54 protein-coding genes (2 of these 54 cut by a window edge) are annotated in these 56401 nt (G+C 63.8%); 36 read left to right on the top strand and 18 right to left on the bottom strand.

The genetic code is table 11. The features are described 5' to 3' along the window. Nucleotides 1-443, top strand: partial view of an ABC transporter substrate-binding protein gene (locus PQR08_RS17855; RefSeq protein WP_408161978.1) — the 3' portion only. Its footprint begins 1153 nt before the window's first position; 443 of the gene's 1596 nt are visible here — the last part of the coding sequence; its start codon lies off the left edge, out of view; it ends in the stop codon at nucleotides 441-443. 6 nt (nucleotides 444-449) lie between these two features. On the opposite strand, the gene PQR08_RS17850 is transcribed toward PQR08_RS17855, so the two are convergent. Next, nucleotides 450-1523 carry an MBL fold metallo-hydrolase gene (locus PQR08_RS17850; protein WP_408161976.1) on the bottom strand — a complete coding sequence of 358 codons (1074 nt, stop codon included), beginning with the start codon at nucleotides 1521-1523 and terminating at the stop codon, nucleotides 450-452. Nucleotides 1524-1628: 105 nt separating this feature from the next. Between PQR08_RS17850 and PQR08_RS17845 the strand changes: the two genes are divergently transcribed. Genes PQR08_RS17845 through PQR08_RS17830 form a run of 4 tightly spaced genes read left to right on the top strand, consistent with a single transcriptional unit; the run spans nucleotide 1629 to nucleotide 5884 of the window. Next, on the top strand, nucleotides 1629-2051 hold the full coding sequence (locus PQR08_RS17845; protein WP_238209541.1) for a MerR family transcriptional regulator: 423 nt from the start codon (nucleotides 1629-1631) through the stop codon (nucleotides 2049-2051). Nucleotides 2052-2083: 32 nt separating this feature from the next. Then, nucleotides 2084-3886, top strand: a complete 1803-nt coding sequence (aceK, locus tag PQR08_RS17840) for a bifunctional isocitrate dehydrogenase kinase/phosphatase (protein ID WP_408161974.1) — start codon at nucleotides 2084-2086, stop codon at nucleotides 3884-3886. Nucleotides 3887-3915: 29 nt separating this feature from the next. Further along, on the top strand, nucleotides 3916-4698 hold the full coding sequence (gene can / locus PQR08_RS17835) for a carbonate dehydratase (RefSeq protein ID WP_187608740.1): 783 nt from the start codon (nucleotides 3916-3918) through the stop codon (nucleotides 4696-4698). Further along, the gene (locus PQR08_RS17830) at nucleotides 4691-5884 is read left to right on the top strand and encodes an acetyl-CoA C-acetyltransferase (RefSeq protein ID WP_250482922.1); all 1194 of its coding nucleotides are present in this window, start codon (nucleotides 4691-4693) and stop codon (nucleotides 5882-5884) included. Before can ends, PQR08_RS17830 begins: the two co-directional genes overlap by 8 nt. Before the next feature lie 47 nt (nucleotides 5885-5931). Here PQR08_RS17830 and PQR08_RS17825 read toward each other — a convergent pair whose 3' ends face one another. The 3 genes from PQR08_RS17825 to ubiM form a co-directional block, all read right to left on the bottom strand. After that, a complete protein-coding gene (locus tag PQR08_RS17825; RefSeq protein WP_408161971.1) occupies nucleotides 5932-6348 on the bottom strand; it encodes a type II toxin-antitoxin system VapC family toxin in 417 nt (138 codons plus the stop codon). Next, complete coding sequence (locus tag PQR08_RS17820; RefSeq protein ID WP_238209535.1) at nucleotides 6335-6577, bottom strand: hypothetical protein; 243 nt, start codon at nucleotides 6575-6577, stop codon at nucleotides 6335-6337. Before PQR08_RS17820 ends, PQR08_RS17825 begins: the two co-directional genes overlap by 14 nt. Nucleotides 6578-6680: 103 nt before the next feature. After that, complete coding sequence (ubiM, locus tag PQR08_RS17815) at nucleotides 6681-7883, bottom strand: 5-demethoxyubiquinol-8 5-hydroxylase UbiM (RefSeq protein WP_408161969.1); 1203 nt, start codon at nucleotides 7881-7883, stop codon at nucleotides 6681-6683. Between the two features lie 118 nt (nucleotides 7884-8001). On the opposite strand from ubiM, the gene PQR08_RS17810 reads away from it, so the two are divergent. The 13 genes from PQR08_RS17810 (at nucleotide 8002) to PQR08_RS17750 (ending at nucleotide 19743) form a co-directional block, all read left to right on the top strand. Next, nucleotides 8002-8679, top strand: coding sequence for an SDR family oxidoreductase (locus tag PQR08_RS17810; RefSeq protein ID WP_187608745.1), 678 nt, complete (start codon nucleotides 8002-8004; stop codon nucleotides 8677-8679). Between the two features lie 13 nt (nucleotides 8680-8692). Then, nucleotides 8693-9301 (top strand): glutathione S-transferase family protein, encoded by a 609-nt coding sequence (locus tag PQR08_RS17805; protein WP_408161968.1) that lies wholly within the window; start codon nucleotides 8693-8695, stop codon nucleotides 9299-9301. Further along, a complete protein-coding gene (locus PQR08_RS17800; protein WP_408161966.1) occupies nucleotides 9298-9717 on the top strand; it encodes a YchJ family protein in 420 nt (139 codons plus the stop codon). The genes PQR08_RS17805 and PQR08_RS17800 overlap by 4 nt, the downstream gene beginning before the upstream one ends. 325 nt (nucleotides 9718-10042) lie before the next feature. Next, the gene (locus PQR08_RS17795) at nucleotides 10043-11299 is read left to right on the top strand and encodes a dienelactone hydrolase family protein (protein WP_408161964.1); all 1257 of its coding nucleotides are present in this window, start codon (nucleotides 10043-10045) and stop codon (nucleotides 11297-11299) included. Between the two features lie 297 nt (nucleotides 11300-11596). Next, the gene (locus tag PQR08_RS17790; RefSeq protein WP_408161962.1) at nucleotides 11597-12904 is read left to right on the top strand and encodes an adenosylmethionine--8-amino-7-oxononanoate transaminase; all 1308 of its coding nucleotides are present in this window, start codon (nucleotides 11597-11599) and stop codon (nucleotides 12902-12904) included. Next, entirely contained in the window at nucleotides 12901-14091 is a 1191-nt protein-coding gene (gene bioF / locus PQR08_RS17785) for an 8-amino-7-oxononanoate synthase (protein ID WP_408161961.1), read from the top strand. The genes PQR08_RS17790 and bioF overlap by 4 nt, the downstream gene beginning before the upstream one ends. Next, a complete protein-coding gene (gene bioD / locus PQR08_RS17780; protein ID WP_408161959.1) occupies nucleotides 14088-14789 on the top strand; it encodes a dethiobiotin synthase in 702 nt (233 codons plus the stop codon). Before bioF ends, bioD begins: the two co-directional genes overlap by 4 nt. Before the next feature lie 4 nt (nucleotides 14790-14793). After that, nucleotides 14794-15843, top strand: a complete 1050-nt coding sequence (bioB, locus tag PQR08_RS17775; RefSeq protein ID WP_035497419.1) for a biotin synthase BioB — start codon at nucleotides 14794-14796, stop codon at nucleotides 15841-15843. Next, entirely contained in the window at nucleotides 15840-16781 is a 942-nt protein-coding gene (locus PQR08_RS17770) for a 2-hydroxyacid dehydrogenase (RefSeq protein WP_408161957.1), read from the top strand. The genes bioB and PQR08_RS17770 overlap by 4 nt, the downstream gene beginning before the upstream one ends. Before the next feature lie 27 nt (nucleotides 16782-16808). Then, nucleotides 16809-17732 (top strand): hydroxymethylglutaryl-CoA lyase, encoded by a 924-nt coding sequence (locus tag PQR08_RS17765; RefSeq protein WP_408161955.1) that lies wholly within the window; start codon nucleotides 16809-16811, stop codon nucleotides 17730-17732. A 12-nt stretch (nucleotides 17733-17744) separates the two neighbouring features. Continuing rightward, the gene (locus tag PQR08_RS17760) at nucleotides 17745-18242 is read left to right on the top strand and encodes a YbaK/EbsC family protein (RefSeq protein ID WP_238209523.1); all 498 of its coding nucleotides are present in this window, start codon (nucleotides 17745-17747) and stop codon (nucleotides 18240-18242) included. Between the two features lie 35 nt (nucleotides 18243-18277). After that, nucleotides 18278-18835: a DUF1289 domain-containing protein gene (locus tag PQR08_RS17755; protein ID WP_408162057.1), complete on the top strand. Its 558-nt coding sequence runs from the start codon at nucleotides 18278-18280 to the stop codon at nucleotides 18833-18835. Continuing rightward, a complete protein-coding gene (locus tag PQR08_RS17750) occupies nucleotides 18832-19743 on the top strand; it encodes an MBL fold metallo-hydrolase (protein WP_408161953.1) in 912 nt (303 codons plus the stop codon). The genes PQR08_RS17755 and PQR08_RS17750 overlap by 4 nt, the downstream gene beginning before the upstream one ends. 177 nt (nucleotides 19744-19920) lie before the next feature. Here PQR08_RS17750 and PQR08_RS17745 read toward each other — a convergent pair whose 3' ends face one another. After that, on the bottom strand, nucleotides 19921-20811 hold the full coding sequence (locus PQR08_RS17745) for an alpha/beta fold hydrolase (protein ID WP_408161951.1): 891 nt from the start codon (nucleotides 20809-20811) through the stop codon (nucleotides 19921-19923). A gap of 245 nt (nucleotides 20812-21056) precedes the next feature. Between PQR08_RS17745 and PQR08_RS17740 the strand changes: the two genes are divergently transcribed. Continuing rightward, nucleotides 21057-22019 (top strand): NAD(P)H-dependent flavin oxidoreductase, encoded by a 963-nt coding sequence (locus PQR08_RS17740; protein ID WP_187608759.1) that lies wholly within the window; start codon nucleotides 21057-21059, stop codon nucleotides 22017-22019. Nucleotides 22020-22089: 70 nt separating this feature from the next. Here the strand turns inward: PQR08_RS17740 and PQR08_RS17735 are convergent, their stop codons facing one another. Together PQR08_RS17735 and PQR08_RS17730 are read right to left on the bottom strand one after the other, a co-directional pair. Beyond that, entirely contained in the window at nucleotides 22090-23202 is a 1113-nt protein-coding gene (locus tag PQR08_RS17735; RefSeq protein ID WP_187608760.1) for a porin, read from the bottom strand. 496 nt (nucleotides 23203-23698) lie between these two features. Continuing rightward, the gene (locus PQR08_RS17730; protein WP_187608761.1) at nucleotides 23699-24067 is read right to left on the bottom strand and encodes a hypothetical protein; all 369 of its coding nucleotides are present in this window, start codon (nucleotides 24065-24067) and stop codon (nucleotides 23699-23701) included. Nucleotides 24068-24580: 513 nt separating this feature from the next. On the opposite strand from PQR08_RS17730, the gene PQR08_RS17725 reads away from it, so the two are divergent. The 9 genes from PQR08_RS17725 to PQR08_RS17685 all read left to right on the top strand — a co-directional run bounded on the left by PQR08_RS17725 (nucleotide 24581) and on the right by PQR08_RS17685 (nucleotide 32348). After that, on the top strand, nucleotides 24581-25600 hold the full coding sequence (locus tag PQR08_RS17725; protein ID WP_238209514.1) for a bile acid:sodium symporter family protein: 1020 nt from the start codon (nucleotides 24581-24583) through the stop codon (nucleotides 25598-25600). Between the two features lie 321 nt (nucleotides 25601-25921). Then, the gene (locus tag PQR08_RS17720) at nucleotides 25922-26959 is read left to right on the top strand and encodes an acyl-CoA dehydrogenase (protein ID WP_408161949.1); all 1038 of its coding nucleotides are present in this window, start codon (nucleotides 25922-25924) and stop codon (nucleotides 26957-26959) included. Further along, nucleotides 26947-27738 carry a PIG-L deacetylase family protein gene (locus PQR08_RS17715; protein WP_408161947.1) on the top strand — a complete coding sequence of 264 codons (792 nt, stop codon included), beginning with the start codon at nucleotides 26947-26949 and terminating at the stop codon, nucleotides 27736-27738. Before PQR08_RS17720 ends, PQR08_RS17715 begins: the two co-directional genes overlap by 13 nt. Next, entirely contained in the window at nucleotides 27735-28349 is a 615-nt protein-coding gene (locus PQR08_RS17710; protein WP_408161946.1) for a class I SAM-dependent methyltransferase, read from the top strand. The genes PQR08_RS17715 and PQR08_RS17710 overlap by 4 nt, the downstream gene beginning before the upstream one ends. 204 nt (nucleotides 28350-28553) lie before the next feature. Then, the gene (locus PQR08_RS17705) at nucleotides 28554-29573 is read left to right on the top strand and encodes a LacI family DNA-binding transcriptional regulator (protein WP_035497401.1); all 1020 of its coding nucleotides are present in this window, start codon (nucleotides 28554-28556) and stop codon (nucleotides 29571-29573) included. Continuing rightward, nucleotides 29570-30823, top strand: coding sequence for an AGE family epimerase/isomerase (locus tag PQR08_RS17700; protein WP_408161945.1), 1254 nt, complete (start codon nucleotides 29570-29572; stop codon nucleotides 30821-30823). The genes PQR08_RS17705 and PQR08_RS17700 overlap by 4 nt, the downstream gene beginning before the upstream one ends. Before the next feature lie 5 nt (nucleotides 30824-30828). Next, nucleotides 30829-31740, top strand: coding sequence for a carbohydrate kinase family protein (locus PQR08_RS17695; RefSeq protein ID WP_187608767.1), 912 nt, complete (start codon nucleotides 30829-30831; stop codon nucleotides 31738-31740). Nucleotides 31741-31814: 74 nt separating this feature from the next. Continuing rightward, entirely contained in the window at nucleotides 31815-32036 is a 222-nt protein-coding gene (locus tag PQR08_RS17690) for a hypothetical protein (RefSeq protein WP_035497397.1), read from the top strand. A gap of 66 nt (nucleotides 32037-32102) precedes the next feature. Beyond that, on the top strand, nucleotides 32103-32348 hold the full coding sequence (locus PQR08_RS17685; RefSeq protein ID WP_035497396.1) for a hypothetical protein: 246 nt from the start codon (nucleotides 32103-32105) through the stop codon (nucleotides 32346-32348). Here PQR08_RS17685 and PQR08_RS17680 read toward each other — a convergent pair. Continuing rightward, nucleotides 32345-32995 carry a glutathione S-transferase family protein gene (locus tag PQR08_RS17680; protein WP_408161942.1) on the bottom strand — a complete coding sequence of 217 codons (651 nt, stop codon included), beginning with the start codon at nucleotides 32993-32995 and terminating at the stop codon, nucleotides 32345-32347. The genes PQR08_RS17685 and PQR08_RS17680 overlap by 4 nt on opposite strands. Nucleotides 32996-33243: 248 nt before the next feature. Here PQR08_RS17680 and PQR08_RS17675 point away from each other — a divergent pair, with 248 nt between their 5' ends. Then, entirely contained in the window at nucleotides 33244-36810 is a 3567-nt protein-coding gene (locus tag PQR08_RS17675; RefSeq protein ID WP_408161941.1) for an indolepyruvate ferredoxin oxidoreductase family protein, read from the top strand. Here the strand turns inward: PQR08_RS17675 and PQR08_RS17670 are convergent, their stop codons facing one another. Then, nucleotides 36811-38130, bottom strand: coding sequence for an EAL domain-containing protein (locus PQR08_RS17670; protein WP_238209503.1), 1320 nt, complete (start codon nucleotides 38128-38130; stop codon nucleotides 36811-36813). A gap of 384 nt (nucleotides 38131-38514) precedes the next feature. Here PQR08_RS17670 and PQR08_RS17665 point away from each other — a divergent pair, with 384 nt between their 5' ends. Then, entirely contained in the window at nucleotides 38515-40164 is a 1650-nt protein-coding gene (locus PQR08_RS17665; RefSeq protein ID WP_309879398.1) for a Na+/H+ antiporter, read from the top strand. A 63-nt stretch (nucleotides 40165-40227) separates the two neighbouring features. On the opposite strand, the gene PQR08_RS17660 is transcribed toward PQR08_RS17665, so the two are convergent. From PQR08_RS17660 to PQR08_RS17635, 6 genes are all read right to left on the bottom strand, one after another. Continuing rightward, nucleotides 40228-42114 (bottom strand): YadA family autotransporter adhesin, encoded by a 1887-nt coding sequence (locus PQR08_RS17660; protein WP_408161939.1) that lies wholly within the window; start codon nucleotides 42112-42114, stop codon nucleotides 40228-40230. Nucleotides 42115-42553: 439 nt separating this feature from the next. Further along, a complete protein-coding gene (locus PQR08_RS17655) occupies nucleotides 42554-43855 on the bottom strand; it encodes a solute carrier family 23 protein (protein WP_238209499.1) in 1302 nt (433 codons plus the stop codon). A 159-nt stretch (nucleotides 43856-44014) separates the two neighbouring features. Continuing rightward, nucleotides 44015-45574, bottom strand: coding sequence for a methyl-accepting chemotaxis protein (locus tag PQR08_RS17650; RefSeq protein WP_408161937.1), 1560 nt, complete (start codon nucleotides 45572-45574; stop codon nucleotides 44015-44017). A 470-nt stretch (nucleotides 45575-46044) separates the two neighbouring features. Further along, entirely contained in the window at nucleotides 46045-46587 is a 543-nt protein-coding gene (locus PQR08_RS17645) for a response regulator transcription factor (protein WP_408161936.1), read from the bottom strand. Nucleotides 46588-46630: 43 nt separating this feature from the next. Then, nucleotides 46631-47923, bottom strand: a complete 1293-nt coding sequence (locus PQR08_RS17640; RefSeq protein ID WP_408161934.1) for an ATP-binding protein — start codon at nucleotides 47921-47923, stop codon at nucleotides 46631-46633. Nucleotides 47924-48033: 110 nt separating this feature from the next. Beyond that, entirely contained in the window at nucleotides 48034-48255 is a 222-nt protein-coding gene (locus tag PQR08_RS17635; protein WP_408161932.1) for a cysteine-rich CWC family protein, read from the bottom strand. Between the two features lie 144 nt (nucleotides 48256-48399). Between PQR08_RS17635 and argB the strand changes: the two genes are divergently transcribed. Then, entirely contained in the window at nucleotides 48400-49299 is a 900-nt protein-coding gene (gene argB, locus PQR08_RS17630; protein ID WP_035497373.1) for an acetylglutamate kinase, read from the top strand. Nucleotides 49300-49362: 63 nt separating this feature from the next. Next, nucleotides 49363-50115 (top strand): pyrimidine 5'-nucleotidase, encoded by a 753-nt coding sequence (locus tag PQR08_RS17625; protein WP_408161930.1) that lies wholly within the window; start codon nucleotides 49363-49365, stop codon nucleotides 50113-50115. On the opposite strand, the gene PQR08_RS17620 is transcribed toward PQR08_RS17625, so the two are convergent. Then, nucleotides 50101-50421 carry a type II toxin-antitoxin system RelE/ParE family toxin gene (locus tag PQR08_RS17620; protein WP_035497370.1) on the bottom strand — a complete coding sequence of 107 codons (321 nt, stop codon included), beginning with the start codon at nucleotides 50419-50421 and terminating at the stop codon, nucleotides 50101-50103. The genes PQR08_RS17625 and PQR08_RS17620 overlap by 15 nt on opposite strands. Continuing rightward, the gene (locus PQR08_RS17615) at nucleotides 50418-50699 is read right to left on the bottom strand and encodes a type II toxin-antitoxin system Phd/YefM family antitoxin (protein WP_408161928.1); all 282 of its coding nucleotides are present in this window, start codon (nucleotides 50697-50699) and stop codon (nucleotides 50418-50420) included. Before PQR08_RS17615 ends, PQR08_RS17620 begins: the two co-directional genes overlap by 4 nt. A gap of 293 nt (nucleotides 50700-50992) precedes the next feature. Here PQR08_RS17615 and metX point away from each other — a divergent pair, with 293 nt between their 5' ends. Genes metX through PQR08_RS17595 form a run of 4 tightly spaced genes read left to right on the top strand, consistent with a single transcriptional unit; the run spans nucleotide 50993 to nucleotide 54986 of the window. Further along, nucleotides 50993-52138 carry a homoserine O-succinyltransferase MetX gene (metX, locus tag PQR08_RS17610; protein WP_408161926.1) on the top strand — a complete coding sequence of 382 codons (1146 nt, stop codon included), beginning with the start codon at nucleotides 50993-50995 and terminating at the stop codon, nucleotides 52136-52138. Continuing rightward, nucleotides 52135-52743 carry a methionine biosynthesis protein MetW gene (gene metW, locus PQR08_RS17605; RefSeq protein WP_035497363.1) on the top strand — a complete coding sequence of 203 codons (609 nt, stop codon included), beginning with the start codon at nucleotides 52135-52137 and terminating at the stop codon, nucleotides 52741-52743. The genes metX and metW overlap by 4 nt, the downstream gene beginning before the upstream one ends. Before the next feature lie 45 nt (nucleotides 52744-52788). After that, nucleotides 52789-54075 (top strand): AmpG family muropeptide MFS transporter, encoded by a 1287-nt coding sequence (locus PQR08_RS17600; RefSeq protein ID WP_035497361.1) that lies wholly within the window; start codon nucleotides 52789-52791, stop codon nucleotides 54073-54075. Continuing rightward, nucleotides 54072-54986: a M48 family metallopeptidase gene (locus tag PQR08_RS17595; RefSeq protein WP_408161924.1), complete on the top strand. Its 915-nt coding sequence runs from the start codon at nucleotides 54072-54074 to the stop codon at nucleotides 54984-54986. The genes PQR08_RS17600 and PQR08_RS17595 overlap by 4 nt, the downstream gene beginning before the upstream one ends. A gap of 681 nt (nucleotides 54987-55667) precedes the next feature. Here the strand turns inward: PQR08_RS17595 and PQR08_RS17590 are convergent. Next, on the bottom strand, nucleotides 55668-56401 hold the 3' portion of the coding sequence (locus tag PQR08_RS17590; protein WP_408161922.1) for an exodeoxyribonuclease III. 55 nt of this gene lie beyond the right edge of the window; the window shows 734 of its 789 coding nt (coding positions 56-789); its start codon lies off the right edge, out of view; its stop codon occupies nucleotides 55668-55670.

Genomic DNA, 56401 nt, shown 5'->3' with positions numbered 1-56401 from the left:
CGAAAGCCGGCGCCGAACTGCTGCAGGCGGACCTCGTGAAGATCGGCGTGAAGGCGCAGGTGAAAGTGATCGAGTGGGGCGAACTGATCAAGGAAGCGAAACAAGGTCAGCACGACATGCTGTTCATGGGCTGGGCCGGCGATAACGGCGACCCGGACAACTACATGTCACCGCTCTTCAGTTGCAACGCGGTGAAGTCGGGCATCAACTTCGCGCGCTACTGCGACAGCCAGCTCGACAAACTCATCGCCGACGGCAAATCGACAGCCGATGTCGCGCAGCGCACGAAGGCGTATGTCGATGCGCAGAAGATCATCCACGATCAGGCGCTGTGGATTCCGCTCGTCTATCCGACGGCCGCCGCGCTCACGCGTGCGAATGTCAGCGGCTATAACGTGAGTCCGTTCGGGCGCGTGAACTTCGGCGGCGTTTCGGTGCAGTAAATATTGTCAGGCCGGCGTGAAGCGGATCACGCCATCGTCGCCGGTCTGACGCTTCAACGTTCCATCGAGCCAGAGCAGGTTCAGATGCGCGAGCGCTTCGCCGAGCGCGAATGTCATCTGATGAATGTCGAGCTTGCGCCTGAACATGATCGGCACGATATCGGCGGCGCTGCAGGGTTTCGCGGCGCACGCCTCGCGCACTTCCGCCAGCCGCGCGCGATGATGCTCGCGCAATTGCCCGATGCGCGTCTGCACGCCGCGAAACGGCTTGCCGTGCGACGGCAGCGCGAGCGTATCGGCGGGCATCGTTTCATAACGGCCGAGCGATTCCAGATACAGCGCGAGCGGATTGCCTTCCGGCTCGACCGCGAACACGGACACGTTCGTCGAGATGCGCGGCAACACCATGTCGCCGGAAATGAGCAGCTTGTCGGCCGCGCAGAAGAGCGCACTGTGCTCCGGCGAATGGCCGTAGCCCGACACCACTTCCAAGTTGCGCGTGCCGATACGAATGACATCGCCGTTGCGGATGCGCCGGTATTCCGCGGGAATCGACGGCACGAGCGTCGGGTAATAGCTGTCGCGCTTGCGCAAGGCATCGAGCGAGGCTTCGTCGGTCAGACCGTGTGCCGCGAAATGCGCCGCAGCGCGCTCGCCGCCTGCGTTGGAACCGTCGCCCGCGGCCATCACGCGGCCCATCGCGTATTCGCCCAGCGAGATCCACAGGCGCACGTTCCAGCGTTTTTTGTCGCCACCGTTGCAGATCCAGTCGGCGAGGCCCAGATGGTCCGGATGGCAATGCGTGACGATCACGCGCAGCACCGGCAGACCATCCAGCACGGAGTCGAACACGCGCTCCCAGCTGGCGCGGATCGTGTCGCTCGAAATGCCGCAATCGACGACGGTCCAGCCCTTCACGCCGTCGATTTCGTCGCGCAGCAGCCAGAGATTGATGTGATCGAGCGCGAACGGCAACGGCATGCGCAACCAGAACACGCCCGGCGCCACTTCCTTGACGCCGCCCGATTCGGGCAGTGCGTCGGCGAAAACATAATCGAGCTGGTGTTCGAGGGCGTTCATTCGGTCCGTGCCTCCGGGTTTGCGCCGCGTTGCAATTTGGCGAAGTTGACGATAACGTAAACATCCATTCTAACGTTGCGCGCGCATTTGCGCTGCCGGCCCGCGATGACTCAGCCGACGCACTACACCATCACCGAACTGGCGCGTGAATTCGACATCACGCCGCGCGCGATCCGCTTCTACGAGGATCAAGGCCTGCTCGCGCCGAAGCGCGAAGGCTCGAACGGCCTGCGGCGCGTGTATTCGCCGCGCGACCGCACGCGCCTCAAGCTCACGCTGCGCGGCAAGCGGCTCGGCTTCACGCTGTCGGAAATTCGCACGCTGCTCGATCTCTACGACTCGCCCACCGGCTCGACCACGCAACTGCAAGCCTTCGTCGATACGATCGCGGCGCATCGCGAGGTGCTCGAACGTCAGCTCGAAGACCTGAACACGACGCTCACCGAACTCGCCGCATACGAGGAACAAGGCCGCGCGCTGATCGCAGCGGGAACGGAAAAGCGCGCACGCAAGCCCAAAGCGGCATGACGTGACCGCCACACGCGAAGCGAAGGGTCGACATGAATCATTTCCCCAAGCTGCTCTCGTCGCAAATCGGCTTCGATGTCGCGCAGACGATACTCGAAGGGTTCGAGCATCATTACCGCGTATTCCGCGAGGCCGCGATCGACGCGAAGGGTCTCTTCGAGCGCGGCGAATGGCTCGCGTTGCAGCAACTGGCGCGAAACCGCATCGCGTCGTATGACGATCGCGTCGCGGAGTGCGTGACGTCGCTCGAAGACGAATACGACGCCGAGAACATCGACGACGACGTGTGGCAGCAGATCAAGCTGCATTACATCGGCTTGCTGACGACGCACCGGCAGCCCGAATGCGCGGAGACGTTCTTCAATTCGGTTTGCTGCAAGATTCTGCATCGCTCGTACTTCAACAACGATTTCATTTTCGTGCGACCGGCGATCTCGACCGAATATATCGAGAACGACGAACCCGCCGCGAAGCCCACGTATCGCGCGTATTACCCGCAGAAGGACGGCCTCGCCGCGACGCTCGAACGCATCGTCACGAACTTTCAGCTGGAGCCGCCGTTCGAGGACTTGCCGCGCGACGTGCAGTGCGTGATGGACGCGATGCGCGACGCCTTCGGCGATCTCACGCCCGCGCCGAATTTTCAGATTCATGTGCTGTCGTCGCTGTTCTTCCGGAACAAGGCGGCGTATATCGTCGGGCGCGTCATCAACGGCGATGCGCTGCTGCCCTTCGCCATCGCGGTCCGGCACACGTCGCCCGGCCTGCTCGCGCTCGATACCGTGTTGCTCTCGCGCGAGCAGGTGCTCATCATCTTCAGCTTCTCGCACTCGTATTTTCTCGTCGACATGGAGGTGCCGTCGGCGTTCGTGCAGTTCCTGAGCACGATCATGCCGCGCAAACCGAAGGCCGAAATCTATACGTCGGTCGGCTTGCAGAAGCAGGGCAAGAACGATTTCTATCGCGACTTGCTGCATCACCTGTCGCATTCGAGCGATAAGTTCATCGTCGCGCCCGGCATCAAGGGGCTCGTGATGATCGTCTTCACGCTGCCGTCTTTTCCTTACGTGTTCAAGCTCATCAAGGACGCGTTTCCGCCGCCGAAGGAAACCACGCGCCAGAAGATTCAGGACAAGTATCAGCTCGTGAAGCGTCACGATCGCCTGGGCCGCATGGCCGATACGCTCGAATATTCGAGCGTCGCGCTGCCCGTCGCGCGCCTCGACGATGCGCTCATCCGCGAACTGGAGAAAGAAGCGCCGTCGATGATCGAGTACGAAGGCGACAATCTCGTCATCAGACACGTGTATATCGAGCGCCGCATGGTGCCGCTGAATCTCTTCCTGAAAGACGGAAGCGATGACGAAATCGATCACGGCATCAAGGAATACGGCGATGCGATCAAGCAGCTGATCCAGGCCAACATCTTCCCCGGCGATATGCTGTACAAGAATTTCGGCGTGACGCGGCACGGTCGCGTGGTGTTCTACGATTACGATGAAATCGAGTATCTGACCGATTGCAACGTGCGCCGCGTGCCGCCGCCGCGCAACGAGGAAGACGAGTTGTCGGGCGAGCCGTGGTATACCGTCGGGCCGCACGATATCTTTCCCGAAACGTACGGCACATTTCTGCTCGGCGATCCGCGCGTGCGCGAGGCTTTCATGCGCCATCACGCGGATTTTTTCGATCCCGCGCTCTGGCAGCGCTACAAGGAACAACTGCAGCGCGGCGAGCTCGCCGATTTCTTTCCCTATGACCGGGACGTCCGATTCAGCATCCGGTATCCGGAGCGCTTCGAGAAGTCCGGTCGACAGGACGCGCGCGCCGCCTGACGCGCGCCGTCCCGCTTTGACTATCGAATATGAACCACACTCCCGACAACAACGAATCCTCGACTCCGCTGGCCCACCTGTTCGCGAACAATCAGGAATGGGTTCAGCGCAAGCTCGCCGAGGACGCCGATTTCTTCAAGCGTCTCGCGCATCAGCAGACGCCCGAGTATCTGTGGATCGGCTGCGCGGACTCGCGCGTGCCCGCCAACGAAATCATCGGCCTGCCGCCGGGCGAAGTGTTCGTGCACAGAAACATCGCGAACGTGGTCGTGCACTCGGACCTCAACTGTCTGTCGGTCATCCAGTTCGCCGTCGATCTGCTGAAGGTGAAGCACATCATGGTTGTCGGCCATTACGGCTGCTCGGGCGTGGGCGCGGCGCTCGTCGGGCGGCGCGTCGGTCTCGCGGACAACTGGCTGCGCCATGTCGAAGACGTGCGCGAGAAGCACGCCGCGCTGCTCGACGAATGGCCGATGGGCGATGCGCGGCATCGTCGTCTCGTCGAGCTGAACACGATCGAGCAGACCATCAACGTGTGCCGCACGACCGTCGTCAACGATGCATGGGCGCGCGGGCAGGAACTCACCGTGCATGGCTGGACCTACGGCGTGCACGATGGCCGCTTGCGCAACATGGGCATGATGATCAGCGCATCGGACGAAATCGATCCGGTGTATCGCGCCGGCATTGCAGAAATGAGCCGCGGCGGCGCGCATTCCACGGAGAACGATGTACTCGCGTCCGATGCGGCGCGTCTGGGCGATATTCCCGCCGTTATTCAAGGCGTCATCAAGGAGTTGAAACATGAGTGAGACACAAAACGATCCCGTCGTCATCGTCTCGGCGGCGCGCACGCCGATGGCCGCGTTTCAGGGCGACTTCGCTTCGCTGACCGCGCCGCAACTCGGCGCCGCGGCAGTCAGGGCCGCAGTCGAGCGCGCGGGCGTGAAACCCGAGCAGATCGACGAAGCGATCATGGGTTGCGTGCTGCCTGCCGGACAAGGCCAGGCGCCCGCGCGTCAGGCTGCGCTCGGCGGCGGGCTGCCGCTGTCGACCGGCTGCACGACGATCAACAAGATGTGCGGCTCCGGCATGCGCGCCGCGATGTTCGCGCATGACATGCTGCTGGCCGGATCGGTCGACGTGATCGTCGCGGGCGGCATGGAAAGCATGACGAACGCGCCGTATCTCTTGCCGAAGGCGCGCGGCGGCATGCGCATGGGCCACGGTCAGGTGCTGGATCACATGTTCCTCGACGGCCTCGAAGACGCTTACGAAAAGGGCCGCCTGATGGGCACGTTCGCGGAGCAATGCGCATCGTCGTATGCGTTCTCGCGCGAGTCGCAGGATGCGTTCGCGGTCGAATCGCTGCGGCGCGCGAAACGGGCGAACGAAGACGGCTCGTTCAAGTGGGAGATCGCGGCGGTCACCGTGCAGGGCAGGAAGGGCGATACCGTGATCGACCGCGATGAGCAGCCGTTCAAGGCCAACATCGAGAAGATTCCATCGCTCAAGCCCGCGTTCGCCAAGGACGGCACGGTGACGGCCGCCAATTCGTCATCGATTTCGGACGGCGCGGCGGCGCTCGTGATGATGCGCGAGTCGACGGCCAAGCGGCTCGGCGTGAAGCCGATTGCGCGCGTCGTCGGGCACAGCACGTTCGCGCAGGAGCCTGCGTTGTTCACGACTGCGCCCGTCGGTGCGATCAGGAAGCTCTTCGAGAAGAACGGCTGGCGCGCGAGCGATGTCGATCTGTATGAGATCAACGAAGCATTCGCCGTCGTGACGATGGCCGCGATGCGCGAACACGATCTGCCTCACGACAAGGTCAATGTGAATGGCGGCGCATGTGCGCTCGGGCATCCGATCGGCGCTTCGGGTGCGCGCATTCTGGTGACCTTGCTCGGCGCGTTGAAGACGCGCGGTTTGAAGCGCGGCGTCGCGAGTTTGTGTATCGGCGGCGGCGAAGCGACGGCGATGGGGGTGGAACTGGTTTGAGTCGTGCGGGCCGGTCCGGGTGCTACGCGCCGGGGCCGGCGTGATGGCTAGTCGAAGGGATTCAGCATTTTCACTCCGATTGTCTCGAAGTCCCTGACATTGCGCGTGACTACCGTCAAACCGTGAGCCAGGGCCGTTGCTGCAATGAGCCTGTCTACGGCAGGCTCGGGATGCCGAGCGCGGAGACGTCCCCACACCTCCGCGATCGCCCTGTTGACCGGCACGATCTTCTTGTCATATGCGTGAAGAACGCCTTTCAGCCACGCTTCCACATTTTCAGCCTGCCGCATGTCGCCCTTGTAGCGAAGCGAATCGACGCCACGTCGAAGCTCGCCGACGGTGACGACAGAAAGAAGGATTCTCTGATTTCTCCGTTCAGCGCCTTCAAAAAACGCGCGAACACCTTCGTTCGCGCGCTCTTCTCTCCTGGTTTCGCTGATGACGTTGGTATCAGCCAGAAACATCGGAATCTCCGTTGCTGGCGTGACGATCGAAAATGGAGTCGTCGCAGTCGATCTTCGGAAAACTCAGGAGGGCTCTGATGAAGCCTGCGTTATCGTCATCGTCCGGCTCGCCCATCTGCCTTCGCACCTCCGCCTCGATCTTCATGCGTCGGGCGGTATACGCCTGTATCTCCCGAAGCTCTTCCTCGTCGATATTCGACGGTAAAGTTCCCTGAATGATTTTGAACATGGTCTGCTCCTCGTCTGAGCGTTGCGAGTAGCGTGACTCTACTCCGATTTAATAAGCATCCCTAGTCATCCAAACGATATAGGAATTTACTGCAACGACCCCTTCACCGCCCCGCCAACGACATCGCCACTGCGCGCTTGAACGGCGTCAATCTTTCGCCGATGCGCAACATCGCATCACGCGCGATCCGCGCGGGCAACGAGTCGCGCGTATAGACCTCGGTGATCAATCGCGTGATCAGATAAAGCGGCCGCGTGTCCCGCCGATGCTTTTGCTCGTATCGCGCAAGCAGCGCATCGCCGGCGATATCGCGCCCCGCCGCACGCGCATCGCAAATGGCCCGCGAAAACAACTCGATCCCGGCCAGCCCGAAATTGAACCCGTGCGCCGTGACCGGATGCATGCCGACCGCCGCATCGCCGACCGTCACGAAACGCTTCGCCACGAATCGCTTCGGATACACCGACACCAGCGGATAAACATGCCGCGTCGTGCGCAAGGTCATCGACCCGAGCCTGCGCTCGAAGCGACGTTCGATCTCTCGATTGAACGCATCGGTATCCAGCGCGCTCAATCGCCCGGTGTCACGCGCGTCGAGCGTCACCACGACCGACGACCGATGCGCGCTCGTCTGCGGATCGGGATTCATCGGCAGCAGCGCGAGCGTCTGCCGATGACCGAACCATTCCCACGCCGCGTGATCGTGCGGCGCGTCGTGCGTCATGCAGCAGACCAGCATCGACTTGCCGAAGTCGTGCATGTCGGCGGCGATGCCCGCCATGCGCCGCGTGGCCGAGAAGCGGCTGTCCGCCGCGACGACGAGTTGCGCCGCGATCGTCTCGCCGCTTTCGAGCCGCACGCGCGCACCGCAGGCATCGGTATCGATATCGATCACGCGCCCGGACGCGAAGATGCGGATGTCCGCGCCCGACGCCCGGCGATGCTCGAACGCGTCGAACGCCGCGCGCCGGATCAGATGATTCGACACGAGCCAGCCCAACTCGGCATGTCCGGACAGCGCGTGACCGATCTTCATCGAGAACGGCGACGACCCGTTGAAGATGCGCGCATCCGCGAGCTGCGATTTCGCGTGCGCATCGATGCGCTCCCACACGCCGAGCGTCCTCAGAAACGCGACGGACTGCTGCGTCAGCGCGATCTCGCGTCCGTCGAACGCGGGCTCGCGCAGCGCGTCGTGGCTCTGCTGCTCGACGAGCACGATCGACACACCCGCCCCGCTCAACGCATTCGCCAGACACAAACCCGCCGGCCCCGCGCCGACGATCACGATATCGGTATGCACCATCTTTCCGGTCTTACTTTCCTGAAAGCGCACAACGATAGCCGAACGGCTGACGAACGAGCAGCGACAGCGGGTCGCGCGCTATAGTCGCAAGGTCGTCCACACAAGGAACATGTCGGTCATGAAAACGGTATTGATCGTCGGCGCGTCGCGCGGCCTCGGCCACGAATTCGCGCGCGAATATTGTCGCGATGGCTGGCGCGTGCTCGCCACGGCCCGCGACAAATCCTCGCTCTCCGCGCTCGACGCGATGGGCGCGCAAACCTTTCCGCTCGACGTCACGCAACCCGAGCAGATCGCTGCGCTCGAGTGGCAACTGGACGAGGAAAAGCTGGATGTGGCGATCGTCGTGTCGGGCGTGTACGGTCCGCGCACGGAAGGCGTCGAAACCATCGGCGCAGACGATTTCGATCAGGTGATGCACACCAACGTGCGCGGCCCGATGCAACTGATTCCCGTGCTGCTGCCGCTCACCGATGCCGCGAACGGCGTGTTCGCGGTCGTGTCGAGCAAGATGGGCAGCATCGGCGAGACGAGCGGCACGACCGGCTGGCTGTATCGCGCAAGCAAGGCCGCGCTCAATTCCGCGTTGAAGGTGGCGTCGCTGGAATCGCGTCATTCGGCGTGCATCGCGCTGCATCCGGGCTGGGTGCGCACGGAGATGGGCGGACCGTCGGCGGCGATCGACGTCGCGCACAGCGTGTCGGGCATGCGCGCGGTGATCGCCGAAGCGGGCGCGATGCGCGACGCGTTCAACGGAACCTTCGTGCAGTACGACGGCACGAAGCTCGAATGGTGAAACCGGAGGGAATGTGACTTATCAGGTACACGGCGTTTCCGCATCGGGCAACTGCTACAAGGTTCGCCTCGTCCTCGAACAACTCGGCCTGCCTTACGTGTGGCATGAAGTCGACATGATGCATGGCGCGACCCGCACCGACGAGTTCAAGCGGCTCAATCCGAACGGCAAGGTGCCGGTGCTCGTCATCGACGAAAACACCACGCTCTCCGAATCCGGCGCGATCCTCTGCTATCTCGCCGATGGCACGCCGCTGATGCCGACCGATCGCCTCGAACGCGCGCAAGCGCTGCAATGGATGTTCTTCGAGCAGTACAGCCACGAGCCGTTTGTCGCCGTGGCGCGCTTCATCCTGCAGTTTCAGAAGAATCTCGGCGATGCTCGCCTTCCCGAGAAAATCGCCGGTTCCTATCGCGCGCTCGACGTGATGGAGCAGCATCTCGCCACGCGCGCGTATTTCGCTGGCGAGCGCTACAGCGTCGCAGATATCGCGCTTTATGCCTACACGCACGTCGCCGATGAAGCGAACGTGGACCTGTCGCGCTATCCGGCGATCCGCGCGTGGCTCGAACGTGTGCGCAGCCAGCCGCGGCACGTCGAGATGCCGGGCGTCGATCAATGAAGCCGGTGGATTGTCCCTGCGGCGGCGCCGCGCCCGATCAGCGTCCGAATGGACGCGCGCCGCGCTACGAAGCGTGTTGCGGGCGTTTCATCGACAGCGGCGAAAAGCCCGCCAACGCGATGGAACTGATGCGTTCGCGCTACACCGCGTACGTGCTCGGCGACACGGCCTATCTTCGTGCGACATGGGCCGAATTCACCTGCCCGCCCGATCTCGACGCATCCGACAGCGGCACGCGCTGGCTCGGCCTGCAGATCAAACGTCACACGCCGATCGACGCCGATCACGAAGAAGTGGAGTTCGTCGCGCGCTACAAGGTGGACGGGCGCGCGCACCGGCTGCACGAAGCCAGCCGCTTCACGCGCAACAGCGACGGAAACTGGATTTACGTCGATGGTCAGATAAAAGAAAAGTAAATATGTCTTTAAGAAATATGAGGTAACGCACGGTATTAATTTCCTAAGAATTTCCTTTCAGATTAAACAGTTACGGGGTAGCACTTATTGTGCAGTGCAATTTTGAACGGTTAATCTCTGTTCACGTCAGGGCGCAGTCATCTCCGTGCCCGGGCACTCGCAGCGAAGCCTCGTTTTGAAGCCAATTGTCATGCCTGTTCCTGGCATGACTCCCGGAACCCGCAGTCGATACTGCTCATCACGAGCAGCGCGGTAGGTTTGTGACTTCAAAAAGCGTTGGGCACGCCGTATCAACGTTTATCGGAAGCGCAGTCGGAGTTCACGGATGGCGATCAGAACCTGGTTGGTCGGATGCAGCATGGTGTGCGCGCTCGCGACGTCACTCGTCACGTCCGCCGTGCGCGCCGAACCGATCGGCGGCGTCCGTCAATCCGAAGGTCTCCAGGCGCCCGCATTCGGCCAGCCGCTTTCCCGCATTCCCGATTCACTCGACGCCGGACTGCCCGCCGTCTCGAATGGTCTGAACGAAGCCGTCATCGAAATTCCCGAAGCCGACATCGCGCTCGAAACGACCGTGTTCAAGCCGGACGGCGCCGGCCCGTTCCCGATGATCGTCTTCAATCACGGCAAGCTGCCCGGCGATTCGCACGCGCAACCCCGCAATCGTCCGGTCGCGCTCGCGCGTGAATTCGTGCGCCATGGCTATGTCGTCGTCGTGCCGAATCGCCGCGGCTTCGCGGGCTCGGGCGGCGAATACGCCGGCCACGGCTGCGACGTCGAGGCGAACGGCTTCGCACAGGCGCAGGACGTCGCGGCGACCGTCGCGTACATGAGCGAGCAGTCGTATATCGACAAGACGCGTATCGTCGTCGCGGGCACGTCGCATGGCGGCCTGACGACCATCGCCTACGGCGCGCGCGATGCCGTCGCGGCGCCCGGCGTGCGCGGCCTCATCAATTTCTCGGGCGGCCTGCGCCAGGACGAATGCACGGGCTGGCAGAAGAATCTCGTCAGCGCGTTCGGCGAGTACGGCCAGAACGTGCGCCTGCCGTCGCTGTGGCTTTACGGCGACAACGATTCGGTCTGGCAAGGCGACCTTTCCGTGCAGATGTACACCGCCTTCACGTCGCACGGCGCGCGCGCGAACATGGTCGATTTCGGCACCTACAAGAACGACGCGCATCGTCTCGTCGGCGATCGCGACGGCGTGCAGATCTGGTGGCCGCGCGTGAAGGCGTTCCTCGCGCAGATCGGCATGCCCACCGCCGTGCAGTATCAGGTTTCCGAGCCGGACATGCCGAAGGCGACCAACTTCGCGGATCTCGATTCGGTTCAGGCCGTGCCGTACGTCGATGAAACCGGCCGCGCCGGATATCGCAACTTCCTCTCGCAGTATTCGAGCCGCGCGTTCGCCGTGTCGGATTCCGGCGCGTGGTCGTGGGCCGAAGGCGGCGACGATCCGATGGCCGTCGCCATCGCGAGCTGCCAGAAGCAGAGCGCCGATCCGTGCAGACTCTATGCGGTGAACAATCGCGTCGTCTGGAACGATCAGACGGCCGAAACGCAGACTGCATCGCGCTGAACCCGCCCTTCCCGCTTTGTTCGAACGCCGGCCTTCGCGCCGGCGTTCGCTTTTGTCGAACCCGCATCTTCCGCGCCAAAACGTCGACAACGCTTCGAAATGAACGAAGTTGCGCGCGATAGCGCGTTTTCGCATTTCCGTTGGGCGCGCGCGCATGGCCAAAAAACCTTCCGATTACGGAAGGTTGGCTATCTTTTAGCGATAATTGAATCGCGCAGTTTCCCCAGCAACGCAAGCGTCCAGGCGCTTGCCCGACGTATCCGGTCCGCACCGCGCGCGCGGGCCTGGGAGCCGTTTTTGAACACAGAAGCCAATCAGGACTGGGTTGCCCGCTCGCTTTCCGCCGTGTGGCATCCGTGCACCCAGATGAAACATCACGAGCGCGTGCCGCTCGTGCCGATCGCGCGCGGCAAGGGCGCGTGGCTCTACGATCCGCAGGGCAACCGCTATCTCGATGCAATCAGCTCGTGGTGGGTGAATCTCTTCGGTCACGCGAACGACGACATCAACCAGGCGCTGAAGGATCAGCTCGACACGCTCGAACATGCGATGCTCGCGGGCTGCACGCACGCGCCCGCCGTGGAACTGGCCGAGCGTCTTTCCGCGCTCACCGGCCGCACGCTCGGACATGCGTTCTTCGCGTCCGACGGCGCGTCGGCGGTCGAGATCGCGCTGAAGATGAGCTTCCACTACTGGCGCAATCGGGACAAAAGCGAGAAGCGCGAGTTCGCGTGCCTCGCGAACAGCTATCACGGCGAAACGATCGGCGCGCTCGGCGTCACCGACGTCGCCATTTTCAAGGACGCATACGATCCGCTGATTCGTCATGCGCATGTGGTCGCGTCGCCGGCGGCGGTCGGCGTCGACGAAGCCATCGCTGCGATGCGCGCGCTTTTCGCGCAACGTGCGTCGACACTCGCGGCGGTCATCGTCGAGCCGCTCGTGCAATGCGCGGCCGGCATGGCGATGTACGACGCGTCGTATCTCGCGCAATTGCGCGCGTTGTGCGACGAATTCGGCGTGCATCTGATCGCCGATGAAATCGCGGTCGGCTGCGGGCGCACCGGCACTTTTTTCGCGTGCGAGCAGGCGGCCATCTGGCCGGATTTCATCTGCCTGTCGAAGGGCATCAGCGGCGGCTACCTGCCGCTTTCGATCGTCCTCACGCGCGACGACATCTACGCCGCCTTCTACGACGACGACATCACCCGCGCCTTTCTGCATTCGCATTCGTACACGGGCAACCCGCTCGCGTGCCGCGCCGCGCTGGCGACGCTCGATCTGTTCGAGCGCGCGAACGTGCTGGCGGAAAACCGGCGCAAGTCCGCGTTGCTGCACGAAGCGTTGCAGCCGCTTCTCGAACATGAGCGCGTGCGCAATCTGCGCCAGCGCGGCACGATCTTCGCGTTCGATGTCGATATCGACGACAAGACGTTCTCGCGCCGCTTCTTCGCCAACGCGTTGAAACGCGAACTGCTGATGCGCCCCATCGGCACGACGGTCTACATGATGCCGCCGTACATCCTCTCCGACGACGAACTCCTGCTCCTCGCGCAACGCACGCGCGACACGCTCGACGCCACGCTTCGCGGAGACGCCGCATGACGAACACATCGCAAGCGCTGTATGAAACGCTGAAGCAAGGTCTCGCCGATATCGACGCGCGCGGCCTGCGACGCCGCCGCAAGACGATCGACAGCGCGTGCTCCGCGCACATGACGGTCGATGGCCGCGAGATCATCGGCTTCGCGAGCAACGATTATCTCGGCCTCGCCGCGCACGAAGCGATCCGCGCGGCGCTCGCGGAAGGCGCGTCGCTGTACGGCGCGGGCAGCGGCGGCTCGCATCTGCTCGGCGGCCATTCGCGCGCGCACGCGCAACTGGAAGACGATCTCGCCGCGTTCTCGGGCGGTTTCGTCGACAACCCGCGCGCGCTCTACTTCAGCACCGGCTACATGGCGAACCTCGCGGTGGTGACCGCGCTGGCCGGGCGCGGCACGATCGTGTTCTCCGACGCGCTGAACCACGCATCGCTGATCGACGGCGTGAGGCTTTCCCGCGCGCAGACGCAGATTTATCCGCACGCCGACATGGAAGCGCTCGACGCGATGCTCGACGCCTCGCGCGACGAAGCGGCGACGAAGCTCATCGTCACCGACACCGTGTTCAGCATGGACGGCGATATCGCGCCGCTCGCGCGTCTCGTCGCGCTCGCGGAAAAGTACGGCGCGTGGCTCGTCGTCGACGATGCGCACGGCTTCGGCGTGCTCGGTCCGCAAGGGCGCGGCGCACTCGCCGCTTACGCGCTGCGCTCGCCGCATCTCGTCTATGTCGGCACGCTCGGCAAGGCGGCGGGCGTCGCGGGCGCGTTCGTCGCGGCGGATGAAACCGTCGTCGAATGGCTCGTGCAGCGCGCGCGTCCGTATATCTTCACGACGGCGTCGCCGCCGGCCGTCGCGCATGCGGTGTCGGCGAGCGTGAAAGTCATCGGCGGCGACGAGGGCGATCAAAGACGCGCGCATCTCGCATCGCTTATCGAGACGACGCGCGCGATGCTCAAACGCACGCGCTGGATGCCCGTCGATTCACACACCGCCGTGCAGCCGCTCGTGATCGGCGGCAACGACGAAACGCTGGACATCGCCGCCGCGCTCGACAAGCACGGCCTCTGGGTGCCCGCGATTCGACCGCCGACCGTTCCGCAAGGCACGTCGCGCCTGCGCATTTCGCTTTCCGCCGCGCACAGCGAAGACGATCTCGCGCGCCTCGATCACGCCTTAAACACGCTATGACTGCTTTATCGTTATTCGTCGCCGGAACCGATACGGAAATCGGCAAAACCTTCGTCTCCGCCGCGCTGCTGCACGGCTTCGCGCGCGCAGGCTGGCGCGCCGCCGCGATGAAACCGATCGCGTCGGGCGCCATCGAGCGCGACGGCGTACTGCACAACGAAGACGCCGACCAGCTCGACGCCGCCGCGAACGTCGCGCTGCCGAACGACATCCGCACGCCGTTCATGATGCGCGAGCCGATCGCGCCGCATATCGCCGCCGCGCGTGAAGGCATCGCGCTGGATATCGGGCGCATCGTCGACGCGCATCGCCATGCGATGACGAAAGCGGATATCGTCGTGGTGGAAGGCGTCGGCGGCTTTCGCGTGCCGCTCGACGACACGCACGACACCGCAGATCTCGCGCTCGCGCTGAATCTGCCGGTGGTGCTCGTCGTCGGCATTCGGCTCGGCTGCATCAGTCACGCGCTTTTGACCGTGGAAGCCATCGCGTCGCGCGGACTGAAGCTCGCGGGCTGGGTCGCGAATCGCGTCGACCCGAACATGCTGTATCCGGACGAAAATATCGCAACGCTCAGGCAACGCATCGACGCGCCGCTCATCGGCGTGATTCCGCATCTCGCGCCGAACGACGCACGGCGCGCCGCCGATTCGCTCGACATCGGCCTTCTGACAGACCAGCTTCATCGAAAGGATTGACCTCATGACACAGCAAACCGCCGCAGAGACCACTTCCACGACCACCACGACCACGCCGCAACCGATGCAGCGCTGGCGCGTCGCCGATGTCGTCGCGCTGTACGACCTGCCGTTCAACGATCTGCTTTATCGCGCGCAGACCGTGCATCGCGAAAATTTCGATCCGAACGCGGTGCAGCTTTCCACGCTGCTCTCGATCAAGACGGGCGGCTGCGAGGAAGACTGCGCGTACTGTCCGCAGTCGGTGCATCACGACACCGGCCTCAAGGCCGAAAAACTGATGGACGTCGACGAAGTCCTGAAGGCCGCCGAAACGGCCAAGTCCAACGGCGCGACGCGCTTCTGCATGGGCGCGGCGTGGCGCAATCCGAAGGATCGTCATCTTGAGCCGATCAAGGACATGATCCGCGGCGTCAAGGCGATGGGCCTCGAAACCTGCGTGACGCTCGGCATGCTGGAGGCGCATCAGGCGCAAGGACTGCGCGACGCCGGTCTCGATTACTACAACCACAATCTCGATACATCGCCCGAGTTCTACGGCCAGATCATCTCGACGCGCACGTATCAGGATCGTCTCGACACGCTCGAACACGTGCGCGATGCGGGCATCAACGTGTGCTGCGGCGGGATCGTCGGCATGGGCGAATCGCGGCGCGAGCGCGCCGGGCTGATCTCGCAGCTCGCGAACATGGAGCCGTATCCGGAATCGGTGCCGATCAACAATCTCGTGCAGGTCGCGGGCACGCCGCTCACCGGCGTCGAGGCGCTCGATCCGTTCGAGTTCGTGCGCACGATCGCGGTCGCGCGCATCACGATGCCGAAAGCGATGGTGCGTCTGTCCGCCGGCCGCGAGCAGATGGACGAAGCGCTGCAGGCGCTGTGCTTCGCCGCTGGCGCGAATTCGATCTTCTACGGCGACCAGCTTCTGACGACGAGCAACCCGCAAGCCGAAGCGGACCGCAAGCTGATCGAGCGTCTCGGGATGCGGGCGGAATCGGCGCAGAACGTCGGCGTCGAGAGCGCGGAGCGCTCGTGCGGACACGGCCACGCATGAAAATCATCTTCTACGAAAAGGGCGCCGATCTCGATGCATGGCTCGGCGGCCTTCGACGCGAGTTGCCCGATGCCGACCTGCGCGTGTGGGAGCCGGGCGACACCGCGCCCGCCGATTACGCGATCGTCTGGCGCGCGCCGCGCGAGCTCTTCGCGAACCGTCCCGACCTGCAGGCCGTGTTCAATCTCGGCGCGGGCGTCGACGCGATTCTCGAAGTAGAACGCAACGAACCCGGCACGCTGCCGCCGAACGCGGAGCTCGTGCGTCTGGAAGATACCGGCATGGCGCAGCAGATGGTCGAGTATGCGACCTACTGCGTGCTGCGCTATCTGCGCCGCTTCGACGAATACGACGCCCTGCAACGCGAAGGCCGCTGGGAAAAGCTGCCGCAACATGCGCGCGAGTCGTTCACGGTCGGCGTGCTCGGGCTCGGCGTGCTGGGCGGCGAAGTCGCGAAGGGACTGCTGAAACTCGGCGTGCCGGTGCGCGGTTACAGCCGGTCGCCGAAGACGATCGAAGGCGTGCAGGTCCATGCGGGTCCGGAACGCTTCGACACTTTCCTCGACGGCGTGAAGGTGCTCATCAACCTGTTGCCGCATACGCCGGACACCGAAGGCATTCTGAACGCGCGCACGTTCGGCAGGCTCGCGCGCGGCGGGTATCTCGTGAACGTCGCGCGTGGGCCGCATCTCGTCGATGCCGATCTGCTCGCCGCGCTCGACAGCGGCCAGATCGCCGCCGCGACGCTCGATGTCTTCCACACGGAACCGCTGCCGCAGGATCATCCGTTCTGGACGCATCCGCGCGTGTCGGTGACGCCGCACATTTCGGCGGAAACGCTGCGCGACGAAAGCATCGTGCAGATCGCCGGCAAGATCAAAGCGCTCGCGCGCGGCGAGCCGATCAGCGGCATCGTCGATTTCAAGCGCGGATACTGAACGCATCGCAAATAAAGGGAGACAGCCATGATTCCGTCCAAAGTGAAAATCGTCGAAGTCGGGCCGCGCGACGGCCTGCAGAACGAGAAGGAGTTCGTGCCGACCGAAACCAAGATCGAACTCGTGAACCGGCTCGCGCGCTCGGGCATCGTGAATGTGGAATCGACGTCGTTCGTGTCGCCCAAATGGGTGCCGCAGATGGCCGACGCCGCCGCCGTGATGGCCGGCATCGAGCGCCGTCCGGGCACGATCTACTCGGTGCTGACGCCGAACATGCGCGGCTTCGAAGGCGCGCTCGAATCGAAGGCTGACGAGATCGTGATCTTCGGCGCGGCGAGCGAGGCGTTCTCGCAGAAGAACATCAACTGCAGCATCGCGGAGAGCATCGCGCGTTTCGAGCCGGTCGCGAAAGCCGCGAAGGACGCGGGCATGCGCCTGCGCGGCAGCATCTCGTGCACGCTCGGCTGCCCGTATCAGGGCGAAGTGAGCATCGAGTCGGTCGTGGATGTCGTCGAGCGCATGAAGGCGCTCGGCTGCGATGAAATCGACATCGCGGATACGATCGGCGTCGGCACGCCCAAACGCACCCGCGAAGTGCTCGCGGCGGCGCAGAAGGTGTTTCCGCGCGAGCGCCTTTCCGGGCACTTTCACGACACGTACGGACAGGCCATCGGCAATATCTATGCGGCGCTGCTCGAAGGCATCGAGATCTTCCACGCATCGGTCGCGGGGCTCGGCGGCTGTCCGTACGCCAAGGGCGCGACGGGCAATGTCGCGACGGAAGACGTCGTCTATCTGATGAACGGGCTCGGTATCGAGACGGGCGTCGATCTCGATCAACTGGTCGATATCGGCGATTTCATTTCGCGCGCGATCGGCAAGCCGAGTTCGTCGCGCGCGGGCAAGGCAATCTTCACGAAGAAACGCGACGGCGCGGCTGCCTGCGTCTGAAAAGGGAACACGATGACCGACCATTTACCCGATTCCGCGCGCCGCGTCGCGCTTTTGCTGAAAGAGCGCGGCCATCCGCACGACGTCGTGATGCTGCCCGAAACCGGAAAGACCTCGGCCGAAGCCGCGGCGGGTCTCGGCTGCGCGGTCGCGCAGATCGCCAAGTCGATCCTCTTTCGCCGCCGCGAAGACGATGCGCCCGTGCTCGTGATCGCGAGCGGCGCGAATCGCGTCGACGAAGCGAAGGTCGCGGCGCGCGTCGGCGCACTGGCGCGCGCGGATGCGAAGTTCGTGCGCGAGAAGACCGGCTATGCGATCGGCGGCGTGTGCCCGATCGGCCATGCGGTCGAGCCGGTCACGCTGATCGACGAAGACCTGCTCGCGCTCGACAGTCTCTGGGCCGCGGCCGGACATCCGCACGCGGTGTTCAATTTGTCGCCGCAGGAGCTGATCGAACTGACGGGCGCGCCGGTCGTCGATGTCGCCTTGCGTGAGACGGCCGAGTCATGACCGGCATGGCGTCGCCGTGCGTCGATGTCTGCCGCATGAATCCGGAGACCGGCTTCTGCGACGGTTGCCTGCGCACCATCGAAGAGATAGCCGCGTGGGCATCCTGCGACGATGACGAAAGGCGCGCCGTGCTGGCGCGCGTCGAAAGCCGCCGCCAGGGCGCGCGCGTCGTGACGATCGGCGAATCGTTCGAAGCGACGCTCGCGTTGCCGCCCGATTCGATCAAACACTTCGCGACGCTCGTCAACGATCTCAATCCGCTGCATCACGACGACGCCTACGCGCGCGCGAGCCGCTTCGGTTCGCTGATCGCATCCGGCACGCAGCCGAGCGCGCATCTGATGGCGATGCTCGCCGCGCATTTCTCGCGCGACGCGCAGCCGCTCGGCCTCGAGTTCGGCATCAAGCTGACGCGCGCGGTGAAGGCGAACGACGTGCTCACGATGTTCTGGCGCGTCACCGAAGCGAAGTGGAAAGCGAGCCTCGGCGGCGATCTCGTGAAGCTCGAAGGCGGCGCGCACAATCAGCACGGCGAGACGGTGATGAAGGCGACGGCGACCATCGTCGTGATGCCGAAGGAGCCGCGCGCGTGAAGGCGCTTCCCGAATCCATGACGGTGTTCCTGCGCGGCTGGCTCTCGTCGAACAATGTGCTGTTCACGAGCGAGGAAGGCACGGCGATCGTCGATTCGGGCTATGCATCGCACGCGCCGCAAACGCTCGCGCTCGTGAAGCAGAAGCTCGGCGCGCGCACGCTCGATCTGATCGTCAATACGCATCTGCATTCGGATCATTGCGGCGGCAACGCGCTGCTTCAGGAAACCTACGCGTGCCGCACGCTGATTCCCGCGAGCGAGGCGCAGGCCGTGCGCGCGTGGGACGAAGAAGCGCTGACGTTCCGCGCAACCGGCCAGCGCTGCGAGCGTTTCGGCTTTACGGGCACGATCGAAAACGGCGCGACGCTCGCGCTCGGCGGCCTCAACTGGCACGTGCTCGGCGCGCCGGGACACGATCCGCATTCGCTGATGCTGCATTGCCCAGAGAAGCGCGTGCTCATCAGCGCCGACGCGTTATGGGAAAACGGCTTCGGCGTCATCTTTCCCGAGCTCGAAGGCGACAGCGGTTTCGCGGAAGAGCGCGCGGTGCTCGAACTGATCTCGACGCTCGACGTCGATATCGTGATTCCCGGCCACGGCGCGCCGTTCAGCGATGTCACGCGCGCGCTCGATACCGCTTCGTCGCGGCTCGATTACCTGAAAGCCGATCCCGCGCGCAACGCGAAGAACGCGCTCAAGGTGCTGATCGTCTTCAAGCTGATGGAAGTGCGCGCGATGTCCATCGATACCGTGCTCGCGATGACGGAGCAAGCCCGCGCAATGCGGGCCGCCGCAGACGCGCTCGCGCCGGCGAACGAGCGTCGGAGGCTCATCGAGACGATCATCGGGGAACTGGCGCGCGGCGGTTCGGTGAATGTGAACGGCGCGATGGTGTCGGCGGCCTGATCAAAGCGGACGCGCAAAAGAAAGCCGCTTGTCAGCTACGGCAAGCGGCAGAATCATATGGACGTGATCAACGTCCAACGTATCGTAACGCGCCACTATTTCACGTGCATCGGTGCTTTCCCTACAAAACTTTAACGATCACCTGAATCGGCGTAAGACCCAATGCCGGCGCGGGTTTCAGGGCGCATCGGCCTGGAAGAAGGCGAGCATTTCCGCGAGCAGCATGTCGGGCTGTTCCTCGGGTATGTAGTGCCCGCACGGCAGCGCGCGGCCGCTCACGTCGCGCGCGACGCGCCGCCATTCGTCGAGCGCATCGAAGCATCGTTCGATCACGCCTTCTTTTCCCCACAACACGCGCAGCGGACACGCGAGCTTCAATCCTCGTTCGAGATCGGCGCGATCGTGATCCAGATCGATGCTCGCCGATGCGCGATAGTCCTCGCACATCGCGAAGATCGCGCCGGGCGATGCGAGCGCGTCGCGATACGCCTGCAAGGCATGCGGCGCGAACGGCGCAAGTCCCGCATGGCGATTTCCCATCACGCGATCGATATACGCGTTCGGATTGCCGCCGATGAGCAACTCGGGCAACGGCGACGGCTGAATCAGGAAGAACCAGTGGAAGTACGCGGTCGCGAAAGCGAGGTCGGTCGCTTCGTACATCGCGAGCGTCGGCGCGATATCGAGCAGCATCAGACGATCGACGGCATCGGGAAAGTCCATCGCCATACGGTGCGCGACACGCGCGCCGCGATCGTGCGCGCAGACGAGAAAGCGCTCGAAGCCGAAGTGACGCATCACCGCGACCTGATCGGCGGCCATCGCGCGCTTCGAGTAGGGCGTGTGATGCGCGTCGCTCTTCGGCTTCCCCGACGCGCCGTAGCCGCGCAAATCCGTCGCGATCACGGTGAAGTGCTTCGCGAGATCGCTGGCGCACTTGTGCCAGATCTCGTGCGTTTGCGGATGACCGTGCATGAGGAGCAGCGGCGGCCCGTCACCGCCTTTCATCCCAACGATTTCGACGCCCCCCGCATCGACGCGAAACGGTTCGTAGCCTTTGAAAGACATGATGTTTTCTTGTTCGTGGCGTTGCGGATCATTGTAGGCGCGGGGGCACGGTTGCTGAGGCGCCGGAGGGCCCGCAAACGCGGAAACCGAAGACTTCCTCGGGAAATGGCGAATATGTCGCGAACGATGTCACGCGTATAATCGAACGATCGTTCGCTTGTCCGGTGCGCATGCTTTCCCGAAAACGAGCGCCAGTTCGTAGAATGCTTTCAATGCTGCCCGGACACACTCAGGAGATTCGCGCCATGGCCCTGCCCGCCGTCTTGCAGCACCTCACATTGCCCGTCGTCGGTTCACCGATGTTCATCGTCAGTTATCCGGAACTCGTGCTTGCGCAATGCAAGGCGGGCATCGTCGGCTCGTTTCCGGCGCTGAACGCCCGCCCCGCCGAATTGCTCGACGAATGGCTCACGCAGATTCAGGCCTCGCTCGCCGAGCACAAGGCGGCAAATCCCGAAGCGGTCATCGGACCGATCGCGGTCAATCAGATCGTTCATCAGTCGAATGCGCGGTTGGAGCAGGACGTGCGCGTGTGCGTCGAGCACAAGGTGCCGATTTTCATCACGAGCCTGCGCGCGCCGGTCAAAGAAATGATCGACGCGGTGCACTCGTATGGCGGGATCGTGCTGCATGACGTCATCAATCTGCGACACGCGCAGAAAGCGCTCGAAGCGGGCGTGGACGGTCTCATTCTCGTCGCGGCGGGCGCGGGCGGCCACGCGGGCACGACCTCGCCGTTCGCGCTCGTCGGCGAAGTGCGGCGCATGTTCGACGGTCCGATCGTGCTCTCGGGCGCGATCGCGAACGGCGGCTCGATTCTCGCCGCGCAGGCGATGGGCGCGGACCTCGCCTACATGGGCACGCGCTTCATCGCGACAAAGGAAGCGCACGCGCTGGAGGGGTACAAGCGCGCGATCGTCGATGCGAAAGCCGCCGACATCATCTACACGAATCTCTTCACCGGCGTGCACGGTAATTACATCCGCGAGAGCATCGTCAATGCGGGGCTCGACCCGGACGCGCTGCCCGAGTCCAACAAGGACGCGATGAATTTCGCCGAAGGCACGAGCAAGGCGAAGGCATGGAAGGAAATCTGGGGCGCGGGGCAAGGCGTCGGGCTGATGGAGGACGTGCCGAGCGTCGCGGAGCTGGTGCAGCGCCTGAAGCGCGAGTACGACGACGCGAAGACGCGCCTCGCGATCGGCTGATCGTTTTCCGCTAGCCGCAAAAAAACACCGCGCATGAAGCGCGGTGTTTTCGTTTTGGCGTGTGCGCTGCTTAGAACTTCGCGCGGATGCCGACGCCGAACGTATCGCCCGACGACAGGCTCGTGTACTTGTCGTTCAGGTACGCCGCGTAGACGTCGGTGCGCTTCGACAGCGGGTAGTCGTAGCCGAGCGCCCAGCTCTTGTGCGTCTGGTCGAGGCCGCCGTTGCTGCGCGAGTACGCGTAGGACGCCATCACCGTGCCCGGGCCGAGAGGAACGGTCACGCCGCCCTGACCGGTATTGACGTGGAACGTGCCGGGGCCTTCGAAGTCGTTCTTCGTGTACATGTACTGCGCGAAGAACTTGACCCACTTCATGTCGAACGATGCACCCAGCTGGCCGACGCTCTGGCTCTTGTAGCCGGGCGTCGCAAAGCCGTCGATCGAAGTCAGGTCGCCGGGCGTATTGTTGAAGTTCACGTACTGATAGACGCCGGTGGCCGCGAACGGACCGTGGAAGTACAGGAACTGCGCGCTGTACTTCTTCGAGCGTCCGTCGCCGGCGGTGTTGCCGAAGCTGTACATCACGCTGCCCGACAGACCGTTGAAGTCAGGCGACGTGTACTGCACCGAGTTGTTCCAGCCCGAATCGCCGACCACGCCCTGATCCGTCCGATACGTCGGGAAGGTGCCTGCGCCGAGGAACACGTGATAGACCATCGGCGAGAAGACGTACGAATCGACGAACGGGTTGAACAGAATCGTCGAGACGAAGAGTTGCGTCGTCAGGCGGCCAGCGGTGAACGTGCCGATCGGACCTTGAATGCCGACATACGAGTTGCGCGCGAAGAAAGTGTCGCCCTGGAAGCGTCCGTACTGGCCGTTCTGGGCGCGGAAGAAGCTTTCCAACGTGAAGATGGCCTTGTAGCCGCCGCCGAGATCTTCAGAACCCTTCATGCCCCAGTACGACGTCGACATGCCGCCGCCGCTGACGTTCCACGCGCGATCGCCGCCCGGAAACTTTTGAGCGCCGACCCATTCGTCGACCTGCCCGTACAGCGAAACGCTCGATTGCGCGTGCGCCGCCCCCGCGGCGAATAGACCGAGCATCGCTGCGGCGACTGCGGTGGCCTTGACCGTTGCTTTCACCGTAGTCTTCGGCGCACGGTTGACGGTTGACTTCATGAACTCTCCTGTCTTTTGTCGAAAATTGAAAGCTTGGCGGGCGAGGAGCGTTGCACTCGCCTCGTCTGACCGGCTTGACGGTTTTGTGGGCGAGAGTGGCATCGCGTGTGGAGCGGCACCATCTTTACGGACCATTTTTCCGGTCAAAAATATTTCTGGTTATTGCGGGTATAGCGGTTCGGATAATGCCGACCGCCTGGGCATGCGGCGGAGCGCGTCGTATCGCACGCGCGCGCTGATTTTTCTTAAAACCCGACGCTTTGCAGAGCGAGCACCGGCGCGCCTGTCGGAGCGTCGAAAGCCATTCGAAATATCGGGAATACGACATTTCCCCGCGCACGGCGCATTGTCCGTGCACGGAAAAAAGAGCGGAATGTCTTGGAGAAAATCGCTGCCTGAGTGTGGCGTGATTACGTCATCTTGGTCGCGAAACTAGACGCGCCAATAGTTTTGCGTTCATTGCCGAACGACAGCTATTGGCGACGGGACCGAAGATTCAATTGCGATAGTTCGCGTTGGCCGGCGTGCGGCCGTCGTCCGCCGGACGCCCGGGCGGGCGTGGCAGGCTGCGCTCTTCGTTGTAGCGCGTGATGTCGGCGCGAATGGAGCCTGTGCCGCGCATGGGCACTGCCTGGTCCGCGCGCGGGCCGGGCCGCACTTCGGCGCTCACGGGCGTGAGACCGTCCTTGGCGGAGACCGGCGTGTAGTGCAATGACTGACGGCTTGCGGCGGAATCGCTGAATACCGCCGACGACAGCCACTCGACACGCGGCCCCGCGAGCGCGAGCGAACCCGCCACCGCGAGCGCGCCGAGCGCAGCGGATGCGAAAAGCCGGGTAGTCTTGCGAAAGCCAGTGAGCGTCATGTCGAAACTGCCTGCTCCGACCGATATTCCCGTCCGTGCATCGAAAGCGGTGCTTCCGATTCAGGCGGACAACCGGCCGTAGTCGGAACATCCGGGTTGCTGCATCGAGGCAATGCAAAAACCCGCCAACCGGTGTACCCAACAATTTATTTCGCACCGTGGCGGCAGTCGAGCCAAAAAGTGTTAGGCCTGCTCGATGGTTGTAACACCATGTTACGTCAGAGTTTTTTCGTGTTGGCCGACTGTTTCGGATCGCCAATCATGTGACGAAATTTTTGCTGGACAGACGGTTGCGGAAGCCGTGAAATCGACGCGTGCACGGCCCGAATGTTGCTGGCTCTGAACCCCGGTCCGCACGGAGAATTTGTTGCTTTCATGCGCAGTGGGAATCAATCGATCTGGTAAATGAATTTGCCAATTTAATCGGGCACGAGCGAAAATCATGGTTTTTACTGACTTGACGACGAATACGCCGTGCAGCGCGACCGGCGTGTTCAGGTACGAGAACCTTTGATGGCACGGCCCAAACTCCTTCCCGACAACTTCACGCTGGCGCTCATCGGCACGGTCATCGTCGCCAGCTTCCTGCCCTGCCGCGGCAGCGCGGCGGTGGCGTTCAACTGGATCACCGATATCGCCATCGGTTTGCTGTTCTTCCTGCACGGCGCAAAGCTTTCCCGCGAGGCGATCATCGCCGGCGCGACGCACTGGCGGCTGCATCTCGTCGTGCTGCTCAGCACGTTCGCACTCTTCCCGCTGCTTGGCCTCGTTCTCAAGCCGGTGCTCATGCCGCTCGTCACGCCCGCGCTCTACACGGGCATCCTTTTTCTTTGCACGCTGCCGTCCACGGTGCAATCGTCGATTGCCTTCACGTCGATGGCGAAGGGCAACGTGCCGGCTGCCGTGTGCAGCGCATCGGCGTCGAGCCTGCTCGGCATTTTCATCACGCCTGCACTGGTCGGGCTCGTCGTGAGTAATCACGGCGCGACGACCGGCTCGCCGTGGCACACCGTCGGCAACATCACGCTGCAACTGCTCGTGCCGTTCATCGCCGGGCAATTGTTGCGGCCAGCCATCGGCAAATGGATCGACAAGCACCGCGCGATGCTCAAGTTCGTCGACCAGGGCTCTATCCTGCTCGTCGTGTACGTGGCGTTCAGCGAGGCCGTGAACGAAGGCATCTGGCATTCGATCTCGCTTTCGACGCTCGCGGGCCTGCTTGCCGTCAATATCCTGCTGCTGGCGGCCGCGCTTTTCATCACGGCCTTCACCGCGAAGCGTCTCGGCTTCTCGCGCGCTGACCAGATCACGATCATCTTCTGCGGCTCGAAGAAGAGCCTCGCCTCCGGCATTCCGATGGCGAAGGTGATCTTCGCGTCGCACGCGGTGGGCGCGGTGGTACTGCCGCTCATGCTCTTCCATCAGATCCAGCTCATGGTGTGCGCAGTGCTCGCGCAGCGCTGGGGTGCGCGCAAGACGGCGCCCGAACCGGTGCGCAAAGACAAGAACGTCGCTGCGCCCGCGCGCCGCTGATTCGAGCCTGACCGCAGGCTGCGTCGTCTGCCTTGCCATCATTACCCTCCTCTCCGAAGGCCGCCCTGCGCGGCCTTTGCGTCATTTGAGCCCGTCCGCACGTTGATGTCGATTCGGCCGGACGGCATAGGCCGAAACGCCTGACTTCCCGCATCGATCTTCGAAACTGCGTTGTCCGGCGTCCGACGCTTTGGCCTACACCTTTCGGCCGAATGGCGTCCGGGCATGTGCCTTGCCACACTCTTGTTCAACAACGTGCAGAAACGGGCATCGGACAAGCATGCGCACACCACGCGTCACTCATCAAAGGCGGAAGGAAAGATGAATCACGTCGAACAACTCACGACGGCATCCGCCTTGCGCGCCTTCCTCGACGAAATGCCGTTCCAGCGCGGCAGCGCGAAAGACGCCGGTCACGCGCTGCATGCGCTGATTAGCGAGGGCCTGGATCGACTGCCCTTGCCCGGTCACGGGAACACGTCCGAACGCTGGCGCTCGCTCGGCGCAGTCGCCGCGTTCGATCTGTCGCTGGTCAAGCTGTACGAAGGTCACACAGACGCGCTCGCGATCCTCGCCGAGCTCGGTGCCGCGCAACCGGACTACGGCAGCGCGTGGGCCGTGTGGGCGGCCGAGCCACCGAACGCGCGGCTATCGGCGCTGGGCGACATCGATTCGCAGACCGTGCTCTTGCAGGGCACGAAATCATGGTGCTCCGGCGCGGCGTCGGTCACGCATGCGCTCGTGACGGCATGGAACGAACGCGACGAACCGGTGCTTGCCGCCGTCGATCTGAGACACGACCGCGTGCGGATCACAGACTCTGGCTGGCAAGCGGTCGGCATGCAGGCGAGCGCGAGCGTCGATGTGTCCTTCGAACGGGTGCCCGCGCTTCGCATCGGCTCTCCGCGTGCATATGTCGAGCGTCCCGGCTTCTGGCACGGCGGCGCGGGTATCGCCGCGTGCTGGTTTGGAGCCGCAGCCGGCATCGCCGCATTCGTCGCGCGCGACGCGAGGCATCGCGCTGGACCGCACAAGCTCGCGCACCTTGGCGTCATCGATACGACCTTGTCCGCCACGGCCGCGTTGCTGCGCGAGACGGCCGAGTACATCGACCGTTCGCCGCACGCCGACGCGATGGCCGCCGCAATGCGCGCACGCCTCGCGGCGGAAACCGCGGCGGCGCTCGTCGTGACACGCGCAGGCCGTGCGCTGGGCGCAGCTCCGCTATGCCGCGACGCGCACTTCGCGCAACTCATGGCCGATCTGCCCGTTTTCATTCGACAAAGCCACGCCGAGCGCGACGAAGCATCGCTCGCCGAGCGCGTCATAGAGGAGGGACTAACTTCATGGCAAGTGTGACCACGCAAGCGCCGACAGACGAACAGGCCGCCGACCGCACGATATCCGGCGAAGGCACGCCCGAGGCCGCGTGGCAAGGATGGGCGCGTCTCAACGCGCTGCCCGAGGTCGATCCCGCCGACCTGGTGCCGCTCGGCGCACGGGCTGTCGTAGTTGCGCCACACCCCGACGACGAAGTACTCGGCACCGGCGGGCTGCTCGCCCGTCTCTCGGAAATCAGCCGCCGCATACTCATCGTTGCTGCTACCGACGGCACGGCGAGTCACCCGGATTCGACCGAATGGCCGCCGGAACGCCTTGCGCGCGTGCGTCCGCAGGAAACGAGAACGGCGCTTCAACGGCTGCATCTGCGGCAGGTTGAGGTGGTCAGGCTCGGGCTTCCGGACGGCGCGCCGGGTCGCATCGAAGAAATTTTATCAGGATCACTATCCGAATTTCTTCAACCCGGCGATATCGTTTTCACGACTTGGCGCTATGATGGTCACCCCGACCACGAAGCGGCCGGGCGTGCCGTTCATTCCGCGGCACAAGCGCTCGATCTGCCCTGCGTGGAAGTGCCGCTCTGGACCTGGCACTGGGCGTCGCCGGACGATACGCGCGTGCCATGGAGCCGTGCTCGCCGCATCGTCCTCGACACCGCAACGCATGCCCGGAAGCTTCGGGCCGTGCAGGCTTTTCGGAGCCAACTCGATCCCGATACCACGACCGGTCAGGCGCCAGTGCTACCCGAGCATGTGCTGGCCCGGCTGACTCGGCCATTCGAAGTCGTACTCATATGAACAACAACACCAGCGACAATACTAAGCAGTACTTCGATAACCTGTATCGACACGACGACGATCCCTGGAAAATCAGAAATCGATGGTATGAACGGCGCAAGCGCGCGCTCATGCTCGCGTCGCTTCCCCATGAGCGGTATGCGCGCGCATTCGAGCCCGGCTGCGGCAATGGCGAGCTGACGGCCCTGCTGGCGCAGCGCTGCGACGAACTGGTCGCCACGGATATCGCCGAGGACGCCGTCGCGCTCACGCGGCAACGCGTCGCGGAGTGTTCCAACGTAACCGTCCAGCAAATGCTCTTGCCCGATGTCTGGCCAAGCGGCAAGTTCGATCTCGTCGTGATCAGCGAGATCGGCTATTACCTTGACGAACCGCAGCTTTGGCATATCGTCGAGCACATACATCAGGCGCTGTCGCGGGATGGCGCTGTCGTCGCGTGTCATTGGCGTCGGCCGATCGAAGGCTGGGAGCAGCACGGCGACGACGTGCACGCAAAGTTGCGCGGCCGCATGAGTCTGCCGCTACTCTGCCACTACTGGGACGACGATCTGGTCCTCGACGTGTGGACGCCCGACAAGCGCTCGATCCACGACCGGGAAGCATCGGCATAGCGTTTTCTAACTTTTACTAAACAAACAAATCGCAAGGAATCTCATATACAACAAGGCTCTACTGGTTTTCTCCAATCCGATCTACGTGATTGATCCGGCTTTTTTACTATACAATCGCCCAAAGCATGCGAACCGGTCAGGCGCAATAAACAACGCGTGGACCGAAAGAACAGCCGAAAACAGGCGGAGACAGAGAACACCACGATGGCCACAACCATTCGCGATGTCGCGCGTGCGGCAAGCGTCTCGATCGGGACGGTGTCGCGCGCGCTCAAGAATCAACCGGGCCTGTCCGAAGCGACGCGCGTGCGCGTCGTCGAAGTCGCGCAGCAGCTCGGCTACGACTCGGGACAGTTGCGCACGCGCATTCGTCGCGTGACCTTTCTGCTGCATCGGCAGCACAACAATTTCGCCGTCAGCCCTTTTTTCTCGCATGTGCTGAACGGCTTCGAGGAAGCGTGTCGCGAGCGGCGGCTCGTGCCGTCGGTGCTCACGGCTGGCCCGACGCAGGATCTCGCGCAGCAGATGCGCCTGCACGCGCCCGACGCCATCGCGGTGGCGGGCTTCGTCGAGCCGGAACTGCTCGCGCATCTGCATTCGCTTGCGCGGCCTACCGTGCTCATCGATTTGCGCGCGCCGGGCTTTCGCTCGGTCAATATCGACAACGTGAAAGGCGCTTCGCTCGCCATGCAGCATCTTTTCGCGCAAGGACGGCGGCGTATCGCGTTCATCGGAGGATCGCTCGCGCATTACAGCATCGCGCAGCGCGCGCTCGGCTATCGCAAGGCGTATTTCGATGCCGGGCAGCTTTTCGATCCCACGCTCGAAATCGTCACTCAGCCTGGCTTGCCCGCCGATCTCGCCGCCGCCGACGCGATGGAGCGCCTGATCGCCGACGCCCGCGCGCAATCCAGTCCCCTGCCCGACGCGGTTTTCGCCTATAACGATGCAGCGGCCCTCGCCGCGATGCGTGTCTGTCTCGCGCACGGGCTGCGCGTGCCGGATGACGTCGCGTTCGTCGGTTTCGACGACATTCCGGCCGCCGCGCAAAGCACGCCGCCGCTTTCGACCGTGACCGTCGACAAGGAAGCGCTCGGGCGCCGCGGCGTCGAGTTGCTGTTGGAAGATCAATCGAGCCCGCCGAGCCAGGCCGACACGCTCGTCGCCGTCAATTTCGTTCCTCGCGCGAGCTCGGGCACGAAACAGGACATCAGCACGCCATGAACATGACCGCCTCACCTGCCATCGCGCAAGCAGTGCCAGCAGAACGCGCGATCGACTTCCGCAGCCGCGACTTCCTGCTCTCGCACGTGCGCGACACGCTCGCGTTCTACGCGCCCAACGCACGCGACCCGTCCGGCGGCTTCTTTCATTTCTTCAAGGACGACGGCAGCGTCTACGATCGCACGACGCGCCACCTCGTCAGCAGCACGCGCTTCGTCTTCAACTACGCGATGGCATACCGCCATTTCGGCGACGCGAGCTATCAAGACGACGCGCGCCACGCTTTCAAATTCCTGCGCGACGCGCACTGGGATGCCGCCAACGAAGGCTACGACTGGGAAATCGAGTGGCGCGACGGGCAGAAGCGCACGCTCGACGGCACGCGCCATTGCTACGGCACGGCGTTCGTGCTGCTCGCATGCGCGCACGCGGCGATGGCGGGCATCGACGAAGCAAAGCCGATGATCGACGAAACGTTCGCGCTCATGGAGCGGCGTTTCTGGGACGCCGACGCCGGCCTCTACGCCGACGAGGCCACGCCCGACTGGCAGCTTTCGGACTATCGCGGCCAGAACGCGAACATGCACGCGACCGAAGCGCTGCTCGCCGCGTACGAGGCGACCGGCCACGTCATCTATCTGGATCGCGCGGAAAAGATCGCGGGCAATATCACGCTGCGTCAGGCAAGGCTGTCGAATGGGCTCGTCTGGGAGCACTTTCACCGCGACTGGTCCGTGGACTGGCATTACAACGAATCGGACAGCTCGAACATCTTCCGTCCGTGGGGCTTCCAGCCGGGTCATCAGATCGAATGGGCGAAGCTTCTGCTGATTCTCGAGCGGCATCGCGCGCTGCCGTGGCTCGCGCCGCGCGCCGTTGAACTGTTCGATGCCGGCTTCAACCGCGCGTGGGACAGCCGCCACGGCGGCCTCTATTACGGCTTCGGCCCGGACGACACCATCTGCGACCACGACAAATATTTCTGGGTGCAGGCGGAAAGCTTCGCGGCGGCGGCGCTGCTCGGCGCGCGCACGGGCCGCGAGCGTTTCTGGGATTGCTACGACGAACTGTGGCGCTATAGCTGGGCGCATTTCGTCGATCACGAATACGGCGCGTGGTATCGCATTCTCACGTGCGACAACCGCAAGTACGGCGGCGAGAAAAGTCCCGCCGGCAAGACCGACTATCACACCATGGGCGCGTGCTACGAAGTGCTGAACGCGCTCGGCCCGAACTCGACTCAACGGTGACCCGAATGGCTAGCGAGCAAACCACCTTCCCGCAATTCGTCTCGGCAGGCGACATCCTCACCGACATGATCCGCACCGACGTGTCGAGCTGGCTTTCGCGTCCGGGTGGCGCGGGCTGGAACGTCGCGCGCGCGGTCGCACGGCTCGGGCTGCCGACAGCCTGCGCCGGCTCGCTCGGCACGGACAATTTCTCCGACGATCTGTGGGAAGCGAGCGCCTCGGCGGGGCTCGACATGCGCTTCATGCAGCGCGTCGAACGTCCGCCGCTGCTCGCGATCGTCCACAAGACGCAACCGCCGACGTACTACTTCATGGGCGAGAACGGCGCGGATCTGGCGTTCGACCCGTCGCGGCTGCCGCAAGGATGGATGGAGCGCGTGAAGTGGGCGCATTTCGGCTGCATCAGCCTCGTGCGCCAGCCGCTCGGCGCGACGCTCGCCGCGCTTGCCCGCCAACTGCGCGAGCACGGCGTGAAGATCAGCTTCGATCCCAACTATCGCAATCTGATGGAGCACGGCTACGAGCCGATCCTGCGCAACATGGCGAGCCTCGCCGATCTCATCAAGGTATCGGACGAGGATCTGCACATGCTCTTCAAGGGCATGCCCGAAGCGGACGCGCTCTCGAAAATCCGTTCGATGAATCCGCAAGCCACGGTGCTCGTCACGCGCGGGTCGGGCCAGGCGACGCTCTACGCCGGCGACCAGCAATACAGCGCGCGCCCGCCGAGCGTCGAAGTGGCGGACACCGTCGGGGCGGGCGATGCGTCCATCGGCGGATTGCTCTATAGCCTGATGGCGCGCCACGGCGACTGGCCCGATCACCTGAAGTTCGCGCTCGCGGCGGGCGCGGCGGCGTGCCGTCATTCGGGCGCGCATTCGCCTTCGCTGGAAGAGGTCGAAGATCTGTTGACGTGATCTGAAAAGCGCGTCGCACGCGTTACATATCAGCGTGCTAGCATGGGTTCGTCCTTGCCTGGAGGCGAATCCACATGGAAGACACCACCTACACGAAAGGCATCTATACCGCGACGATCGGCGTGCGCACCGTCGACGGCGGCAAGTTCCAGGGCCTCGTCTCGCTCGCCCGCGACGACGGCGAGGATACCGATGCGACGCTCTACGAAGTGGAAGCCGAATCGGGCAACGAAGAAGAAGCGCTCAACGAAGCGCGCGCGCTCGCGCACCGCATCCTCGGGGAAATCGAACTGTAGCCAGACGGCCATGGCGGCGCGTGGCACTGGAGCTTCGCGGCGCCTCCCGGCTGCATCGGAGGACATATGCCGGAACAGATCTTCCTATACGGCGTCTACGCCATCCACGTGAGGGCGGTCGAGCTGCAAGGCTCGCGCTGGGACGCGGAATACGAGATCCGTCATCACGACAAGGCCGTTCAGCCATGGACGACCGTCGGCGGCGATGACGGTCTCGCCGACAAAGCCGAAGCCGTCGAGCTAGCGCATCAGCGCGCTGTCTCGGATATCGAAGCCGGCGCGGGCATTCCGAAACCACGCGCGTTTCCCTAATTTTCGTTCGACGGATGCGCGAGACCCACGTGCGTATTCAACGCGAGCCGCTCGGCCTCGCGATGATCGATCGCTGACGCGCGTTCGTAGCCTTCGCGCGCGAGCGAGCGTTCGACGTAATCGAAGAGCACGCCCTCCGGTTCGAGCAGTTTCGCGATGAACGCGATCCGCAGCGTGCTCGCCGCGAGAATATCGGCGGCGGTGAACTGTTCGCCGAGCAGCCACGGCCCTTCTTCCAGCGCGTTCTCGATCGCTTGCTCGACGCGCTCCAGATCGCCCCAGCCGAAACTCACCGTGTTGCCCGGCGCGCCGGTCATGCGCTCGGCCATCGCGGGTTCGAGACACGAGCCGGTGAAAAACATCCACTGAAGAAAGCGGCCGCGCGAAGGGTCGTGCAACGGCACGCCGAGCGCGGTTTCCGGATAGCGATCCGCGAGATAGAGCAGCACCGCGCCCGATTCGGCCACGCGCACGCTGCCGTCTTCCAGCGCGGGCAACTTCGCCATCGGATTGACGCGGCAGAAATTCGGATCGTTCTGCGCGCCCGCCCGAATGTTCACGAACTCGAGCTGATACGGCACGCGCATTTCTTCGAGCATCCACAGCGCGCGGAAGGCGCGCGTCTTCGGCCAGTAGAAGAGCTTCATCGGCGTCGTTTTCGTTGTCTTTCGATGCGTTCAGGTTAGCCCCAAAACCCCGCGAATCGCGCGGCGCACGGCATCGGGTTTACGCGTAAGCAAAACAGATCGAGAAAAATTCCTCTCGCCGATCTCGAAAATGAGGCCATTGCTGCTCGATGTACGCGGAATCGCGACGAGTGCGCAAAAACATTCTGCATTTGTCGGCAAAGAATGTCGCATTGCCCCGCATCTCAAAAAAAGACTCTGGAGATTTCATGAACGCGCGCGTCCCCGCCGATGCATTTTTTCCTCCCGCGCTGTCGGACTATCAGCTCAGCGACAACCTGAGCGCCACCAAAGGCCGAATTTTCCTCACCGGCACGCAGGCGCTGGTGCGCCTCGTCCTGATGCAGCGCGAACGCGATCGCGCCGCCAATCTGAACACCGCCGGTTTCGTCAGCGGCTATCGCGGCTCGCCGCTCGGCATGGTCGATCAGCAGTTGTGGAAGGCGAAGAAACTGCTCGCGTCGCACGATGTGCGCTTTCTGCCCGCGATCAACGAGGAACTCGGCGGCACCGCCGTGCTCGGCACGCAGCGCGTGGAATCGGATGAAGAACGTACCGTCGATGGCGTGTTCGCGATGTGGTACGGCAAGGGCCCGGGCGTCGATCGCGCGGGCGATGCGCTCAAGCACGGCAACGCGTATGGCTCGTCGCCGCACGGTGGCGTGCTGGTGGTAGCGGGCGACGACCACGGCTGCGTGTCGTCGTCGATGCCGCATCAGAGCGACCAGACGATGATCTCGTGGCACATGCCGGTGGTGAATCCGTCGAACGTCGCGGACATGCTGGAGTTCGGTCTCTACGGCTGGGCGCTGTCGCGTTTCTCGGGCGCGTGGATCGGCTTCAAGGCGATTTCGGAGACGGTCGAATCCGGCTCGACCGTCGATCTCGACGCGATCCGCACCGACTGGCAAGCGCCCGCCGATTTCACGCCGCCGCCGGGCGGCCTGCACAACCGCTGGCCCGACCTGCCGAGCCTGACGATCGAAGCGCGCCTCGCCGCGAAGATCGACGCCGTGCGTCACTTCGCCCGCGCGAACAGCATCGACAAGTGGATCGCGCCGAGCCCGCGCGCGAACGTCGGCATCGTGACATGCGGCAAGGCGCATCTCGATCTGATGGAAGCGCTGCGCCGTCTCGAACTCACCATCGACGATCTCGACGCCGCCGGCGTGCGCATCTACAAGGTCGGGCTATCGTATCCGCTTGAAACGACGCGGCTGGAAACGTTCGTCGAAGGTTTGAGCGAAGTGCTCGTGATCGAGGAGAAAGGACCGGTCATCGAGCAGCAGATCAAGGATCACCTGTACAACCGCGTCGAAGGCGCGCGGCCGATCGTGATCGGCAAGAACGCGCGCGACGGCGCGCAGCTTCTTTCCGCGCTCGGCGAACTGCGTCCGTCGCGCGTGCTGCCGGTTTTCGCGGAATGGCTCGCGCGTCACAAGCCCGCGCTCGATCGCCGCGACAAGGTCGTCGATCTGGTCGCGCCGAACATCCTCTCGAATGTCGCCGATTCTGTTAAGCGCACGCCCTACTTCTGCTCGGGCTGCCCGCACAACACATCGACGAAAGTGCCGGAAGGTTCAGTCGCGCAGGCGGGCATCGGCTGTCACTTCATGGCGTCGTGGATGGAGCGTGACACCACCGGTCTGATCCAGATGGGCGGCGAAGGCGTCGACTGGGCGTCGCATTCGATGTTCACGAAAACGCCGCACGTCTTCCAGAATCTCGGCGACGGCACCTATTTCCATTCGGGCATTCTCGCGATTCGTCAGGCCGTGGCCGCGAAGGCGAACATCACGTACAAGATTCTCTATAACGACGCCGTCGCGATGACGGGCGGCCAGCCAGTCGACGGCAGCATTTCGGTGCCGCAGATCGCGCGGCAGGTGGAAGCGGAAGGCATCGCTCTCCTGGTCGTCGTGAGCGACGAGCCGGAAAAGTATCAAGGCCACGAAGATCAGTTTCCGCGCGGCACGACGTTTCATCACCGCAGCGAACTCGACGACGTGCAACGCCGCCTGCGCGACACGCCGGGCGTCACTGTGCTCATCTACGATCAGACCTGCGCCGCCGAAAAGCGCCGTCGCCGGAAAAAAGGCGAGTTTCCCGATCCGGACAAGCGCCTCTTCATCAACGAAGCCGTGTGCGAAGGATGCGGCGATTGCGGCGTGCAGTCGAATTGCCTCTCGGTCGAGCCGGTCGAAACGGAGTTGGGCCGCAAGCGGCGCATCGATCAGTCGTCGTGCAACAAGGATTACTCGTGCGTGAACGGCTTCTGCCCGAGCTTCGTCACGGTCGAAGGCGCGAAGCTGAAAAAGGCCGAGGGCCACGCGTTCGACCCGGCCGAACTCGCGCGCCGCGTCGATGCGCTGCCGCAACCGGCAGGCCTTCTCGACCAGGCGCCGTACGACATTCTCGTGACGGGCGTCGGCGGCACGGGCGTCGTGACGGTCGGCGCGCTCATCAGCATGGCGGCTCATCTGGAAGGCAAGAGCGCGTCGGTGCTCGATTTCATGGGCTTCGCGCAAAAAGGCGGCTCGGTGCTGTCGTTCGTGCGCTTTGCCGCGACGGACGCGCTGCTGAACCAGGTGCGCATCGACACGCAACAGGCGGACTTGCTGCTCGCGTGCGACATGGTCGTCGGCGCGAGTCCGGAAGCGTTGCAGACGGTGCGGCACAATCGCACGAAGATCGTCGTGAACACGCACGCGATCCCGAACGCGAGCTTCGTGCAGAACCCCGAAGCGAATCTGCACGCGGATGCGCTGCTCGACAAGATGCGTCACGCCGCCGGCCCCGGCGCGCACGACGCGATGCGCAGTTGCGATGCGCAAGCGCTCGCGCAACGTTTTCTCGGCGATACGATCGGCGCGAACATTCTGATGCTCGGCTTCGCGTGGCAGCTCGGCCTCGTGCCGCTGTCGCTCGCGGCGTTGATGCGCGCGATCGAGCTGAACAATGTCGCGGTCGCGGCGAACAAGCTGGCGTTCTCGATCGGCCGTCTCGCGGCGGCGGACATGGCCGCGCTCGAAGCGCTGACCGCGCAGGTGCTGGCGAAGCGCGTTGTGATGGACCGGATGTCGTTGCCCGAGCTGATCCGCGATCGCGAGGAACGTCTGCTGGCTTATGGCGGTTCGAAGTATGTCGCGCGTTATCGCAAGCTGGTGAACAAGGCGGCCGGCAACGAGGCCGTCGCGCGCGCCATCGCGATCTCGTTCTACAAGCTGCTCGCGGTGAAGGACGAATACGAAGTCGCGCGCCTCTATGCGGACCCGGCGTTCCGCGCCGCGCTCGGCGCGCAGTTCGACGGCACGGCGGGCGAAAGCTATACCGTGAAGTTCAACCTCGCGCCGCCTGCCCTATCGCATGGCGCGCCGAAGAAGAAGGTGTTCGGCCAGTGGATGTGGCCGGTGCTCGGCGGACTCGCGAAAATTCGCGCGTTGCGCGGCACGGCGCTCGATGTCTTCGGCAAGACGCTCGAACGCCGCATGGAACGCCAGCTCGCCGACGACTTCGAGATCACGATGACACGCGCCCTCGGCAAGCTCGGCGCCGCCAGCGCGGGCGATATCAAAGCGCTCGCCGCCCTTTTCGAGCGCGTGCGCGGCTACGGTCACGTGAAGCTCGCGAACGTCGCGATGGTCAAGCGCAGCGAACGCGACATCGCGGCGCGCATCGGCATCGAAGCGGCGACGGGCGATGCCGTGCGCGCCTCCATCGACACGATGAAGGGGGCGTCGTCGCTCAAGGGCATTCCGGTCGTCGTGGCGAAGTAATTATTCGATGTCGTCGTCGGGCAACCAGTCGACGTCGCCGCACAACACGCAGCGCTTGCCTTGCGAGCGCGTCTCCACCGAGAGCGTGATGCACGGCATCGCCTCGTTGATCGACAGATACGGCTTCGTCACATGCACGCGCTCGGGATCGCCGAGCGCCGCGCGGAAGTACGGACGGCGCAGCCAGTTCGCGCCCTGCGCGTCGATGAGCGGCAGAAAGCGCGCCTCGTGCGCGGCGCGATCCGCGCGTAGCACGACGTTGCGGCCCGCCTGCTTGCCGTTCTGATCGAGCAGGAAGCAGCGCGCGGCGTTGTCGAGCGCGAGAAAATTCCAGCACACTTCTTCGAGCGGCTCGCCCGCCGCGAGCCGCTCGGCGGCGCGCTCGAACGCGCGGATATACGGCTGGAGGCGCGTCGCGACACGCCGCTCGCGCGCTTCGGTCTGCAAGCGGTAACGCTCGGTCAGCTCACCGATCACGGTCTGCGCGTGAGCGCTGTCCGCGAGCCCCGGATGCGGCCGCGCGAAGAAAAATCCCTGCACGAAGTCCGCGCCGCTCGCGAGCGCGAGTTGCGCTTCGTGCTCGGTCTCGACGCCCTCGATCAACACGAGCTTGCCCGCCTCGTGCAGCAGCGACACGATGCCCGACAACACCGCCTCCATGTTCCGCCGCTGCTTGAGCGAGCGCGCCGATAGCGGCGCATGCACGTTGTGGCCGGCGTGCGAGAGCATCACGCGATCGAGTTTGACGATGTCCGGATCGAGCTGCCAGATACGCTCGATGTTCGTGTGCCCGGCGCCGAAATCGTCGAGCGCGATGAGAAAGCCGTGATCGCGGAACTGCTGCACCGCGAGCGCGAGCCGCTCGACATCTTCCGCGCTCTGTTCGAGCACTTCGAGCACGACGCGACGCGGCTCGATATTGAGGCGCTTGAGATTCGCGAGCAGCGCCGCCGCGTGATACGGCTCGATCAGCGCGCCGGGATGCACGTTGAGAAAGAGCCATTCGGTCTGCGCGCCGAGCATCTTGAAGTTCTCGAGATGCAGCGCCTGCGCGAGCCGGTCGATCAGCAATGCTTCGCCGACGCGCGATGCCTGCCCGAACACATCGAGCGGCGACACCGGCCGGTCGAGCGCATCGTGCGCGCGCAACAGGCCCTCGTAGCCGACCGCGCGCATGTGCGACAGACTGAACACCGGCTGGAAGACGCTCGACAGCGTCAACTCGCCATGCTCGACCGAATAGCGGTCGAAGCCCGATGTCACGCCGAGCTCGAAGCTGCGCGCGGAAACCGTCGCTTTCTCGGGGTTTGCGATCACCATGCCGATCCTCTCGCCTCCATGTCCCGGCGATGCGCGGTCGACCTGCGCCTGCCTTGCGTCATCCGTGCCACCGGGCCCGCGCCGGGCCCGTCCCATACCGTTGTCATAAGAACAGCCCTCGATGTCTCGTCGGGAGTCTCAGAGTCCCGTGGCTTTCGTTAAAGCAAGCTCCATGCGCAGTGCGCGGGTCGATTCGTCGATGGTTTGCCCGCTCCGTGCACCGCCAACAGGCGATTTCCTGTGCATGCGCACCGTCGCGGTGCGAAAACCGAAGGCCACTGTCGCTGCCCATATCGCCTGCAGAGGCTAAACTTTCGGCTCATCGAATCAATGCTAGACGCCGCGTGCGCCGGCCGCTCGCGCGCGTCGTGCAGTAGCGCACACATGGAAATCGTCTTTACCGTCCTCATTCTTCTGCTGGTCGTGGCGCTGTCGGGATTCGGCCTGAGCCTGCTCCCGGTCAAGCTGCCGCTGCCGCTCATCCAGATCGCGCTCGGCGCGTGCCTCGCGTGGCCGGGCTTCGCGCTGCATGTGACGTTCGATCCCGAGCTTTTCATGCTGCTCTTCATTCCGCCGCTGCTGTTCGCGGACGGCTGGCGCATTCCGAAGCGCGAGCTCTACATGCAACGGCGCGCGATCCTGATGCTCGCGCTCGGCCTCGTGTTCATCACGGTCGGACTGCTCGGCTACTTCCTGCACGCGATGATTCCGACGATGCCGCTGCCCATCGCGTTCGCGCTCGCCGCCGTGCTCTCGCCGACCGATGCTGTCGCGCTGACCGGCATCGCCGGGCGCAACCGGATTCCAGCGAACCTGATGCATATTCTCGAAGGCGAGGCGCTGATGAACGACGCGTCGGGCCTCGTCGCGCTGAAGTTCGCGATCGCGGCCGCGCTGACGGGCGTGTTCTCGCTGCGCGACGCGACGATCAGTTTTTTCATCATCGCGGCGGGCGGGATCGCGATCGGCGCGGCGATCAGTTGGGCGCTGACCGAAATTCCGTCGCGTCTCCTGAAGTTTTCCGAGGACGACGACCCGGCCGCGGGCGTGATCCTCACGCTCCTGATTCCGTTCGCGGCGTACGTCATGGCCGAGCATGTGGGCTGCTCGGGCATTCTGGCGGCGGTGTCGGCGGGCATGATGATGAACATCCAGAGCCTGCGCGAAGGCATTCCGAGCGCGGTGCGCGTGCGCATGACGAGCACCTGGACGATGATCGAGTTCGTCTTCAACGGCATGGTGTTCATCCTGCTCGGGCTGCAGTTTCCGCACATCCTCGGGCAGGCGCTGATCGAGGCGCATCACGACAGCGACGCGCAAGTCGGCCTCCTGATCGGCTACGTGGTCGCGACGCTGGTCGCGCTTTATTCGCTGCGATTCGTCTGGGTGTATTCGCTGCGCTGGGTCGCGGCGCGCAAGACCGCGAAACGCGGCATCGACAGCGCCGCGCCCGGTTTTCGCACGCTCGCGCTCACGACGATCGGTGGCGTGCGCGGCGCCGTCACGCTCGCGGGCGTGCTGTCGCTGCCCGTGACGCTCGAGGGGCGCGACCTGGCCATTTTCATCGCATCGGCGGTGATTCTGGTATCGCTGCTCATCGCTGTCGTGGGCTTGCCGCTGATGCTGCGCGGTATCGAGCGCGAGAAGAATCCGCACGCGGCGGAGGAACGCATGGCGCGCCGCCGCGCGGCGCAGGCGGCGATCCGCGCGATCGACGACACGCACGACGAGCTCATCGAGCAGATGGATGAAGCCGGGTCCGCGCGCTGCGCCGATTCGACCGCGCGCGTGATGGGCATGTATCGCAGACGGCTGGAATCGCTCGGCGACGAAGAAGCGCCGCGCGTGGCGGCGAAGAAGAGCGAACTGGTGGAGACGCGGCTCAAGATGGCGGCGCTGCGGGCCGAGCGCGCGGAATTGTTGCGGCTGCGGTCCCTGCAGGAGATCAACGACGAGACGCTGAACAAGCTGATGCGGGAAGTCGATCTGTCAGAGACGGCGATCGTGAATCGCAAGCGAGGGACGGGCGCGTGACGCGCGTGCAAATGCCGGACGCATCGGTTGACGATGCGTCCGGCTCTCAGGCGCTGACCACGTTCAGTTGAACGTATGCGTCATCCCGACGACCGCGCCGAAATCCGGCGACGACAACGTAGGCGCCAGCGTCAGGCCGCCATTCACGCGCCAGCGGCCATCCTCCGAGGTGCCGCCCACGCCCATCGCGAGGCCCATCTGGTTGTGGTAGTAGCCCGTTGCCACCGCGGCAGAGATTTTCCCGGGCCGATCGTCGTAGTGCAGCCCCGAAATCGCGATGGCGGCAGCCGTGCCGCCGTATGATTTCTTCAGATTCTGCGACACCTGATTCTGCAGATTGCCGAGGCCGGCGTTCATCTGATTCAGGTTGACGGCATCGGTCCCGTTCACGGCTGGCGCAACATTGGTCACACGGCGTTCGCTGCCCGCCGCGCCGACGGAAACCGTGTTGGCCTCGCTGGCGACCGAGTTCGCGCCCAGTGCAACCGAGTTATCCGCGTTCGCCACCGCGCCGTTGCCGATCGCCGTGCTGGACTGGCCGGACGCAACCGCGCCGCTGCCGATCGCCGTGGCGTTGGCGCCGGTGGCGACCGGAACGGCATACGTGTCCGGATTGCCCGTCACCCATACCGCGCCGGCGGGACTGACGTTGATGATCGCCGCGCTGATCGCGCCGTTGAGTTGCTCGACGTTGACCGCGTCGGTCAGATCGATGCCGGCCGCGACGTTGTGCAGCGTGACGGCGCCGGCCATCGGTCCGACCAGCGTGACGTCATTCGACACCGGCTGGCCGTTGGCGCCAAGGCCGACGGTGGGCGAGGCCGCGCTCGAGAACTGCAGCGGCGCGTTGTTCTGCAAGGCGGCGATGGAATTATCCACGCCGGCATACGATTGGCCGTACACGCTGTAGTTGGGCGAAGCTACTGCGCCTGTGTTCGGATCGTAGCCGGAGCCTCCACCCAGCGATGCAACCACGCTGCCGCCCAACGTATCGAGCTTGGTGTCCAAGGCTTTCAGTTGCGACACGTTGACCGCGTCGGTCAGATCGACGCCGGCCGCGACATTGTGCAGCGTGACGGCGCCGGCCGTCGGTCCGACCAGCGTGACGTCATTCGACACCGGCAAGCCATTGGCGCCAAGGCCGACGGTAGGCGACGCCGCCGTGGAGAATTGCAGGGGCGCGAGATTCTGCAACGCGGCAAACGCGTCGCCGACGTTCGACTGCGGCTGCCCGTAGACGTTGTAGGTCGGCCCGGTGAACGTGCCGTCCGCCGGGTTGAATTGCGCCCCGCCGCCCAACGCCTGCGCCACGCCGCTGCCGAACGAGTTCACTTTGCCGTCTTCGAGCTCCAATGCCAGATTGGTCGCGTTCAGTTGCGAGCCGTTCACTGCATCGGTGCTGTCGTAGGTGAGCCGGCCAGCGGCGACGTTGGTCAAGGTGCGTTCCGCGCCGACACTCCCGATGCTGACGGTGCTGGTCGGAGCCGCGCCCGCGAAGTCGAAGCGCATGCCGTTGAGGGTCACCGCCGAGGTGCCCACGGCGGCGGCCGTCACGCTTCCGGAACCGAGCGCGACGTCGTTGGCGTTGAGCGCCTGCGAATTCATCCCCAACGCTATCGAAGCCGGGCCGGATGCATTGGACTTTGCGCCGAACGCCAGCGCGTAATCACCTGAGGCGTTGGCGCCCGAACTGTTGTCCTGGTCTCCGCCGAACGCCATCGCGCCTCGGCCGGTCGCCTGAGACGACGCGCCGATCGCCACCGAATAGTCGCCGTTCGCCGTTGTGACTTCGGAATAAGGATGGCCGCCGATCGCGATCGCGTTTTCGCCGCGGGCCGCCGCGCCATCGCCGATTGCTACTTGCGAGCCCGCGCCGGTGGCGTTGGCGCCGGCCCCGATCGCGACCGGCGACGCACCGGGGAGAGCAGTCGTGTCGGCGTGCGTGTCCACGCCCAATGCAACGCCGTTATCGGCGCCACCCATCAAGTTTGTGGCGCTCGCACCGCTTCCGATGACTACCGCTTGCGCGAAACCGTCGCCGGCAAAGACAAGACCTGTCACGGAGAGAAGCATCGCCAGGATGCGCGGAACGCCCGGCGTGCGCTGCCGTCTCGATGAAGCCTTGCCTCGCCCTGGTGCAGCCTTCGGCATATCAGCCGAATCAGACTTCTGGATACGTTTCAACCTGTTTATCATTATTCGCATTCCGAACTAATCACCACGGCTCTCTCAAGGAAAGGGCATTCTGTGCCATGGATGACGCGGATGTTAGCGAGCAGCTTAAAGACGCAACAGCCGAAAATTCCGAAGATGCCTGATTAATACTACGAAGCAAATATGCTTGCCTAAAAGCATCACGCGCGCCACGGGGCGCGCGTGAGTTCAGGCATCAGATGACGCCGCCGCCGCGCCGTCGCAACAGCGCATAAAAAATGATCGCCCCGAATGTAGCCGTCCCGATGCCGCCGAGCGCGAACCCCCCGAGCTTCAGCGTGAAATCCCCGGTGCCGAGCACGAGCGTGACGGCCGCGACAATCAGATTGCGGTTATCCGAGAAGTTCACCTTGTTGACGACCCAGATGCGCGCGCCGGTCACCGCGATCAGGCCGAACACGACGATCGAAACGCCGCCCAGAACGGGGCCCGGAATCGTCTGGATCACCGCGCCGAACTTCGGCGAGAACCCGAGCACGATCGCGAACAGCGCCGCGATCACGAACACGAGCGTCGAATAGATCTTCGTGACGGCCATCACGCCGATATTCTCCGCGTACGTCGTCACGCCGGTGCCGCCGGCGAAACCCGAGACGATCGTCGCCAGCCCGTCGCCGACGAACGCGCGGCCGATGTACTTGTCGAGGCTCTTGCCCGTCATCGCGCCGACGGCCTTGATGTGCCCGAGATTCTCCGCAACCAGAATGATCGCGACCGGCGCGATCAGCGTCATCGCTGGGGCTTCGAACACGGGCGCGGTGAAGTGCGGCATGCCGAACCACGCGGCGTTCGCGACGATCGAAAAATCGATCGGCTTGCCCATGCCCATGCCGTTGGTCAGCACGGCATAGATGACGTACGCGATCGCGAGGCCGATCAGAATCAGGAGGCGCTGCGCCATGCCGCGCGCGAACACCGCGACGCCGCCCACGCAGAGCACGGTGACGAGCGCCATCCACGATTCGAAGCTGCTGCCCATCACGGCTTTCACGGCGATCGGCGCGAGATTCAGTCCGATCACGCAGACGATCGCGCCGGTGACAACCGGCGGCATCAGCGCTTCGATCCACTTCGTGCCGACCGCCGCGACGATCAGGCCGATGACCGTGTAAGCCACGCCGCACGCGATGATCCCGCCGAGCGCGACCGGAATGTTCATGTTCGGGCCATGACCGCCGTAGCCCGTCACGGCGATCACGAGGCCGATGAACGCAAAGCTCGAACCAAGATAGCTCGGCACGCGGCCGCCGACCAGCACGAAGAACAGCAGCGTGCCGATGCCCGACATGAAGATGCACAGATTGGGATCGAAGCCCATCAGGAGCGGCGCGAGTACGGTCGAGCCGAACATCGCGACGACGTGCTGAATGCCCATCGCGATCATCTGCGGCCAGGCGAGGCGCTCGTCGGGCGCGACGATGCGCCCCTCCTGAGCATCCGTCTGGACCGGCCAGCGCGGGAAATAGGAATCGGACATCGGCGGGGCTCCTTCTCGGCGGTGAGGCGCCGTCCGTGCGGCGCGCTTGATCTGAAATCAGGCGCGAGTGTACGGAGCGGGCTCTCGGGTGGCAAGCGAGCCGATATTACGACCGTTTGGCCGTCGCATGCCCGCGACGTGTCACCCCTGCCCGCCACGTCAGACGCCGCGTCCCAGTTCGAAAACCGCGACCGCGCTCTTCAGTTGCTCGGCCTGATCGGCCATCGCGCCCGCGGCGGCGGCCGCCTGCTCGACGAGCGCCGCGTTCTGCTGCGTCACCTCGTCCATCTGCGCGACGGCCCGGTTCACCTGCTCGATGCCCGCGCTCTGCTGGTGCGACGCCGATGAAATCTGCGCCATGATGTCCGTCACGCGCTGGACCGCGTGCGTGACTTCGGCCATCGTCGCGCCGGCGCGCTCGGCCAGCGCCGCGCCACTGTCCACGCGCGCCGTCGATGCCTCGATCAGTTCCTTGATTTCCTTCGCCGACATCGCGCTGCGCTGCGCGAGCGAGCGCACTTCGCCCGCGACCACCGCGAAGCCGCGCCCTTCCTCGCCGGCGCGCGCCGCTTCCACAGCGGCATTCAGCGCGAGGATATTGGTCTGGAAGGCGATGCCCTCGATCACGGCGATGATGTCCGTCATACGCTTGGAGCCGGACGCCAGTTCGCGCATGTTATCCACGACTTCGCCCACGAGTTCGCTGCCGCGCGCCGACACGTCCGACGCGCCGCGCGCGAGGCCGCTCGCCTCGTCCGCATTGCTCGCGTTCTGTTTCACGGTCTGCGTGAGCTGCTCCATGCTCGACGCGGTTTCCTCCAGCGACGCCGCCTGCTCTTCGGTGCGCTGCGACAGATCGGTGTTGCCCTGTGCGATTTCGCGCGATGCGAACAGAATCGACTCGCTCGAATGGCGAATCCCGCCGACGATATCCGCGAGCTTCGTGCTCATGTTGCCGAGGCTCGCGAGCATGCTGCGCTCGTCGCCGGGGCGCGTGTCGACGCGCGTCGACAGGTCGCCGCGCGCGATGCGGTCGGCGATGTCCGCCGCGTACGCCGGCTCGCCGCCGAGCTGCGCGGAAAGACGCCGTCCGATCAAAACCGCGAGCAGCGCGCCCGCGACCATCGCGCCGAACACGAGCGCGAGCATGACGATGCGCATCGTTTCGTATTCCGATGCCGCGTCGCGGCGCGCGTCGGTTGCACGCTTTCTCTTGAAGTCGGCGAGGCGCTCCAGCGAATCGCGCGCCTTTTCGCTCGCGGCGATCGCGCGCGCGATGAGGCCCATCTGATCGACGTCGATCGGCATCGGCTTCCTGCCCATCTGCATCAGCACGATGTCTTCCCACGCGGCGACGGACTTGCTCGCCGTGTCGTAGAGCGCGATGCCTTCGGCGGAGTGCATCGTCGGGCGCATGAGCTCGAACGCGCGGTGCATGCTGTCGAGCGACGCCGACATGCCTTCCTTCAGCTTTGCCTTGCCGGTGTCGTCGGCGAACGTGAGGTTGGCGGCGGCGAGATCCGTGTTGAGCTTGTGCTTGTTCACTTCCTCGACCCAATAGAGGCCGTCCATGTGACGTTGGCCGATTTCCTCGATCAGGCCGTTCATCTTCGCGAGCGAAACCACGCCGGTGACGCCCACACACGCGCAGAACAGGATCACGACCGCGAAAGACAGCAACAGCTTGCTGAGCACGGACAGGCGGTCAAACCATTTCATCGATGTCTCCTCTTTCACGCCCCGCGGACGACGCCCGCGGACGGCGCGGCGCAAACTCCGGTTTGCGCACAGAGTGGCTTTACGGCGCTCGTTTCGTTTTTCTTGAGCGCGTATGAAGGAGATAACGGCGTGAGGATGAGCGTCGAAATATCGACGAAAGACCCGCGAAAGCGGCGTCGAAAGAAATCTGCCAATTGTTGCCCATCGGCAGAGAAACTAAGCAGGCGCTTAATTGGGAGTTTTCTGATTCGGGCGTACATCCGTGCAACGTATGCTTTCTACATGCGTGTTCCATGTACGCGCATATTGTTGCAACTCTCCGATTACCGCCCTTGGCACCCGGCTTGGGCGGTTCTTTTTTGGGCGCTCGTTTTTTTATCGTCGATGTATTCCGAGCGCGTCGACCAAAGCCGTTCCCCGTCAATATCGAATTGCCGCCCGACCGAGTGTCGCCCGGGCGTCCTCTCGCTTTACTGCCGCACCGGCTTTTTCGCCAGCTTGCGCTGCAGCGTGCGCCGATGCATGTTGAGCGCGCGCGCCGTCGCCGAAATATTGCCGTTGTTCTCGGCGAGCGCACGCTGAATGTGCTCCCATTCGAGCCGCGCGACTGAGAGCAGCGTCGGGTTCTCAATCGCTTCCTCCGCCGTCTGCTCGCTCGCCTGCTCGTGGAGCGCGGAGAGAATCGACTCGACGTTCGCCGGCTTCGCGAGGTAGTTGTCCGCGCCGTCCTTCACCGCCTGCACGGCCGTCGCGATGCTCGCGTAGCCGGTCAGCACCAGAATGCGCGCATCCGGTTGCAGGTCACGCAGCGGCGCGACGAGCCGCAGCCCGGAATCGTTGCGTAGATGAAGATCGACCGTGATTTGCCCGAACTTGTGCTGGTTGGCGAGCTTCAGCGCTTCGTCGGCGTCGTGGGCCTGATGTGGCGTGAAGCCGCGCCGCGTGAGGCCGCGGGCGAGAATGCCGGAAAAGACTTCGTCGTCGTCGATGATCAGGAAGTTGGTATCGCTCATGGTTTTTCTCCGTAATGCCGATCGGGCGCGCCTGGGTTCGAGTTCAGGCCGCGCCGCTTCGTTCAGTTCTCGCCGCCGGCGCCGCGACCGCGCCGCGGTTCGGCAGGCGCAACACCGCGCACGTGCCGCGCGGCTTGCCGTCGATCAGTTCGATCGATCCGGACAACCGCGCCGCCGCCGCGAACGCCAGATATAGCCCGACGCCGTGCCCGCCCTGGGTGCTGTCGACCGGGCCCGCGCCCAGCGTTGCGCGCAGCGCGGGCGGAATGCCCGGGCCGCGATCGCACACGTCGAAGCGCACGTAGTCCATTTCGTCGATGGTCTCGGCAGACGCCTGCAGCGTCACCGATTCGCTGCTCGCACGCGCGGCGTTGTCGAGCAGGATCGTGAGGATCTGGCCGACGGCCACCGCATCGTCGATCGACGCATCTTCGGGTGTCCCGTCGATCTGCGCGAATTTCACCTGCGGATGCCGCAAACGCCATTGCTCGATGAAGCTCGACAGCCATTCGTCGATTCCCTGTCGGCTCGACGGACCCGTCGCGCGGCTGCGCAGGCGTGCGAGCGCGGACGTGCAGAGCGCCATCTGCTGCTCGAGCAGTTCGAAGTCCGCGGCGTAGGGCGCGAGGTTCTTGTCGTGCGCGGCGGAGTCGCGCAGTTCCTCGGAGAGCATCGCGATGGTCGAAAGCGGCGTGCCCATTTCGTGCGCGACGGTCGCCGCCTGCACGCCGAGCGCGACCGCGCGCTCATCGCGAAGATGACGTTGCTGGGCTTCCGCGAGCGCGGCGTCACGCGCGCGCAGCGCCCGCGACATGCGCGCGACGAACCAGCCGATCAGCCCCACGCTCACCATGAAGTTGACCCACAGACCCGTGCGGAAATAATCGAAGAGATTGGCCGGATTCTCGATATTGAGCGGCACGTAGTTGTAGCTGAGAAGCGCATAACAGGCGACGGCGAAGAGCGCGAGGCAGGCCATCATCGTCCAGGGCAGCACGGCGGCGGCGATTGCGAGCGACGGCAGATAAAGCGTGACGAACGGATTGGTCGCGCCGCCGGAGAGGAACAGGAGCGCCGAGAGCGCGCCGAGATCGACCCACATCTGGCCGAACAGTTCGAGATTCGTCTCCGGCCGCGCCCGCGCGACGCGCAGCCACGTGAGGCCGTTGAACATCATCTCCAGCGCGATGACGAGCAGCATCGCGGGCAGCGGGAGCTTCGCGCCGAAGAAGATCTGCACGACGGCGATGGTCGTCAACTGGCCGATGATCGCGAGCGAGCGAAGCCAGAAGAGGTGACCGAGATTGACCCGACCGGTATTGGTTATGCGATGCATCTCGTTGAGTGCTTGACGGCGTGGTTACGCTTCCCGCGACATTATCCCGCTTGCATCGGGCTTCGAGCCGCATCTGGCACGATTTGTCGCACCCCGGGTCGCGTGGTCTGCTAATCGAGCGCGGCCCCGCGCCCGATTTCCGCCGCGAGACACGCCGGACACAGGCAACTCATTTCGGGCCGCAGACGGTCGAGCGGCAACGCGGGAAGCGCCGCGCACCAGCAGGCCGCATCGCCCGCGAGCATGCCGCAGCGAAACGATGCGCCGCAGCGCACGCAAACCAGCGAGCCCGGCGCTTCCCTTTCGTTCGTTTCAGGGAATACGTTCATCATCTTGTCATCAATCCGTCCGAACGATGATCGCATGTCGGCCCGCCCGCCGGAAAACGTCGCGCCGCCGCGGCAATTCGTCCTGCCGCGATGCGTCGGTCCTGTACAATTCGGCGTGTTTAAACGCTCCTCGCCCCATTTGCCGCCATGTCCGAGCAACCCGACCTCACGCAAATCGCGCCTACCCTGAAGGCTGAAATTCTGGCCGAGGCGCTGCCTTATATCCGTCAATATCACGGCAAGACGGTCGTGATCAAATACGGCGGCAATGCCATGACCGAAGAGCGCCTGAAGCAAGGCTTCGCGCGCGACGTCATCTTGCTGAAGCTCGTCGGCATCAATCCGGTGATCGTTCACGGCGGCGGCCCGCAGATCGATCAGGCGCTGAAAAAGATCGGCAAGCAGGGCACCTTCATCCAGGGCATGCGCGTCACCGACGAAGAAACCATGGAAGTCGTCGAATGGGTGCTCGGCGGCGAAGTGCAGCAGGACATCGTCACGCTGATCAATCACTTCGGCGGCCAGGCGGTCGGTCTGACGGGCAAGGACGGCGGCCTGATTCACGCGCGCAAGCTGCTGATGCCGGACCGCGACAATCCGGGCCAGTTCATCGACATCGGACAGGTCGGCGAAGTCGAGTCGATCAACCCGGCCGTCGTGAAGGCGCTGCAGGACGACGCGTTCATTCCGGTCATTTCGCCCATCGGTTTCGGCGAGGACGGCCTCTCGTACAACATCAACGCGGATCTCGTCGCGGGCAAGCTCGCCGTCGTGCTGAATGCGGAAAAGCTCGTCATGATGACGAACATCCCCGGCGTGATGGACAAGGAAGGCAATCTGCTGACCGACCTTTCCGCGCGCGAGATCGACGCCCTCTTCGCCGACGGCACCATCTCCGGCGGCATGCTGCCGAAGATTTCCTCCGCGCTCGATGCAGCGAAGAGCGGCGTGCGCTCGGTGCACATCATCGATGGCCGCATCGAGCATTCGGTGCTGCTCGAAATTCTGACCGAGCAGCCGTTCGGCACGATGATCCGCTCGCATTGAACGTCATTTTTTCGCTTCTCACGCCCGCCGATGCGCGGGCGTTTCTTTTGGTGCAACGCTGATATGAGTCCGCATCGCCCGTCCCGCCGACGCCGCGTAAAAACGCACGGCCCCGTCTGGCTCTTCGATCTCGACAACACGCTGCATCACGCGTCGCACGCGGTTTTCCCGGCGATCAATCGCGGGATGACGCAATACATCATGGATCGCCTGAACGTCGACATCGACGAAGCGAACCGGCTGCGCGTCGGCTACACGGTGCGTTACGGCGCGACGCTGCTCGGGCTCGTCAGGCATCACGGCGTCGATCCGGCCGACTTCCTGCGCGAGGTTCACACCTTCGCCGATCTGCCGTCGATGCTGCGCGCCGAACGCGGCCTCACGCGGATATTGCGCGCGCTGCCCGGCCGCAAGATCGTGCTTACCAACGCGCCGACGATCTACGCGCGCACGGTGCTCGCCGAACTTGGCATCGCGAAGCTGTTCGAGCGCGTGATCGCGATCGAGGACATGCGCGAGGGCGCTCACTGGCGCGCGAAACCCGACGCGCCGATGCTTCGCCGTGCGATGCGCCGCGCGCACGTGCGTCTCGAAGACGCGATTCTCGTCGAGGACACGCGCGGTCATCTGAAAAGCTATCGGCGGCTGGGGATTCGCACGGTGTGGATCGTCGGGCATCTGCCGGTTGCGAAGACGTCGAGCGGCGGAATGTCGGTGCGCATGCCGGGCATCGGCAGGCCGCATTACGTGGATCGCACGGTGCGCTCGCTGCGCGCGCTGACGTCATCGCATGGGCGGCGCCTACATTCGAAATAGCCGCCGCGCGAGAATGTCTTCGAGGTCCGAGCGCGCATCGACGACGAGATGCACATAGATGGTGTCGCCATCGACCTTGTAGATGATGCGGTTCGTGCCGCTCGCGACTTCGTAGTAGCCCGACATGCGGAAGTCGATGAGTTCCGGCGGCGTCGAGCCATTGCGCGGCGCGGCTTCGATCTCGGCGATGGTATCGGCGAACTTGTTGCGCGTCGCGGCCCACGCGGTCCCGCCGAACTTGTTGATGACGTAGCGCCGGAAGTCGTGCAAATCCTGGCGCACGGGATCGAGAAAGACGGTCTTCATTCGACGCCTTCTTCGCGGTCCAGGCGCTCGATCTCGGCGAACAGATCGGCCGCGCTCATGCACTGGCCGGCCTCGATGATCTTCTGTCCCATCGCCAAAATCTTAAGCAAGGCGAGCGTCTGATGCAGATCTTCGTACGACTGCGCGTCCTGCACGACCACCCTGCCCTCGCCATTCTGCGTGATGAGCATCGGCTCGCGACTCTCGACGATGTTGCGGATCATCTCGGCCGCACGGCTCTTCAGATGACTCAGCGGTCTGACCCGGCTCGGTTTCATTTCCGTTCCCTGGCAAGACGAGACGATTAGACAATATAGACGCAAAAGCGGGCCGCATCCAAGACCGTGCAAATGGCGGCTTAATTACGTTTTCCGCTATACTTCATCGCTAACGAGATTTTCTCGAACATCAACGACGCGCCGATTTGCTGACTCGATTGCGGGCGCGCGAACCTCAGTGATGATTCACGGGCGTTCACTATAAATGCGGCTAAAGAGGTCGTCAGCCGCGCCATCAATGTTTTTCCGCGCATCGCCGACACCGTTTAGCCGCTTGGTCAAAGGCGGAATGAATGGAATCGATCGGCATCGTCACTCCCCAAACACTGCGCTTCACCGAGCCGCTCAAGATGCAGAACGGCTCGCTGCTCGGCGACTACGAGCTCGTCGTCGAAACGTACGGCGAACTCAACGCCGCGCGCTCGAATGCGGTGCTCGTGTGCCACGCGCTGAACGCGTCGCATCATGTCGCGGGCATTCATGCGGATAACCCGAAGGATGTCGGCTGGTGGGACAACATGGTCGGTCCCGGCAAGCCGCTCGACACCAACCGCTTCTTCGTGATCGGCGTGAACAATCTCGGCTCGTGCTTCGGCTCAACCGGACCGATGAGCATCGACGGCGCGACATCCAGGCCGTACGGCGCGAGCTTTCCGGTCGTCACGGTCGAAGACTGGGTGAACGCGCAGGCGCGTCTCGCGGACCGCTTCGGCATCGAGCGCTTCGCGGCCGTGATGGGCGGCAGCCTCGGCGGCATGCAGGCACTCGCGTGGAGCATGATGTATCCGGAACGGCTCGCGCATTGCATCGTCGTGGCATCGACGCCGAAGCTTTCCGCGCAGAACATCGCGTTCAACGAAACGGCGCGCTCCGCGATTCTCTCCGATCCCGATTTCCACGGCGGCGATTATTACGCGCACGGCGTGAAGCCGCGTCGCGGTTTGCGCGTCGCGCGGATGATCGGCCACATCACGTATCTGTCGGACGACGACATGGCCATAAAATTCGGCCGCGCGCTGCGCCGTGCCGAGGGCGCGCTCGATGCGTACAACTTCAACTTCGATGTCGAGTTCGAAGTGGAGTCGTATCTGCGCTATCAGGCCGACAAGTTCGCCGAATACTTCGACGCGAACACGTATCTGCTCATCACGCGCGCTCTCGATTATTTCGATCCCGCCAAAGCATTCGACGGCGATCTCACCAAAGCGCTCGCCAATACCAGCGCGAAATATCTGATCACCAGCTTCACGACGGACTGGCGTTTCGCGCCCGCGCGCTCGCGCGAAATCGTGAAGGCGCTGCTCGACAACAAGCGCACGGTGAGCTACGCGGAAATCGATGCGCCGCACGGCCACGACGCCTTCCTGCTCGACGACGCGCGCTATCACAATCTCATGCGCGCCTATTACGAACGCATTGCCACGGAGATCGGCGCATGAACCAGCACACTCTCGATTCGCTCGCGCTGCGCTCGGACTTTCGGGCGATCGCCCGCTGGGTCGAACCGCGCTCGACGGTGCTCGATCTCGGCTGTGGCGACGGCTCGCTGCTTTCGCTGCTCGGCGAAGAACTCGAAGTGAAGGGCTACGGCATCGAAATCAACGATGCCGGCGTGCTCGCGTGCGCGCAAAAAGGCGTGAACGTGATCCAGCAGAATCTCGAAGACGGCCTGCGTCTCTTCGAAGACGACAGCTTCGATTTCGCCGTGCTGTCGCAAACGCTGCAGACGATCCATCAAACCGCCGCGATCTTGCGCGAGACGGTGCGCGTCGGGCGCCAATGCATCGTGTCGTTTCCGAATTTCGGATACTGGCAACATCGGCTGTCGGTGATTCAGGGGCGCATGCCCGTGTCGAAATCGCTGCCCTATCAATGGCACAACACGCCGAACGTGCGCGTGCTCACGATCAAGGATTTCGAGGCGCTCGCGCCGGAGGTGGGCCTCGAGATTCTGGACCGCGTGGTGCTGCACGACGGCCAGCCGGTCCGTTGGGGCGCGAACTGGCGTGGTAGTCTTGCGGTCTATCGCGTGAAGCGCCGGTAACGATGACCGGCGCGCTCGCGCATCGACAACTGCCCGTTATACGACATGCCCGATACGCCACACGAGGCGCCCGCTCTAACTGCTCACGAAGAACATCCCGGATGGCGCGCGTTTCTCAACAAGCGCATCCTCATTTGCGTCTTTCTTGGCTTCACGTCCGGATTGCCGCTCTTCACGCTCTACAGCCTGCTGCAGGCGTGGCTGACGACCGCGCACATCAACGTCAAGGAGATCGGCCTCTTCGCGCTGATCGGGTTGCCGTACACGTGGAAGTTCGTCTGGTCGCCGCTGATGGACCGTTACATTCCGCGCTTTCCGGGCTGGAGTCCCGGCCGACGGCGCGGCTGGATGTTCGTCACGCAAGTGCTCGTGATGGTGGCGATCGGCTCGTTCGGGTTCTTCTCGCCTGAACGGAATCTGTGGGCCGTCGCGGCGGTGGCCGCGCTCGTCGCGTTCTTCAGCGCGAGTCAGGATATCGTCATCGATGCGTATCGCCGCGAACTGCTCGCCGATACCGAGCAAGGGCTCGGCAATGCGGTTCATGTCAACGCGTACAAGGTCGCGGGACTCGTGCCCGGTTCGCTGTCGCTGATTCTCGCGACCGTTCTGCCGTGGAAGACCGTGTTTCTTATCACCGCCGCGTTCATGCTGCCGGGTCTCATCATGACGCTCGTCGTCAAGGAGCCGGAGATTCACGGCGCGCCGCCGAAGAATCTGCGCGAGGCGATCGTCGAGCCGTTTCACGAGTTCGTCACACGCGATGGCTGGCGCGCTGCGCTGCTCGTGCTCAGCTTCATCTTCCTCTACAAACTCGGCGACACGATGGCGACCGCGCTCGCCACGAAGTTCTTCATCGACGTCGGTTTCTCGCTTGCGCAGATCGGCGTGATTGCGAAGGCGGTCGCGTTCTGGGCGAGCATCGCGGGCGGGTTGCTCGGCGGGATCGCGCTGGTGAAGATCGGCATTGCGCGCGGGCTATGGATCTTCGGCGTGCTGCAGATCATCGCGACGCTGGGCTTTGCGTGGCTCGCGAAGATCGGGCCGTCGCCGGCGGCGCTCGCCGTGCTGTACGGCTTCGAAACCTTCGCGACGGGTCTCACGCTCGCCACCTTCACCGCGTACATCGCGAGCACCACGGACCCGCGCTACACCGCGACGCAGTTCGCGCTCTTTACGAGTCTCGCGGCGGTGCCGCGCACGTTCGCCGCGGCGGGCAGCGGCTATATCGTGAACGAAACGGGATGGTTTCCCTACTTCATGATCTGCGTCGTGCTGTCCATTCCGGGCATGTTACTGTTGCCCAAGATCGCGCCCTGGAGAACTCAACGATGACGGTTTCTTTCAAGTTTCGCGCCTTGGCTTGCGCGTTGACATGGGCGTCGCTCGCGCCCTTGTCCGTGCATGCTCAGGACGAACAGAAGACGCCGCCGCCGTACTCCGCACCGAACAACCAGATCCGCTTCGGCAATACGGCGCTGTTTCGCAATCTGATTCCGCCGGCGACGCTCGAAGCGCAGTCCGCCGAGGAATACGCGCAGGTCATTCTCGATGCTGAGCGCGCGAAGACATTGCTTCCGGATAGCAACCCGCTCGTGAAGCGCGTGCGCGACATCGCGAATCACGAGATTCCGTTCGCGCTCAAGTGGAACGATCGCGCGAAGAACTGGAAATGGGAGATCAATGTCATCAAGTCGCCTGAAGAGCGCATGGTGTGCCTGCCGGGCGGGAAGATCGTCGTGTATAGCGGTCTCATCGAGAAGCTGCATCTGAACGATAACGAGATCGGCATGATGATCGGCCACGAGATCGCACACGCGTTGCGCGAGCATGCGCGCGAGCGGCTCGGCCGGCAGCAGGCGGCGCAGCTCTCGGCGGGCGCGCCGCCGCAGTTGTTCGGCTTTTCGAACTATTCGTCGCAACAGTCTGATATCGGCGATGAGTTGCTGACCATGCGCTATTCCCCCGCCGATGAAACTGAAGCCGATGTGATCGGCAGCGAGATCGCTTCGCGCGCGGGTTACGATCCGCGGGCGGCCGTCACGTTGTGGAACAAGATCGATTCGGGAACGCGGCGCGCGGATGTCGGATTCATCTGGCTGCATCCGTATGGGCCGGATCGCAGGCAGGATCTGCTCAAGCGCATGTCGGACATGATGCCGCTTTATGCTAAGGCGGTCGGCAAGACCATTGATCAATTGCCGAATTATGCGGGCATGGGGCGGTTTAAGAAGACTGGGCGTTAGGGGTTTTTTGTTTGCTTGGGCTTCTAGGGATGGCCTGTGTTCGTGTCGGTTTATTGGCACTGCCCCTGTGCGGGGCGGCAGTTACTTTCTTTGCTGCTGCAAAGAAAGTAACCAAAGAAACAGCTTTCCCCAGCCTAAGCACTTCACGCCGGCCGCGGCACAGGCGATTGGCCTAATGGCCCGGCAGTAGCGAGTGCCCTCACAAGCAGATAAGGGCTTGGACCGCGCACGGTCTGAACCATCGCACCACAGAACAGACTGGTTCAGCACCAAATAGCTCCGGCCCGCTTCGCGGCCGACGGGTCAATCGGGTTTGCGCGTGCTTTCTTGCTCACGCCGCCATCTCAATGCACTGCATACGTAAACCGACGGTTTCCCTCGCATCCCCGACGGCAGCGCGTAGCGCTGTGCCGAAGCTATCTGGTGCTGAACCAGCGCGCTTAAACATCTGGAGCGGCAGTCCGTGCGCGAGCCAAGCCCGGTTGGGCCTTTGAGGGCGGCACTTAGGCGAGTGCCACCGCGGGCTGGCAAGCATGGCCAACGTGCGTGTGACCGCGGGCGGTGAGAAGCTGCTTTCTTTGGTTACTTTCTTTGCAGCAGCAAAGAAAGTGACCCCCGCCCCGGGGAGGGGCAGTGCTAATAGACCACCATGAATACAGGACATCCATAGAAGCCAGAACCTTACTTCTTCCCTTTCGCGATTTTCCACTCGTAATCGATAGTCAACGGCGCATGATCGCTGAACTTGATGTCCCTGAAAATCGACGTCTTCTTCGCGGTCGCGGCGACTTCCTGCGTCGCGATCTGATAGTCGATACGCCACCCGACGTTCTTCGCATACGCCTGACCGCGATTGCTCCACCATGTGTACTGCTCGGGGCGCTGATCCAGCGTGCGGAACACATCGACATAACCGACATCGTCGAAGAGCTTCGTGAGCCACGCGCGTTCTTCCGGCAGGCACCCAGAGTTCTTCTGATTGCTCTTCCAGTTCTTGATGTCGATTTCCTTGTGCACGATGTTCACGTCGCCGCACAGAATCACTTCGCGCTCTCTCGACAGCGCGTCGAGATGCGGCATGAACTCGTCCATGAAGCGATACTTGGCCTGCTGACGCTCGTCGCCGCTGGACCCCGACGGCACATACACCGACACCACCGACAGCTTGCCGAAACGCGCTTCCACGTACCGCCCTTCCGGATCGAACTCTTCAGAGCCGAAACCGATGATCACGTCGTCCGGCTCGTGACGCGTGTAAAGGCCCGCGCCGCTGTAACCCTTCTTCACCGCGTGCTGAAAATACCCCTGAAAGCCGTGCGGCGCGAGAAACTCGGGCGTCAGGTCGTCTTGCGAGCACTTGATTTCCTGCACGCACACGACGTCGGATTTCTGCTCGCCGAACCAGTCGAAGAATC

It is taken from the genome of Caballeronia jiangsuensis, assembly GCF_046030135.1.
Lineage (GTDB): Bacteria > Pseudomonadota > Gammaproteobacteria > Burkholderiales > Burkholderiaceae > Caballeronia > Caballeronia jiangsuensis.
The sequence above is the reverse complement of the archived record's forward strand: the minus strand, read 5'-3'. Positions and strand labels throughout refer to the sequence as shown.

Excerpts from the sequence above, each read along its gene's own strand:
- PQR08_RS17650 (WP_408161937.1), bottom strand. The coding sequence starts at position 45,574 with ATGAAATGGTTTGACCGCCTGTCCGTGCTCAGCAAGCTGTTGCTGTCT.
- PQR08_RS17730 (WP_187608761.1), bottom strand. The coding sequence starts at position 24,067 with ATGACGCTCACTGGCTTTCGCAAGACTACCCGGCTTTTCGCATCCGCT.
- PQR08_RS17640 (WP_408161934.1), bottom strand. The coding sequence starts at position 47,923 with ATGCATCGCATAACCAATACCGGTCGGGTCAATCTCGGTCACCTCTTC.
- PQR08_RS17755 (WP_408162057.1), top strand. The coding sequence starts at position 18,278 with ATGAATCCGGAGACCGGCTTCTGCGACGGTTGCCTGCGCACCATCGAA.
- PQR08_RS17645 (WP_408161936.1), bottom strand. The coding sequence starts at position 46,587 with ATGAGCGATACCAACTTCCTGATCATCGACGACGACGAAGTCTTTTCC.
- PQR08_RS17715 (WP_408161947.1), top strand. The coding sequence starts at position 26,947 with ATGGCAAGTGTGACCACGCAAGCGCCGACAGACGAACAGGCCGCCGAC.
- bioD (WP_408161959.1), top strand. The coding sequence starts at position 14,088 with ATGACTGCTTTATCGTTATTCGTCGCCGGAACCGATACGGAAATCGGC.
- PQR08_RS17670 (WP_238209503.1), bottom strand. The coding sequence starts at position 38,130 with ATGGTGATCGCAAACCCCGAGAAAGCGACGGTTTCCGCGCGCAGCTTC.
- PQR08_RS17620 (WP_035497370.1), bottom strand. The coding sequence starts at position 50,421 with ATGAAGACCGTCTTTCTCGATCCCGTGCGCCAGGATTTGCACGACTTC.
- PQR08_RS17760 (WP_238209523.1), top strand. The coding sequence starts at position 17,745 with ATGACCGACCATTTACCCGATTCCGCGCGCCGCGTCGCGCTTTTGCTG.
- PQR08_RS17735 (WP_187608760.1), bottom strand. The coding sequence starts at position 23,202 with ATGAAGTCAACCGTCAACCGTGCGCCGAAGACTACGGTGAAAGCAACG.
- PQR08_RS17720 (WP_408161949.1), top strand. The coding sequence starts at position 25,922 with ATGAATCACGTCGAACAACTCACGACGGCATCCGCCTTGCGCGCCTTC.
- argB (WP_035497373.1), top strand. The coding sequence starts at position 48,400 with ATGTCCGAGCAACCCGACCTCACGCAAATCGCGCCTACCCTGAAGGCT.
- PQR08_RS17615 (WP_408161928.1), bottom strand. The coding sequence starts at position 50,699 with ATGAAACCGAGCCGGGTCAGACCGCTGAGTCATCTGAAGAGCCGTGCG.
- PQR08_RS17665 (WP_309879398.1), top strand. The coding sequence starts at position 38,515 with ATGGAAATCGTCTTTACCGTCCTCATTCTTCTGCTGGTCGTGGCGCTG.
- PQR08_RS17745 (WP_408161951.1), bottom strand. The coding sequence starts at position 20,811 with ATGTCTTTCAAAGGCTACGAACCGTTTCGCGTCGATGCGGGGGGCGTC.
- PQR08_RS17675 (WP_408161941.1), top strand. The coding sequence starts at position 33,244 with ATGAACGCGCGCGTCCCCGCCGATGCATTTTTTCCTCCCGCGCTGTCG.
- PQR08_RS17830 (WP_250482922.1), top strand. The coding sequence starts at position 4,691 with ATGAGTGAGACACAAAACGATCCCGTCGTCATCGTCTCGGCGGCGCGC.
- PQR08_RS17700 (WP_408161945.1), top strand. The coding sequence starts at position 29,570 with ATGAACATGACCGCCTCACCTGCCATCGCGCAAGCAGTGCCAGCAGAA.
- PQR08_RS17845 (WP_238209541.1), top strand. The coding sequence starts at position 1,629 with ATGACTCAGCCGACGCACTACACCATCACCGAACTGGCGCGTGAATTC.
- PQR08_RS17705 (WP_035497401.1), top strand. The coding sequence starts at position 28,554 with ATGGCCACAACCATTCGCGATGTCGCGCGTGCGGCAAGCGTCTCGATC.
- PQR08_RS17825 (WP_408161971.1), bottom strand. The coding sequence starts at position 6,348 with ATGTTTCTGGCTGATACCAACGTCATCAGCGAAACCAGGAGAGAAGAG.
- PQR08_RS17765 (WP_408161955.1), top strand. The coding sequence starts at position 16,809 with ATGATTCCGTCCAAAGTGAAAATCGTCGAAGTCGGGCCGCGCGACGGC.
- PQR08_RS17770 (WP_408161957.1), top strand. The coding sequence starts at position 15,840 with ATGAAAATCATCTTCTACGAAAAGGGCGCCGATCTCGATGCATGGCTC.
- PQR08_RS17740 (WP_187608759.1), top strand. The coding sequence starts at position 21,057 with ATGGCCCTGCCCGCCGTCTTGCAGCACCTCACATTGCCCGTCGTCGGT.
- PQR08_RS17710 (WP_408161946.1), top strand. The coding sequence starts at position 27,735 with ATGAACAACAACACCAGCGACAATACTAAGCAGTACTTCGATAACCTG.
- ubiM (WP_408161969.1), bottom strand. The coding sequence starts at position 7,883 with ATGGTGCATACCGATATCGTGATCGTCGGCGCGGGGCCGGCGGGTTTG.
- PQR08_RS17795 (WP_408161964.1), top strand. The coding sequence starts at position 10,043 with ATGGCGATCAGAACCTGGTTGGTCGGATGCAGCATGGTGTGCGCGCTC.
- PQR08_RS17810 (WP_187608745.1), top strand. The coding sequence starts at position 8,002 with ATGAAAACGGTATTGATCGTCGGCGCGTCGCGCGGCCTCGGCCACGAA.
- PQR08_RS17655 (WP_238209499.1), bottom strand. The coding sequence starts at position 43,855 with ATGTCCGATTCCTATTTCCCGCGCTGGCCGGTCCAGACGGATGCTCAG.
- aceK (WP_408161974.1), top strand. The coding sequence starts at position 2,084 with ATGAATCATTTCCCCAAGCTGCTCTCGTCGCAAATCGGCTTCGATGTC.
- PQR08_RS17695 (WP_187608767.1), top strand. The coding sequence starts at position 30,829 with ATGGCTAGCGAGCAAACCACCTTCCCGCAATTCGTCTCGGCAGGCGAC.
- PQR08_RS17685 (WP_035497396.1), top strand. The coding sequence starts at position 32,103 with ATGCCGGAACAGATCTTCCTATACGGCGTCTACGCCATCCACGTGAGG.
- PQR08_RS17595 (WP_408161924.1), top strand. The coding sequence starts at position 54,072 with ATGACGGTTTCTTTCAAGTTTCGCGCCTTGGCTTGCGCGTTGACATGG.
- PQR08_RS17635 (WP_408161932.1), bottom strand. The coding sequence starts at position 48,255 with ATGATGAACGTATTCCCTGAAACGAACGAAAGGGAAGCGCCGGGCTCG.
- PQR08_RS17600 (WP_035497361.1), top strand. The coding sequence starts at position 52,789 with ATGCCCGATACGCCACACGAGGCGCCCGCTCTAACTGCTCACGAAGAA.
- PQR08_RS17820 (WP_238209535.1), bottom strand. The coding sequence starts at position 6,577 with ATGTTCAAAATCATTCAGGGAACTTTACCGTCGAATATCGACGAGGAA.
- PQR08_RS17680 (WP_408161942.1), bottom strand. The coding sequence starts at position 32,995 with ATGAAGCTCTTCTACTGGCCGAAGACGCGCGCCTTCCGCGCGCTGTGG.
- bioF (WP_408161961.1), top strand. The coding sequence starts at position 12,901 with ATGACGAACACATCGCAAGCGCTGTATGAAACGCTGAAGCAAGGTCTC.
- PQR08_RS17690 (WP_035497397.1), top strand. The coding sequence starts at position 31,815 with ATGGAAGACACCACCTACACGAAAGGCATCTATACCGCGACGATCGGC.
- can (WP_187608740.1), top strand. The coding sequence starts at position 3,916 with ATGAACCACACTCCCGACAACAACGAATCCTCGACTCCGCTGGCCCAC.
- bioB (WP_035497419.1), top strand. The coding sequence starts at position 14,794 with ATGACACAGCAAACCGCCGCAGAGACCACTTCCACGACCACCACGACC.
- metX (WP_408161926.1), top strand. The coding sequence starts at position 50,993 with ATGGAATCGATCGGCATCGTCACTCCCCAAACACTGCGCTTCACCGAG.
- PQR08_RS17800 (WP_408161966.1), top strand. The coding sequence starts at position 9,298 with ATGAAGCCGGTGGATTGTCCCTGCGGCGGCGCCGCGCCCGATCAGCGT.
- PQR08_RS17625 (WP_408161930.1), top strand. The coding sequence starts at position 49,363 with ATGAGTCCGCATCGCCCGTCCCGCCGACGCCGCGTAAAAACGCACGGC.
- metW (WP_035497363.1), top strand. The coding sequence starts at position 52,135 with ATGAACCAGCACACTCTCGATTCGCTCGCGCTGCGCTCGGACTTTCGG.
- PQR08_RS17725 (WP_238209514.1), top strand. The coding sequence starts at position 24,581 with ATGGCACGGCCCAAACTCCTTCCCGACAACTTCACGCTGGCGCTCATC.
- PQR08_RS17850 (WP_408161976.1), bottom strand. The coding sequence starts at position 1,523 with ATGAACGCCCTCGAACACCAGCTCGATTATGTTTTCGCCGACGCACTG.